The following is a 55,317-nucleotide window of genomic DNA, read 5'->3' as shown; positions in this document are numbered from 1 at the left end:
CTGGCGGGCACGGCCGAAGCGCCGGGCGAAACCTTCCTGTATCAGGGCCGCGCCTATAAGAGCTATCGCGGCATGGGCAGCGTCGGCGCAATGGCGCGCGGCAGCGCCGACCGCTATTTCCAGGCCGACATCAAGGACCAGATGAAGCTGGTGCCCGAGGGTATCGAAGGCCAGGTGCCGTTCAAGGGCCCGGCCAAGGATGTCATTCACCAGCTGGTCGGCGGCGTGAAGGCCGCGATGGGCTATACCGGCAGCCGCACCATCAAGGATCTGCAGGAGCGTGCCCGCTTCGTCCAGATCACCAATGCCGGCCTGTCGGAAAGCCATGTTCACGATGTGACGATCACGCGTGAGGCCCCCAACTATCCGACGCGCTAAGGAGCAGGCGGCATGACGCCTGCGGCCCGAGTGCAGGCCGCGATCGACCTGCTGGACGCGATCATTGCTGCCGCCCGCGATGGCGGGCCGGCGGCGGACACGCTGATCGCGCGCTATTTCAAGGAACGGCGCTATGCCGGGTCGCGCGATCGCCGCGCGGTGCGCGACCATGTCTATGACGCGATCCGCCGCGTCGCCGATCGGCCCGAAACCGGCCGCGCGGCGATGATCGGCCTGGTCGATGCGCAGCCGGAGCTGGCCGCGCTGTTCGACGGATCGGCCCATGCGCCGCTGCCGATCGAGCCGGGCGAAGCAGGCGCGGCGGCTGGCGCGGTGCCGGGCTGGTTGCAGCCCTTGCTGGCCGCGCCGGTGGAGCAGGATGCGTTGCTGGGCCGCGCGCCGGTGGACCTGCGCGTCAATCGACTGAAGGCGACGCCCGCGCAAGTGGCGCCCGAATTGCCGGACGCGACGCCGATCGCCGGCATCCCGGACGCGCTGCGCCTGCCCGAAGGCTATCCGGTCGAGCAGAGCGAGGCGTGGAAGCGCGGCGCGGTCGAGGTGCAGGATGCCGGCAGCCAGCTGATTTCGGCCGCTTGCGGGGCGCAGGCCGGCCAGACGGTGATCGACCTGTGCGCGGGTGCGGGTGGCAAGACGCTGGCGCTGGCTGCGGCGATGAGCGGCAAGGGCCGGCTGATCGCCGCCGACACGATCCGCAACCGGATCGATCGGCTGGCGCCGCGTGCCGAACGGGCTGGCGTGACCTGTATCGAGAGGCTGCTGCTGGACCAGGGGCATGAGGCACGCGCGCTGGCGCCGCTGGCGGGGCAGGCGGACATCGTGCTGGTCGACGCGCCCTGCTCGGGCACGGGCACCTGGCGCCGCAATCCCGAGGCGCGCTGGCGCCTGACCCAGGCGCGGCTCGACCGGCTGGTGTCGGAACAGGCCCGGATCCTGGATTTCGCCGCGCCCTTGCTGGCGCCCGGCGGTTTGCTGGTCTATGCTACCTGTGCATTGACCGACAGAGAGGGGCGGGATCAGGTGGATGCGTTTCTGGCGCGTCAGGCCGGCTGGAGTGCCGAGCCGATCGAAGCGGATATGGGCCGCGCCCATGGCCATGGGCTGCTGCTGACGCCCGGCCATGACGGCACCGATGGCTTCTACTTCGCCAGGCTGCGGAGGGCCGCCTGAAACAGGCCATGGACAAGCGCGCGCAAAATAGCGACACTTGCCCTTCGGTCTGCGGGCCTGAGTCAATGCCTGAAACATGGCTGGAGATTTTGATGCGTTTCACCCCGGCCTCGATTGCCCTTGCCGTCCTTCTGACCACCGTTTCCAGCGTGGGCCTGACCCAGCGCCCTGATACCCAGATCGAACCGCGGTCGATCGAATGGCAGAAGGCGGGCGAGGCGGCGCGCAAGGCGGGCAATCTGACCGGTGCCACCGACGCGCTGGAAAGCGCGCTGGCGGTCGATCCGCGCAATCGCGCGGCCTATATCGAACTGGCCGAAGTGGCCCGCGCGCAGGGACTGCAGGGCAAGGCCATCCGCCTCTACAAGGAAGCGTTGCTGCTCGACCCGACCGACGTGACCGCGATCGCCGGCCAGGGCGAGGCGATGGTCGAGAAGGGCGCGATCGCCAAGGCCAAGGAAAATCTGGCCCAGGCGCAGAACCTGTGCAAGGGCAGCTGCCCCGAAGTCGCGCAGCTCAATGCCGCGATCCAGAAAGGACCGCCGGCAGTGGCGATGACCAGCAAGGAAGCGGTGCCGGGCGCCAAGGCCAACAGCACCGATAATCCGTAATCTATCCGGCTTTCGGCGGTTCGATCGATTTTTCGTAGAAGCGCGTGTCGACCGCCATCCTGGGGAAGGCGGGCGGCAGGTCGTCGGCTTCGACCAGCGCGAAGCCATTCTTCTCGTAGAAGCGGTGCGCCGCCAGGAAACGGGCAGTGGTGCCGAGATAGATTTGGGCGAGGCCGCGGTCGGCCGCCGCGTTGAGCAGATGGTCGAGCAGCGCCTGGGCGACGCCGGCGGCGCGGCCGCGATGGCTGGACGCCACGAACATCTTACGCAGCGCGCCCTGACCCTGGCCGATATCCTTGAGCGCGATCGTGCCGATGATCAGGCCGTCCTCCTCCGCGACCCAGAAGCCGCCGGCGCCGGGCAGGTAGAAGCCGGCTATGTCGGTGAGGTCCGGCTGGTCCGCTGCGGTGATGGCGATGCCATATTCGTCGCGCTGAATGCCAAGGATCAGGTCGAGAATGCCCGGCTGGTCGGCGGGGGCGAAGGGGCGGATCAGGGGCAAGGGGCTGGGCTTCCTGGCAGCGGTTCGGAATGATCGACGCGGACGGAAACGAACGACCGCGCCGAAAGCCGCCGGTCAGTTGCTGGCGTTGGAGGCCGGTGCGGGCGTGGCCGTGGCGCTGGCGCCCTCCGGCGTCTGGGCCTTGGGCGCGAAGATACGCAGGCTGTCGAGCAGGGCTTGCGCGATCGGCTGATATTGTTCGCTCAGCATCTCGGGATAGACGAAGGTGGCGGTGACGATCGCGCCGTCAGGCTGTTTCAGCAGGCGCAGCGCGACATTATTGCCTTCGCCGTCATTGGCGGTGCCGCGATATTCATTCTCGCCGATGAAATCGCCATCCACGCCCTCAGCGCCGTCGGACAGTGCCTCGACGATCTGCTGCAGCGTCTGGTCATTGTCATTCTTCTGCCAGAAGACGCGGACGTCGGCGCCCGCGCCGGGATCCTGATAGACGACGCCATCGGCATTGCTGGCTTCGCCATCCTTCATCCAGCCTTCGGGCATGGTGACGGAATAGCCATGGTCGATATTCACATAGTTGCGGCTGTCGCCGGCATCATCCTTCTGCGCGTTGGCCAGCGCATTGGCAGCGGCCGCATTGGCGGCGGCGGCCAGTTCCTCCTGGCTCGGCATGTCCGCGACCGGTTCGGCACGGCCACAGGCGACCAGCAGCAGGAGGGGGGAGCAGGCGGCGAGGAGGGGCGCTTTCATGCCCCGTTCAAAAGCATAGGCGCGGGGATAATTCAACGCCGTAGCGGAACCCCCGCGACAATATGCCCCAGCCGCAGGGCGCCCGGTCCCGCGATCAGGCCGCGTTGTCGATGCCCAGTTCCGCGAGCTTGCGATAGAGGGTCGAACGGCCGATCCCCAGCCGGCGGGCGACTTCGGTCATGCGACCGCGATAATGGCCGATGGCCAGGCGGATGACGTCGGCCTCGATCTCCGCGAGCTGGCGGACATGGCCGTCGCCTTCGAACAGGGTGATGCCGGCGGCTTCGCGCGGCGGCGTGGCGGCAACGCGTTGGCGCGGACCGCTGGCGCGGCGGGACAGGATATGGGCGGCGACCTGCGGGAAGTCATGCGGGGTCAGCGCATCGCCCTCGCACAGCACGGCGGCGCGGAACAGGGCGTTCTGGAGCTGGCGGACATTGCCCGGCCAGTCATGCTGCATCAGCAGCGCCAGCGCATCGTCGGTGAGGCCCAGGCCCCGCAGGCCCGGCTGCGTCGCGATGCGGGCGAGGAGGTGGCGGCAGAGGGCGGGAATGTCGCCCATACGCTCCCGCAATGGGGGCACGGTCAACTGGACGACGTTGAGGCGATAATAGAGATCCTCGCGGAACCGGCCCGCCTCGATCTCGTCGCTGAGCTTCTTGTTGGTGGCGGCGATGACGCGGACATCGACATGGACGGGGCGGCGCGCGCCGATCGGCTGCACCTCGCCATCCTGGAGCACGCGCAGCAGCTTGACCTGCGCGTCGAGCGGCATTTCGCTGACTTCGTCGAGGAAGATGGTGCCCATGTCGGCCGACAGGAATTTGCCGACATGGCGGTCAAAGGCACCGGTGAAGGCGCCGCGTTCATGACCGAACAGTTCTGATTCGACGAGGTTGGCGGGGATCGCGCCGCAATTGACTGTCACCATCGCCTGCTTGTGGCGCGGCGAGGCGGCGTGGATGGCGCGGGCGACGACATCCTTGCCGACGCCGCTTTCGCCCTCGATCAGCACCGGCACGCGGGCGCGTGCGGCCTTGGCCGCGATGGCAAGGGCGGTGCGGAACTGGGGCGCCGCGCCGACGACATCCTCGAACGCCAGCGGGGCGCTGATCTTCTCGGTGAGCGGCCGCAGTTCGCCGCGCACATTGCCCTCCAGCGTCGCGTTGAGCGCGGCGAGCAGCCGTTCGGGCGCGATCGGCTTGGAGAGATAGTCGGTGGCGCCGGCGCGCATCGCCTGCACCGCGACGGCGACGCTGTTATGCGCCGTCAGCACCAGGATCGGCAGGGCGGGGCGCTGCGCATGGATGGCGCCGATCAGGTCGGCCGGATCGAAATCCGGGCTCCATTGATCGATCAGGACCGCGTCGAGCTGCATGCCGTCCTGCGTGCCCAGCGTCGCCAGGGCGGTTTCGGCATCGCTGGCGAAGATGGTCCGCCATCCCGCGCGCGCGGCCAGCGCGGACACCAGCCGGCGCTGCGCGGGCTCGTCGTCGATCAACATCAGCAAGGGAACGCCTTCGCGAACCATCTGGACCCCTCTTGTGCAAACAGGAGGTCATCCTAGGCGCCGGGGGTAAAAGCGCCCTTAACCTGTAAAGATTTTCTTGTGCCCCTACGGCTTGAGGGGGGTGGGGGGACAGGATAAGAGGTTGCACAACGATGTAATAACTAGGGGAACGGATATGGCTTCTGACGGGAACATCCAGAGCGCAACCCAGACCTATGAAGGGTTTGTCGGCTTCGTGAAGTGGGGCACCATTGCCTGCCTCATCGTCGCCGCGATTGTCGTGCTGCTGATCTCCAGCTGAGCCATGTCGACGCTATAGGAGGGGGATGCTGATATAATGAAAATTGCGATATTGAAGGAACAGGCTGCGGGCGAACGGCGCGTGGCCGGCACGCCCGAGACCGTGAAGAAGTTCATCGCGCTGGGCGCAAGCGTGGCTGTCGAGGCCGGCGCTGGCGCGACGGCGTCGATTGCTGACGACGCTTATGCTGCGGCCGGTGCCAGCGTTGGCGATCGTGCCGCGACGCTGGCGGGCGCCGATATCCTGCTGGGCGTGCAAGGCCCCGATCCGGCCAGCCTTGGCGGCGCTGCGGCGGGAGCCTGGATCGTCGCGGGCCTCAACCCGTTTGGCGATCGGGCGCGGGTCGATGCCTATGCCGCCGGTGGCTATGAGGCGCTGGCGATGGAGTTCATGCCGCGCATCACCCGCGCGCAATCGATGGATATCTTGTCATCCCAGTCGAACCTGTCGGGATACAAGGCCGTGCTGGACGCGGCGGCCGAATATGACCGCGCCTTCCCGATGATGATGACGGCAGCAGGCACCGTGTCGGCGGCCAAATGCTTCGTCATGGGCGTAGGCGTGGCCGGCCTTCAGGCGATCGCCACCGCGCGGCGCCTGGGCGCGCAGGTGAGCGCCACCGATGTGCGTGCCGCGACCAAGGAGCAGATCGAATCGCTCGGCGCCAAGGCGATCTTCGTGGAGAAGGTGGCCGGCATCGAGGGTGAGGGCACCGGTGGCTATGCCACGGAAATGTCCGACGAATATAAGGCGGCCCAGGCCGAGCTGGTATCGTCGCACATCGCCAAGCAGGACATCGTCATCACCACCGCGCTGATCCCCGGCCGGCCTGCGCCGCGCCTGATCAGTGACGCGCAGATCGCGTCGATGAAGCCGGGCAGCGTGATCGTTGATCTCGCGGTCGAGCAGGGTGGCAATGTCGAGGGCGCGGTCGCCGGCGAAGTGGTCGTGCGCCACGGCGTCAAGATCGTGGGCCATCGCAACGTGCCCAGCCGCCTGGCCGCCGACACCTCGGCCCTGTTCTCGCGCAATCTCTATAATTTCCTGTCCGCCTTCTGGGACAAGGACAAGAATGCGCCGGTGCTGGACGAGGAAATCGGCAACGCCATCCGCCTGACCCAGGGGGGCAAGGTCGTCAACGAACGGCTGCTGGCAAGCTGATGGGGCCCAGCCGCAGGCTGGTGGAGGGGTATCGCCCTGTCATGAACGGGACACCCCTCCGTCTGGCTTCGCCAGCCACCTCCCCTTCCAGGGGAGGATGATGTGCTGCAAGGGCAGGCGAACAGGGCACGGCAGTTGCGCAAGGCGATGTCGAAGCCGGAAGTCCTGCTCTGGCAGATATTGAGGCAAAGGCCGCAAGGTCTGAAATTTCGCCGTCAGCACCCGTCCGGTCCTTATGTGGCAGATTTTTACTGCCATGAGGCGCGGCTGGTGATCGAGGTCGACGGCGAAGCGCATGCAAGAGGGGATGCGCCGATGAGGGATGAGCAACGCGACTGCTGGTTTGCGGAACGGGGACTGTCCGTTCTGCGTCTGCCGGCCGCCGCAATCATGAATGATAGGGACAATGCCGTAGCCGCGATCCTGGCCAGGGCAGTCGAAACAAGTGGGGAGGACTAGAATGGACTTCATTGCCATCCTGTCGATTTTCGTGCTGGCGTGCTTCGTCGGCTATTATGTGGTCTGGTCGGTGACGCCCGCGCTGCACACGCCGCTGATGGCGGTTACCAATGCCATTTCGTCGGTCATCATCGTCGGTGCGCTGGTCGCGTCGGCGGAGGCCGGTAGCCTGGCGGCCAAGCTGCTGGGGCTGGTCGCGGTGGTCTTTGCGTCGGTCAACATCTTCGGTGGCTTTGCCGTGACCGAGCGCATGCTGGCCATGTACAAGAAGAAGGAGCGCAAGTGATGCACGAGGTTGCGCCCGTCTCGCCCTTCGTTGCGCTGGCCTATCTGGTTTCCGGCGTCCTCTTCATCCTGGCGCTGCGCGGCCTGTCGAGCCCGTCGACCAGCCGTCGCGGCAACCGCATGGGCATGGTCGGCATGGCGATCGCCGTGGTCACGACCCTTTATACCCATGATGTGCTGAGCCTGCCCGAGATCCTGGGCGCCATCGCCATCGGTGGCGGCATCGGCTTCATCATCGCCCGTCGCATCGAGATGACGGCGATGCCGCAGCTGGTCGCGGCCTTCCACTCGCTGGTCGGCCTGGCCGCCGTGCTGGTCGGCGCGGCCGCCTATCTCAATCCCGGCGCGTTCGGCATTCTCGATCCGCTGACGAACGAGATCCACAATGCCAGCCGCATCGAGATGGGGCTGGGCGTCGCGATCGGCGCGATCACCTTCTCGGGTTCGGTCATTGCCTTCCTGAAACTGAACGGCAACATGTCGGGCAAGCCGATCATGCTGCCGGGCCGCCATGTCATCAATCTGGCGACGCTGGCGGCGATCCTGGGCCTGATCGCCTATTTCGTGACCGACCAGTCGCCCTGGATCTTCTGGACCGTGACGGCGCTGAGCTTCGTCATCGGCTTCCTGCTGATCATCCCGATCGGCGGCGCGGACATGCCGGTCGTGGTGTCGATGCTGAACAGCTATTCGGGCTGGGCCGCTGCAGCCATGGGCTTCACCCTGGGCAATACGGCGATGATCATCACCGGCGCGCTGGTGGGCAGTTCCGGCGCGATCCTGTCCTACATCATGTGCAAGGCGATGAACCGCAGCTTCATCAGCGTGATCGCCGGCGGCTTCGGCGCGGAAGCCGGTCCGTCGGGCGGCGGCGCGGCGGCGGTCGACCGTCCCTACAAGCGCGGCAGCGCCGAGGATGCGGCCTTCCTGATGAGCCAGGCGGACAATGTCATCATCGTGCCGGGTTACGGCATGGCGGTCAGCCAGGCGCAGCATGCGCTGCGCGAAATGGCCGACCTGCTCAAGAAGGAAGGCGTGAACGTCAAATATGCGATCCATCCGGTCGCAGGGCGCATGCCCGGCCACATGAACGTGCTGCTGGCCGAAGCGAACGTTCCCTATGACGAGGTGTTCGAGCTGGAGGACATCAACAGCGAGTTCGGCCAGGCCGACGTTGCCTTCGTCATCGGCGCCAATGACGTGACCAATCCGGCGGCCAAGACCGACAAGACGTCGCCCATCTATGGCATGCCGATCCTGGACGTCGCCAACGCCAAGTCGGTGCTGTTCGTGAAGCGCTCCATGGGCGGGGCCGGCTATGCCGGCGTCGACAATGAGGTCTTCTACATGGACAACACCATGATGCTGCTGGCCGACGCCAAGAAGATGGTCGAGGAGATCGTCAAGGCGCTGGCCCACTAAAGTGACCCGATCCACCCGCGTCGGATCGCCCCGTCGACGGGGCGGGTGGATCGTCCTGACTTGTCGAAGCCCGCATCTTTCGTAAAAGAAGGGCTGGGGCACCGACATGCCCGGCCCGCACGGGGCCGGACAGGCGCCCCCATATTGGGAGCGACATGCGTAAACTCGGTCTGATTGGTGGTCTCAGCTGGACGTCCACCGCCCGCTATTATGAGATCATCAACCAGGCGATCCACCGGGCCAAGGGTGGCCAGCACAGTGCGCGGCTGCTGATCGAAAGCCTCGATTTCGCGCAGGTTTCCGGCTGCATTACGCAGGAAGACTGGGATTGCGCATCGGGCCATCTGATCGGCGCGGCCCAGCGGCTGGAACAGGGCGGGGCCGAAGCGCTGCTGATCTGCGCCAATAGCATGCACCGCATCTATGACCGGATCCAGGCGAGCATCGCCATTCCCATCATCCACATCGCCGATGTCGTCGGCACGCGGATGAAGGCCGACCGGATCGATCGCGCCGCGCTGATCGGCACGCGCAACGTGATGACCGAGAAATATTATCGCCAGCGGCTGGTGTCGCATGGCGTGTCGCTGCTGCCGGCCGATGTGGCGCTGGCCGAGCGGATCGACCGGATCGTCTATGACGAACTGACCGTCGGCAAGATCAACCGCGATTCCGAGCGTTTCATGAAGTCGGAACTAACCGACATCGCCAAGGAGGATGTGCAGGCCGTCGTGCTGGCCTGCACCGAACTGGAGATGATCGTCGACGTGAAGGCCAATGTGCTGCCGATCTACGACTGCACCGAAATCCACGCCATGGCGGGCGTGGAGTTCATCCTGAGCGAATAAGGATGGCGGTGGCCGGGCGCGGTGTCAGACCGCGCTCAGCCCCGCATCGGCCAGGCCCCGCCAAAGATGGAGCGCCTGAACGCTTTCCTTGACGTCGTGGACCCTCACCATCTGCGCGCCCAGTTGTGCCGCGCGGAAGGCGAGGGCGACCGAACCGCCGAGCCGGTCTGGCGCCGGTGCCTCGTTCGACAGGGCGCCGATCAGGCGCTTGCGGCTGCCGGCGAAGAGCAGCGGCACGCCCAGCCCCTGGAAGGTCGCAAGGCCGTTCACCAGCGCCAGATTGTCCGCCAGGCTCTTGCCGAAGCCCAGCCCCGGATCGACCATGATCTTCTCGCGCGCGATGCCAGCGTCGAGGCAGGCGGCGATGCGGGCGTCGAGATAGTCGAACACGTCGGTGACGACATCGGCATAGCCGTTGGGATTGTCGTGCGGATCGTCACCGGTCGAAGGCGCGTGCATCAGGATCACCGGACAGCCGGCACGGGCCGCGACCTCCAGGCTGCGGGGATCATGCTCCAGCGCGCTGACATCGTTGATGACATGGGCGCCGGCGGCCAGCGCCGCCTCCATCACCGCCGCCTTGCGCGTGTCGACCGACATGGCGACGCCGGCTGCGGCGAGCTTCTCGATCACCGGCACGATGCGAGCGATCTCATCGCCCTCCCATAGCTTGGGCGCCTTGGGCCGGGTGGATTCGCCGCCGACATCGATCAGCGCGGCGCCGGCCGCCGCCATGGCAAAGCCGGCATCGGCCGCCGCCTGCGGGTCGGTCATATGCTTGCCGCCGTCGGAGAAGCTGTCGGGCGTGATGTTGAGGATCGCCATCGCCTGCGGCGCGTCGAAGCGGATGACGCGATCGCCAAGGCTGAGTGGCGCGCGCTGGGCGGAGATGTTCGCGGCCAGTTGGCGGGCGCGCTCGGCCAGCGGGTCGGGCAGAGTGGCGGTGACCGTCTCGAACGCGGCGACCGGGATGGTTTCGCGGGCGATGCGGCGGCCGGCATGGCGCGCCGTCAGTTCATAGGCCTGGAACCAGATCAGGCCATTGCCCATCCGCGCCGCCGATCCGTCCGCCAGGCCGATCGGGCTCGGCACGAACCAGGTCGGCTTGAGGTATAGCCGGGCGTCAGCGGGGATGGAGGAGAGGGTCATAAAGCTCCGTTCGCCCCGGACGGGTCGGGGCCATGTCTTGGAAGAACTATGGCTGCCTCAACCCGAACGGGGGACGGAAATCAAGGCTCGTTGGCGAGCAGATAGGTCTGGCGCAGCGTGTCGATTGGGTGCAGCTTGCCCGCCTTCTCGATATGCCAGAAGGTCCAGCCGTTGCAGCTCGGCGCGCCCTGAAGCGTGGCACCCAGCTTGTGGATCGAACCGGTGTCGCTGCCCACGGCGAGCGAGCCGTCGGCGCGCACGGTGGCGCTCCAGCGGCGCTTGCTGTCCATCACCACCGAGCCGGGCTGGAGATAGCCGGTCTCGACCAGCGTGCCGAAGGCGACCTTGGGCTGCTGGCGTGCGGTCTGCATGATGGCGAGCGCGGATTCATCGAGCGGCAGCGCCTCGGCAATGCGTTCCTCGGCCACCTCGATATAGTCGGGCTCGCGCTCGATGCCGATCCACTGGCGACCCAGGCGCTTGGCGACGGCGCCAGTGGTGCCGGTGCCGAAGAAGGGATCGAGCACGATGTCGCCCGGCTTGGTGCAGGACAGCATCACCCGATAGAGCAGCGATTCCGGCTTCTGCGTCGGATGCGCCTTGGTGCCGTTGCGCTTCAGCCGCTCCTGGCCGCCGCAGATCGGCAGCACCCAGTCGGAGCGCATCTGCAGCTCGTCATTGAGCGTCTTCATCGCCTTGTAGTTGAACGTGTACTTGGCGTCCTCGCCCTGGCTGGCCCAGATCAGCGTCTCATGCGCGTTGGTGAAGCGGGTGCCCTTGAAATTGGGCATCGGGTTCGCCTTGCGCCAGATGATGTCGTTGAGGATCCAGAATCCCTCATCCTGCAAGGCAGCGCCGACGCGGAAGATGTTGTGATAGCTGCCGATCACCCAGATCGTGCCATTGGGCTTGAGGATGCGGCGCGCCTGCGCCAGCCACGCCTTGGTGAAGCGGTCATAGCTGCTAAGCGTGTCGAACTTGTCCCAGTCATTGTCGACCGCATCGACGCGGCCGCCCTCGGGGCGGAACAGGTCGCCGCCGAGCTGGAGATTATAAGGCGGATCGGCAAAGATCATGTCGATGCAGCCGTCGGGCAGCTTGGCCATTTCCGCGATACAGTCACCGCGCAGCAGGCGGTTTGCCTCGATCGCCGGTGCCGGCGCGAGCGCAACCGCCTTCTTCCGCCGCGGTGCGACGCGTTCCATGACACCCATGTGTGCAACCCCCATATGTTTCGTCCGTCAGCACTGAGTCCTCAGGAGTCTGCCGTCAAGGTCAGGGATTTAGCGCTCATCCCTGTCAGGATTGCGAGGATGGTGGAGAACGAAGCGGGTAGCCACAACATATTGAGTCATGCGAGTCGCGCGAGACTCATCATCGGGTGGTGTGACTCAAAAGACTCAGCGAGGAGGCGGTTCGCACTTTTTTTCGTTAATGGCGCGACCGAGTCCAAAATCATCCTTCGCTTGACCAAATCATAACCAGATGATTATGAAATTTGCATGACGGAAGTGAAATTCAGAGGCGACCTTGGAGCGAACAGCGATTCACTCTTCAAGGCGCTGTCCGACGGCACACGACGTGCCCTGCTGGAATATCTGGTGCGCGAAGGGGAGCAGAATGTCGTCGCGCTGACCGCCGTGGCCGGCGTGTCGCAACCGATGGTGTCGCGCCATATGGGCAAGCTCAAGCGTGCCGGTCTGGTGACGGCCCGGCGGACGGGGCGCGAAACCTGGTTCGCGGCGCGGACCAAGGGGCTGGGGCCGGTGGTGCAGTGGATGGCGATCTATGGCGCGCTCTGGTCGCAGCGCTTCACGCCGATGGAGCATGCCGGGGACTGAACGGGACCGTATCGACAGGAAAAGGGGCGCCATTTGGCGCCCCTTTCGTTTTCCAGGCTGTGCGCGGGATCAGCGCAGCGGCGTCCAGGTCTGGGTCTTGCAGAAGAAGGCGATGCAGCCCTGAACCTTGAGCGTGCCGTCGCCATTGCGGCTGACCTTGGACGTATAGCTCTTGCCGCTTTCCGGGTCGTAGATCGTGCCCTTCCAGATGTCGCCCGCATCGCTGAAGCCCGACAGCAGGGCAAGGCCGACCAGCGGCTTGGAGCGCAGCGCCGGATCGGGATTCTTGATGTCGGTCTGCGGGCGGCCTGGCGTCGGCTTCACGATCTTCTCGATCTTGCCGCAGATGCTCTTTCCGCACGGCGCGATCTGGACGATCGCCTTGCCATCAACGGTCGACCAGCGGCCGGTGATGGGCTGGGCCGCATAAGCGGGCAGGGCGGTGGTGAAAGCGGCCAGAGCGGCGATGGCGACGCGAGCGCCGGTCTTGATGGTCATGATGCGATCCTCTCCTTTTGGGTTGAGGGTGAGAATAAGGGAGGAAAATGCGGCGCGCCAGCGCTTCGCTTGCAGTTTACGGAAACGGAAAGAGGGGACGCTACGGCAGCGCCCCCTCCTAGCCCGAATTTTTTTAGAAAGCCGTGCTGATCGAGCAGGCGGCCGGCCCCAGGATGACGACGAACAGGGTCGGCAGGATGAAGAGAATCAGCGGCACGGTCATGATCGCGGGGAGGCGGGCGGCCTTTTCTTCCGCGCGCATCATGCGTTCATGGCGGAACTCGGCCGACAGGACGCGCAGCGCGGAAGCGAGCGGCGTGCCATATTTCTCGGTCTGGATCATGGTCGTGACCACGCCCTTGACCGCGTCCAGTTTCACGCGGGTCGCCAGATTCTCAAAGGCCATGCGGCGTTCGGTGAGGAAGCTGAGCTCGATCGCCGTCAACTGGAACTCGTCACCCAGTTCGGGATAGGCGCGGCCCAGTTCGCGGGCGACGCGGCTGAAGGCGGCGTCGACGGTCAGGCCGGCCTCGGCGCAGATGACCAGAAGGTCGAGCGCGTCGGGCAGGCCCTTGCGGATCGCGGCAGAACGCTTGGCGATCTTGTTGTCGATGAAGAGGTCGGGGGCCTTGTAGGCGAGCAGCAGTGCGCCGGCGAAGGCCATGAACCGCTTGGCACCGCCCCATTCGGGATAGATGCCCACGGCATAGAGCAGGATCGCGGCGGTGCCGCCGATCAGGATCGGCATGATCATGCGGCCGAAGATGACGGCGACCGCCCAGTCCTTGGAGCGGATGCCGGCCTGGGCCAGGCGGATCTGGGCGTCCTTGAGCTGGTCGTCCTGCAGCACCTTGAGGCTGGTCAGGAAGGACCGCATCTGGTCGGTCGTCTGGTTCTTGTTGACCAGCTTGGCGCGGCGCTTGGCGGTCGAGGCGGTGATGCCGGCCTTGAGCTGCTCACGACGTTCGTTGAGCGCCTTGACGCGCTTGGCCATCGGATCGCGCACGGTCATCACGGCGTAGAGCGCGTAGAGGGTGGCGAGCGTGGCCAGCGCGGCGAGCAGCGTGCCGAAATCGGTCGCGGTCATGCCGAACAGCGTGCCGGTGGGGGTAGGGGCGTCCATATCTCTATCCGTTCCCCGTCAAATCTCGAAGTTGATCATCTGGGCCATGATGAAGGCGCCGATGGCCATCCAGCACATGCCGCCGATGCCGACGACCTGCATCGTCGAGAGCCCGAAAATGCCCGCCGGATCGGGGGTGAAGAAGGGGCTCATATAGCCAAAGTTGATGTAGCAGATCATGCCGAACACGAGGAAAGGCAGGACGCCGATGATATAGGCCGACGCCTTGGATTCCGACGACATGGCGCGGATCTTGAGCTTCATCTGGGCGCGTTGGCGCAGCACGGTGGCAAGGTTCTGCAGCGTTTCGGCGAGGTTGCCGCCGGTTTCGCGCTGGATCGCCAGGGTGATGACGAAGAACTGGAATTCCGGCGTGCCCAGGCGATCGGCGGTTTCCTGCAGCGCCTGGTCCATGCTCTTGCCGATCTTGATCCGTTCGGTGATCAGCTTGAATTCCTCGCCGACCGGGCCGGGGATTTCGCTCGACACGATGCCCAGCGTCTCGCCGACCGGCAGGCCCGATCGCAGGCCGCGGGTCAGCAGCTCGAGCGCGTCGGGAAATTTCGTCGTGAACTGGTTGATGCGCTTCTTGATCAGGCGGCCGACCCACAGATGCGGCAGGCCGAGCCCCGCCGCCAGCCCCACCATCAGGGCCAGCAGGAAGGGAAATCCGCGCATCAGCAGGAAAAGCGTCGCGACCAGGAAGACCACCGCGCAGGACGTCATATATTGGCTGAGCGTCCATTTCTTGCCGGTCATGCGGATGCGCTTGGCCAGATTCTCCGGATTGGGGATCAGCGAGACCAGCATCTTGGCTTCGTTGCCGGTCGCCCGAGTGGAGATGGCCTTGCGCATGCGCGCTTCCATCATCGCCTCGGTGGAGTCGCTGTGGCGGCCACGGATCAGCGCGACCCGGCGTTTCTGCGCCTTGTCGGGCGAGGGGCCGGCAAAGGCAACCACGACCAAGCCAAGCATGGTCGCGATCAACACCAAGATCAGAAGGAAATTGCCGTCCATTGTTCGCCCGTTCCCCGTGCGTGAATATGGCTGTGCGGGGCCGCCCTGAAGCGGCCCGCGCGTCAGCCTTCCAGTGCCGTCGCCTTGTCCTTGCGGCGCGACGGGATCATGCTCTTGAAATCGCCGATCTTGCCGAGCAGGGAATCGCCCTTCTTCGCTGCGGACTTGCCGCCCGCATTATCGGCTTCATCGCCGGCCAGACCCAGAACTTCGTCCATCATGGCGGTGCAGGCGGCGCCGACCTTGCTGCCCTTGGCGGTTTCGGCCAGCGTCTTGCCGAGCTTGGCGGCCTGGGCCGCGATGCGCAGGTCGAACGGCACGATCACATCGACCTTGCGTTCGATCGACTGTTCGAAATCCTTGCGGCTGATTTCCGGTGCGCCGGGATGGACGCGATTGGCGACCACCAGGATGCGGGCCTGCGGTGCATTCGACTTGAGCCAGGACAGGATGCGGATCGTGTCGCGCGCCGCCGCCAGGCTGAGTTCGGTCACCACCACCGCGACATTGACGTCGGTCATCAGGTGCGTGTGCTGGATCAGCATGTTGCGCGGCAGATCGATGATGCTGCATTCGAACGCCTGACGGAACTCTTCCAGCAACTGGTAGAAGGCGCCACCATCGGTCATCATCGGCTGGTTGATCGGCGCTTCGGCCGACAGGATGGCCAGCATGTCGCTGGCGCGAACCATGGCGCGCTCGATGAACAGCCCGTCGATGCGGCTGGGATTCTCGATCGCGTCGGTCAGGCCACGGCCCGGTTCCAGATCCATCGCCAGCGCATTGGTGCCGAAATGGATGTCGAGATCGAGCAGTGCGGTTGGGCGCTTCTTCTTTTCGCTCAGCATCCAGGCGAGCGAGGTCGCCATGCTGGAGGCGCCGACGCCGCCACGGGTGCCGACGACGGCGACCGTCATGTGCGGGCGTTCAGGCCCCACGTCGCGCGGGGCGAGGAAGACGGCCTGCGCCTGCGCCAGCGCATCGCGCAGCTGGTCAGCACCAAAAGGCTTGAGCAGATAATCCTGGATGCCGCTGGCGACCAGATCACGATAGAGGCGCACGTCGTTGACCTGGCCTGCGGCGATCACGACAGTGCCGGGTTCGCACACTTCCGCGAGGCTGTTGATGTCGTTCAGCGGATCGCCGCTTTCCGACATGTCGACGAACAGGATCTGCGGGCTGGCGGTGATCGACAGGCTCTGCACTGCGTTGCGCATGCCGCCCTTGTTCACCTTTTCCGGTGCCCAGCCCATTTCGGATGCGACTGCGCGCAGCAGATCGAAGCTGTGATCGTCGCAAACGAAGGCGTGGAAGGGGTCACGCTGGCCCACGGAACCATGTTTCCAGGGTGCGTTCATCTTACTGGCCTCCGTTCGAGAGTTGCTTGAGATCGCCAGCGCCGGTCGGTGCCTTGTCGCGATAGGTGGAAATGGCGCGGTTCGAAGTCGCGGTGCGCAATTCGCTATCGCTGCTCTGGCCACGGACCAGATCTTCGGGGTCGGCGACCATCGCCGCCAGATTGCTGTTCATGGCGCAACCGAAATTGGAGGAGACGCCCAAGCTCATCGGCGTTTCAGCCTTGTTCGACCAGTCGGGGCAGCCGGGGACTGACGCGGTGGTGCGGCGCACGACCAGTCGGATGCTGCCTTCCGGGGCGGAGCCGGCGGCTGCCGAACTGTCCTGGCCCAGCAACATGCCATGGCGCGCGACGACATTGGCGATATCTTCGCCAATGTCCGGGCTGTAATAGCCTGCGTCGGTAACGATTGCGACCCGATCACCATAGCCAAGCTTGATCGTGGCGAACCAGTCATCCAGGCGCGCGGCTTCGGCAGGCGAAAGGCGACCGCCGCCAGCCTGCACGTCGAAGGTGTAGCTGCTATAGCTGACGACCGGCTGGTGGACCGAGTCCACGCCGCGATTGGGGCTGTCGGTCGAGCAGGCCGCGAGCGGCAGCGCCAGCAGGGCGAGGGTGCCGAGGCGGACGAGGGTCTTGCGGGACGTGGAAGTCATATCTTTTGTCCTTCCGTCAGAAGCTGAAGCCGGGGGTCGCGCCGCCCGACTTGCCGGACGACCGGCTGTCTTCGCGAGCGGCGAGCGCGGGTGCGGCGATCGAAGCCTGCGGACCGGGTGCGGGGGCGACGGGCGAGCCCGGCGCACGGGTCGGCATATTGGGCTGGGCGCCGCTGACGCCGTCATGCATCTGTTCCAGGAACAGGCCCTGGCCGACATTGGCGTTGCGGAACCCATCGGTGGGCAGACGAATGTCGGACGCGTTGACCGGCTTCACCAGATAGGGGGTGACGACGATCACCAGTTCGGTCTCGTTGCGTTGGAAGCTGCGCGACTTGAACAGGCTGCCCAGGATCGGGACATTGCCCAGGCCCGGCACCTTGTTGACCGTGTTGCCGGTTTCATTGTTGAGCAGGCCGGCGATCATGAAGGCCTGGCCGGAACCCAGTTCCACCGTGGTTTCGGCAGTGCGGCTCTTGAGTGCAGGCACCGAACTGCTGACGCTGAAGTCCAGGCTCGACACGGTCGGGCGGACGCGCAGCGAGATGCGGCCATCGGCCAGCACGGTCGGCGTGAAGGCCAGTTGCACGCCATATTGCTTGAACTGGATGCTGTTGCCCGACGACGGACCATTGTTGACCGTGTAGGGATATTCGCCACCGGCCAGGAAGCTGGCGGTTTCGCCCGACAAGGACGTCAGATTTGGCTGTGCCAGCATGGTGGCCAGGCCGCTGGATTCGGCAAGGTCGAGCGCACCGGCGACATCCATGCCGAACAGCCGGGCAACGCCGCCCAAGCTGTAGCTCCCGTCAGACGGGTAAGTGAAATTCCAGACGTCCTCATTGCGGTCATAAGTGGCGAAGGCGCGCGAACCGCCTCCCATCATCCCGCGTGTGCTTTCGGTGGCTGAATCCGTGGTGGCGAAGTTGGTGCCGATCTTGTGGCCGACATCCTTGCTGACTTCGGCGATCTTGACCTGCAGCATGACCTGAAGCGGGGTCGCCATCAGCAGGCGGCTGACGACGGTCGTTTCCTTGCCGACGAAAGCCTGGGTCAGACGTTCGGCTTCGGCCGCGTCCTCGGGCGCCTTGATCGTGCCGGTCAGCAGCACCATGCCGTTCATCTTGTTGACGGCGATATTGGCACCCGGCATCGCCAGGCGCAGCATGTCGTCGATGGTGGTCAGGTTGTTGCCGACGCGAACGGTACCGGAAAACAGCACCTTGCCATTGCCGGCCGTGACGAAGACGGTGGTTTCGCCCGGCTTCTTGGCGATCAGATAGAGCTGGTTGTTCGAGCGGACATGGACATCGACGACATCGGGATTGGCGATGACGACATCGGACATCTTGGCCGGCAGGTTGACGACCTTGCTGCCGCCGACCGACATCAGGATCGCATTGTCCTGATCCGCTGCGGGGGCGGCGTTGAGGGCCGTGGCGGGCGCCGCGACGGCGGCGATAGCCAGGCCGAGCGCGATCGCCGGGGCGGCGAGCGGACGAGCCGCCTTGTGCCGCGCAAGCATCTGATAAGCGTTCATCTTACTTCCCCCCGACCGGAACTTCGGTCACACTGGTGCCGCGGGCGATGCGGACGGTCGGCCCCTTGAACTCGGCCGTGCCGACCGGTGCGCCACCCGGAGCCGCCATGGCGGGCATGGCCGCTGCATCAGGCTTGGCCGGGACGCTGCTGCGCTGGTAGCGCGACACGTCGGCGCCGGTCGAATAGGTGGAGCCGCGATCGACCGGACGGGCCGCGATCTTGGCAATGATCGACTTTTCCGAACCCGGATTGCTGCCATCGGGCAGGTCGACGTCGGAACCGGCAATGGCGGCGTCAAGGTCCGACGCGGTGTCGGCGATCGAGCGCAGCGACAGCGACAGCGAGCCGATGGTCTGCGACACGGCGATCTTTTCCGCGATCTTGGGCGTCACTTCGAGCGTGACGTTGGAATAGGTCTGGACGACGGGCTTGCCATCGGGGCCGAGCGCGTCGGTGCGCTGGTCGGTGGCGAGCACGCGCAGGTTGCGCAGGATCGTTTCCGACACCTTGAGCGGGGCGCCATCGCCGCCACCGGCGACCGTCTGGGTCAATACCAGGTCGATGCGATCGCCCGGGAAAACGAAGCCGGCAACCGCGTTCTGCGAGGAGACCGGGACCGTCACGGCCCGCATGCCCGGACCGAGAGCTGCGGCCAGGAAGCCACGGTCGCCCGGACGGATGACGGCGCCCTGGGTCAGCGGCTGGCCGGCGGTGATCGGATTGCGCACCACGCTGCCTGCAAGCTTGAGCGGATCGGCCTGGCCCTTGAGATAATAAGCGGCCTCGATCAGATCCTTGGGCCAGGGCTGGAAGCGGAAGCTTTCCGCGTCCAAAATGGTCCCCACCGGCAGGGCCTTGGTCGCCACCAGAACATGCGGCTGGTCCGCCTCGTTCGGCATTGCGGCCGCGTTCACCTGCGGCGTAGATGAAGAACTCAGCATGCTGCGCGCAAGCAAGGCTGTAGTGACCGCTATGATTAGCGCCCCCACCAGCAGCACGATCTTCTTAGCATCCATGACGAAACTCGCCTTTCTCAAATGGGCGGCCTGCCCCCAGGGGCCCAATCATCACGCAAATTGGTTAAGATATCGTTCGCCAAGTAACCAAAGGGCGGCGATCGATATGGCTACGCCGTAGGGTATTTCGGGTTGGCCCTGCTTCCGGCGGAGGCGGTGGTGGATCACCGTGACGATCGTCACGGCCCCGCCCAGAATCGCCATCAGCGTCAACAGGGTCAGCACCGCCTGCCACGGAAACCACAGCGCCAGCGCGCCGAGCAGCTTCACATCGCCCCCGCCCATCATGCCGAACGCGAACAGCGCGGCGAACAGGACGAAGACCAGCAGGCCGACCAGCAACTGCACCGCCATGCCCGGCCAGAGCGGCAAGCCGCAGGCGATCCACCATAGTGGCGCCAGGGCGGCGACGCCCAGGTTCAGCCGGTTGGAGATGATGCGCGCGCGCAGGTCCGTGATCGCGGCTGCGATCAGCAGGATGCCCAGTGCGGCGATCAGCGCCAGTCTGAAATATTCCCCCAACATGAGGGTCAGGCACTAGACCATATGGCTTACCAAACCGTAACCATGGCCCATGGATTCGCCGATCTTCCCGTCGCCCGCCCTTGACCGTCGTGCCTGGCCGATGGGTGGCCAGCTGGATTATTGGCAGGCCCCCGACGGCTGGCCGATCCGCCGCTATCGGCTGGGCGCTGGTACCCGTGGCCGGATGCTGATCCTCAACGGTCGTGGCGACATGATCGAGAAATATCTGGAGGTGATCCACCACTGGGCGCAGCGGGGCTGGGCTGTGACCAGCTTCGACTGGCGCGGGCAGGGCGGGTCGGGCCGGCTGACCGATGATCCGCTGTGCGGCCATATCGACGACTTCGCCCGGTGGATTGACGATTTGCGCGCGCTTTCAAATGATTGGCGCGCGGAGGGCAGTGGCCCGACGGTCATGTTGGGCCACAGCATGGGCGGGCATATGCTGCTGCGGGCGCTGGCCGAAGGCCTGCCTGCACCCGGTGCGGCCGTGGCCGTGGCGCCGATGCTGGGCCTGCATACGGCCCCGCTACCGCGCTGGCTGGCGGTGGCGATCGCCAATGTCATGTGCGGGATCGGCCAAGGGGAAAAGCAGGCCTGGACACAGAAGGAAGAGAGCGAGCGGCAGCGCCAGATGCGGCAGAAGCGGCTGACCCATGACCCCGATCGCTATGCCGATGAAATCTGGTGGCGGGACCATAGTCGGGACATCGCGCTGGGGCCGCCGAGCTGGAACTGGGTGCGGCTGGCGCTCGAGTCGACTCGCGCTTTGGAGGCCGGAAACGGGCCGGAGCGAATCGCGACGCCGACTCTTGTCCTGGCGGCCAGTCGCGACCGGCTGGTGGCGACGCCGGCCATCCGGCGGATCGCGGCGCGCTTGCCCGATGCCCGCCTGCATGTCTATGGGCGCGAGGCCGCGCATGAAATCCTGCGCGAGCTCGACCCGGTGCGGCTCGATGCGCTGGGGCGGATCGACCGTTTCCTGGATGAGGTTGCCCGTTGAACAGACCCGATATCGTGATTGTCGGTGGCGGGATTGCAGGCGCCAGCCTGGGCGCGACGCTGGCGGAAACGGCGCGGGTGCTGATCCTGGAGATGGAGGATAGCGCCGGCTATCATGCGACGGGGCGATCGGTCGCCTTCTGGGAAGAAACCTATGGCGGGCCGGTGGTCCAGCCGCTGACCACGGCTTCGGGCAGGCTGCTGGAGTCGCCCGATCCCGATTTCTTCGATGGCTCCTTCCTCTCCCCGCGCCGCACGCTGCATATCGGCCGGGCCGGGGATGAAGGCTTGCGCGACGCGCTGCTGGCCGATTTTGCCGGGGCGGTCGAATTGCAGCCGGTGGCGCCGGCGAGCCTGGTGCCGGGGTTGCGGTCCGACTGGGTGCTGGGCGTGCTGGAACCGAGTTGCCGCGACATCGATGTCGCGGCGCTGCATCAGGCCTATCTGCGCCGGTTCCGCAAGCTGGGCGGCGAAATGCGGCTGGGGGCAAGGCTGGAGCGCGCCGAACGACAGGGCGATGGCTGGCGGATCGAGACCGGTGACGGGCCGATCGAATGCGGCCTGCTGGTCAATGCCGCCGGGGCTTGGGCGGATGATGTCGCTGTGGCCTGCGGTGTCGCGCCGGTCGGCATCACGCCCTACCGCCGGACGGTGGTGCAGTTGCGGCTGGAGGATATGCCAGCCGACGAGATGCCGCTGGTGATGGACATGCAGGGCGGCTTCTATTTCAAGCCCGAGGGGCAGGGGCGGATCTGGCTGACGCCGCATGACGAGGTTGCCTCGCCCCCCTGCGACGCCGCGCCCGAGGAACTGGCGATCGCCCAGGCCATCGACCGGTTCCAGGCGGCGGTCGACTGGCGGATCGCGGCGGTCGAACGCAAATGGGCCGGCCTGCGCAGCTTCGCGCCGGACCGGGTGCCGGTCTATGGCTTCGAGCCGGCGGTCGAGGGCTTCTTCTGGTTCGCCGGGCAGGGCGGTTTCGGCATCCAGACCGCCCCGGCGGCGGCGCTGCTGGGCGCCAGCCTGTTGACTGGCAAGGCGATGCCGCAGGCGATTGCCAGCCTCGATATCGCTGCTTATGCTCCCGAACGGTTTCGATAGCGCAACCAGCAGGAGAGCATGATGGCGCACAAGTTCGTGATCGAGAAGAACAAGGCCGGCGAGTTCGTGGCCAAGTTCAAATATAATGCCGAGATCATCTTCTGGACCGAGGGCTACAGCTCCAAGGCCAGCGCGAAGAATGCGATCGAGTCGATCCTGAAGAACGGCCCCGGCGCGCCGATCGAAGAAGCCGAATAAGCTGCGCGGCGCGGGGAGGGTGACCTCCCCGTCCGTATCCTATTTGCGGAAGCTTTCCGCCGCGGCGCAGGCGAGGGCATCGGCCCGCTCATTTTCCGGGTGGCCGGCATGGCCTTTGACCCATTGCCATGTCAGTTTGTGCCGGGCGGCGGCCTTCACCAGTTCCTGCCAGATCTCGACATTCTTGACCGGCTTGTTGTCGGCGGTCTTCCAGCCGCGCTTCTGCCAGCCGAAGATCCATTTGGTGATGCCGTCCATGACATATTTGCTGTCGGTGTAGAGCGTCACCTCGCACGGCTTCTTGAGCGTGTTGAGCGCCTCGACCGCGGCCATCATCTCCATTCGGTTGTTGGTGGTCATCGCCTCGCCGCCGAAGATTTCCTTCTCCTGGTCGCCAAAGCGCAGCACCGCGCCCCAGCCGCCCGGACCAGGATTGCCCTTGCACGCGCCGTCGGTGAAGATCTGGACTTGCGGCAGGTCGCTCATGCGCCGAGCAGCTCCGCCGGGTCGGCCTTGGCGTAGAAATCCATGCGGCGCAGATAGGCGAGCGGATCCTTGCGGGTCACCAGTGCATCGGCGGGCGTGTTGATCCAGTCATAGGCGCGGGTCAGCAGGAAGCGCAGCGCTGCGCCGCGGCACAGGATCGGGAAGGCGGCCCGTTCCGCATCGGTCAGGCCATGGGCCTCGCCATAGCCCGCGCCGATCGCGACCGCGCGGTCGCCATACCAGGTGGCGCCGTCATTGCTGAAGCACCAGGCGCTGTGGGTGACGGCCAGATCATAGGCGCGAATGTCGGTGCAGCTGAAATAGAAGTCGATGAGGCCGGTGACTTCATCGCCCAGCATCAGGACATTGTCCGGGAACAGGTCGGCATGGATCACCGAACGCGGCAGGTCGGCCGGCCAATGGGCGTCGAGAAAGGCCAGTTCCTCCGCCACGCGGGCGCCAAGGCCCGGCGCGATCTGGTCGAAGTCATCGCCGCACTTGGCCGCCAGCGCGTGCCAGCCATCCTTGTCCAGCGCATTGCGCCGCTCGCCGGCAAAACCCTGCGCCGCCCTGTGCAGTTCGCCCAGCGCCACGCCGCAGGCGCGCGCCTGGGCCGGGGTCGGTTCGGTCACGGAAATGCCGGTCAGAAACTCGATCAGGCAGGCCGGGCGCCCGCCCAGCTGTTGCAGCCGCTTGCCATCGGTGTCGGCGATGAAGCGCGGCACCAGACAGCCGCGCGCGCCCAGATGGTCGAGCAGGTCCATGAAGAAGGGCAGGTCCGCCTCATCCACCCGCTTTTCATAGAGGGTCAGGATATAGCGGTGGCCGCTTCCGTCATGTGCGGTGGTTTCGAGCAGATAATTGCTGTTTTCCACCCCTTCGGCGATGCCCTTGGCGGACACTAGCCGGCCGGCATCATAGCGGCTGAGGAAGGCATCAATCTCTTCGGCGGGAACGTGCGTATAAACGGCCATGGGGGTTATGCGACCTCCAGTCCGCGCGGCAGCTTGAAGGAGATATTCTCCTGCGCTGTTTCCACCTGTTCCTCGGTCACGGCGAAGCGCTCCGCAATCCGGTCGACGACTTCGCGCACCAATATTTCGGGCGCGGAGGCGCCGGCGGTGAGGCCGAGCGTCGTCACGCCCTCCAGCCAGGCAAAGTCGATCTCCTCGGCGCGCTGGATCAGGCGGGCGGGGGTGCCCTCACGCTCGGCGACCTCGACCAGGCGCAGCGAGTTGGAGCTGTTGGGCGCGCCGATCACATAGACGGCGTCGCAGCGGGCAGCGATCGCCTTGACCGCCGTCTGGCGGTTCGATGTCGCGTAGCAGATATCCTCGCCCTTGGGCGCGATGATCGCGGGGAAGCGGCGCTCCAGCGTGGCGACGATCGCGGCGGTGTCGTCCACTGACAGGGTCGTCTGGGTCAGGAAGGCGAGATTGTCGGCGTCAACAGGCGCCAGCGCTTCGGCATCCTCGACCGTCTCGATCAGCGTCATCGTCCCCTCGGGCACCTGGCCGAAGGTGCCGATCACTTCCGGATGGCCCTTGTGGCCGATGAACAGGATGTGGCGACCGGCGGTCACCATGCGTTCGGCCTGGCGATGCACCTTGCTGACCAGCGGGCAGGTGGCGTCGAGATAGTCGAGGCCGCGCTCCTCCGCCTTGGCCGGCACCGCCTTGGGCACGCCATGGGCGGAAAAGACCACCGGCACGCCGTCGGGCACCTGGTCCAGTTCCTCGACGAAGATCGCGCCCTTGGCCTTCAGGCTGTCGACCACGAACTTGTTGTGGACGATTTCATGGCGGACATAGACCGGCGCGCCATATTTCTCGATCGCGCGCTCGACGATGATGATGGCGCGGTCGACACCGGCACAGAAGCCGCGCGGGGCAGCGATCAACAGGGTCATCGGCGGGCGAGGGGCGGGGCTCTGCGTCATGGGCGCGGCTTAGGGCAATGTCGCGCCCGAAGGAAGGGCCAACGCAAATCACCGCGCTTTGTGTTGCGTGGGCGGCGGGGGATGGATAAGGAAGCCGGACGCCTCTGTCCAAGGGGCATGCTGAGGAATTGCTGCCTGTGACATTGTCCCGAATTGCGTTGACCGGAATGCTCGCCCTTGCCCTTGCCGGCTGTTCTCGTCGGGGGGAAATCGACCCGACGGGCGGTATCGTCACGGTGCGTTCGGCTTGCCCGGTGGCTGCAATCCCGGCCTATACCGGTGACGTGACCCTGTTCAATCCGGCCCAGAGCCGCGATGCTTCCGCGATCGACGTGGTGGCGAACATCACCGATCTGCGCTCGACCTGTTCCGATGGCGCCCAGCTTTATACCCAGGCGACCTTCGTGGTGAATGCGCGTCGCAACGACGCCAGCGCCGCGCGCCAGGTGACCTTGCCCTATTTCTCGGCGATCGTGCGCGGCGGCAGCGCCGTCGTCGCCAAGCGGATCGGCCAGGTGACGTTGAACTTCGCGCCGGGCGAATATCGCGCGACCGCGACCGCGACGGCCGGTTCCTATGTCGACAAGGCATCGGCCACGCTGCCGCCGGAAATTCAGCAGAAGATCACGCAGAAGCGCAAGGCAGGCGACGCGGATGCCGCGATCGACCCCTTCGCCCAGCCGGACGTCAAGGCGGCGCTGCAGCGAACCAGCTTCGAGCTGCTCGTGGGTTTCAATCTGACCCAGGATCAGCTCAAATATAACGCGACCCGTTAAGCCCGTTGATTTGTTTCCGTTCGGGCTGAGCGAAGTCGAAGCCCGCCACTGAGCGAAGCGAAGTGCTTCACTCCGTTCAGCCTGGCCCTTCGACTTCGCTCAGGGCGAACGGAGTTGAAGGAAATGCCCGTGTCCCTTTACACCCGTTTCACCGCCCATCTCGATGCCGTGCTCGACGCGCTGGAGGCTGAAGGCACGCTGCCCGCCGGCCTCAACCGCAAGCCGGTGACGGTGGAGCCGCCGCGCGATCCCAGCCATGGCGACCTGGCCACCAACGCCGCGATGGTGCTGGCCAAGCCCGCCGGCACCAATCCGCGCGCGCTGGCCGATGCGATCGTGACCAAGCTGCAGGCGCTGGACGAGGTCGAGGTAGCCAGCATCGCCGGCCCCGGCTTCATCAACCTGACCCTGACCGACCCGACCTGGCGCGCCGAACTGGCGGCGATCCATGCCGAAGCCGCCGATTATGGCCGGTCCGATTTCGGCGCGGGCACGACCGTGAACGTCGAATATGTCTCGGCCAACCCCACCGGTCCCATGCATATGGGCCATTGCCGCGGCGCGGTGGTCGGTGACGCGCTCGCCACCCTGCTGGAATATGCCGGGCACAAGGTGATCCGCGAATATTATATCAATGATGCCGGCGGCCAGGTCGATGTGCTCGCCCGCTCGGCGCATGTCCGCTACCGCGAAGCGCTGGGCGAGGATGTCGGCGCGATCCCCGAGGGGCTTTATCCGGGCGATTATCTGGTGCCGGTGGGTCAGGCGCTGGCCGCCGAATATGGCGACAAGTTCGTTGGCGCGCCGGAAGGCGACTGGCTGGTCCTGTTCCGCACCTTTGCCGTGGCAAAGATGATGGACATGATCCGCAGCGATCTCGCGCTGCTGGGCATCCATCATGACATTTTCTCATCGGAGGCCGAACTGCAGGCGGCAGGCAAGCCGGCCGAGGCCGAGGCCTGGCTGCGCGCCCATGACCTGGTCTATGACGGCGTGCTGGAAGCGCCCAAGGGCGAATTGCCCGACGATTGGGAGCCGGTGGAGCTGCCGCTGTTCCGTTCGACCAAGTTCGGCGACGACCAGGATCGGCCGATCAAGAAGTCGAATGGCAGCTGGACCTATTTCGGCGCCGACATGGCCTATCATTTCCAGAAGGCGCAATCGGCCGATCAACTGATCGACATCTGGGGCGCGGACCATGCCGGCACGGTGAAGCGCATCCAGGCCGCCGTCGCCGCCCTGACCGAGGGCAAGGCGCGGTTCGACGTGAAGCTCATCCAGATGGTCCGCCTGCTGCGCGATGGCGAACCGGTGAAGATGTCCAAGCGCGCCGGCAATTTCGTGACGCTGGCCGATGTCGTGCGCGAAGTGGGCAAGGATGTCGTCCGCTTCACCATGCTGACGCGTAAGGCCGATGCCCAGATGGACTTCGATTTCGCCAAGGTGGTGGAAGCTTCGAAGGACAATCCGGTCTTCTATGTGCAATATGCCCATGCCCGCATTTCCTCGCTCGGCCGCCGTGCAGAGGAGGCCGGGATCGACCTTCCCGCGCCTGACCTGTCCCTGCTTGGGACGGCGGAGCTGAGCCTGGTGAAGCTGGCAGCGCAGTTCCCGCGCGTCGTCGAAGGATCGGCGCAGGCTCGCGAACCGCATCGTATTGCCTTCTATCTCAATGACTTGGCTTCGGCATTCCATGGCTGGTGGAATATGGGCAATGATGATCCGCGCGCGCGCGTGGTGCTGGCGGACGATCCGGCGCTCACCTCGGCCCGGCTTTTCTTGAGCCGCGGAATCGGGCAGATCATCCGCAACGGCCTTGCCCTGATGGGCGTGGTCGCGCTGACCGAAATGCAGTGAGCCGAGCGGAGTTTCGATAATGGGTGACTATGCACGTGGGCGACTTGACCTCGATGACGAGGACCGGCTGCCCTGGCTGGAGCCTGCGCTCGACGAGGCGGATGAGGAGCGGATTTCGCCGCTGCGCCTGCTGGGCCTCATCATCCTGGGGCTGGTGCTGATCGGCGCTGTGGTCGCGGGCATGTGGTGGCTGCAGAACCGCAACGACGGCGGCGCGGGCGAGGGGCAGCTGATCGCCGCGCCGCAGGGCGACTACAAGATCGCGGCCAAGGAAGCGGACGCCAAGAAGTTCCAGGGCGAGGGCGATGCCAGCTTCGCCGCGAGCGAGGGCGTGGCCCGCGATGGCCAGATCGATCCGAGCCGCGTGCCCGAGGCGCCGATCACCCCGACCGGCGCTGCCCCCGCAGGCACCAAGCCCGCTGTTCCGGCCAAGCCGGCGCAGAGCGTCACCGCCAAGGTCGAGGACGAGACCAGGGCCGCGCCCAAGGCAGCCGCGCCCAAGGCGGCTGGCAGCGGCGTCATCCAGCTGGGCGCCTATGGCAGTGCGTCGGGCGCCAAGGATGCCTGGGGCCGCCTGTCGAAGCGCTTTGCCTATCTGGCGCCGCTCGCCATGTCGGTCGAGCCGGCCGAAGTGGGCGGCAGCACCGTCTATCGTCTGCGCGCCAGCGCCGGCGGGCAGGCGGGCACCGTTTGCGGCAAGCTGAAGGTCGCGGGCGAAAGCTGCATCATCGTCAATTGACCCAAACAGGGCGCGGGCGTCGACAGCCCGCGCCTTAGTCATTAGCATCGGCGTCATGAAACCCGTCATCTTCGGCCTATCCGGCGAAACCCTGACCGCCGACGAGCGCGCCTTCTTTGCCGAGGCGCAGCCGGCCGGCTATATCTTGTTCAAGCGCAACATCGCCGATCGCGCGCAGGTGCGGGCGCTGACCGACGAACTGCGCGCGCTGCACGGGCGCGACGACCTGCTGATCATGATCGATCAGGAGGGCGGCCGGGTCGCGCGGATGCAGGCGCCGGTCTGGCCCAGCTTTCCCGCCGGCGCGGTGTTCGATCATCTCTATGACATTGCGCCGTCCAGCGCGATCGCGGCGGCGCGGGCCAATGCGCGGGCTCTGGCGCTGATGCTGGCGGAGGTTGGCATCACGGTCGATGCGCTGCCGCTGCTGGACGTGCGGCAGGCGGGCGCAAGCGACATCATGGGCGACCGGACGCTGGGCGCCGAACCGATGCGCGTCGCGGCGCTTGGTCGCGCCGTGATCGAGGGGCTGGCCGACGGCAATGTGGTGGGCATCGTCAAGCATATGCCCGGCCATGGCCGCGCGCTGGTCGACAGCCATCTGGAACTGCCGGTCGTCCATGCCGGGACGGAGGAACTGGACACCGACCTGGCGCCGTTCCGCGCGCTCAAGGACGCACCGATGGGCATGACGGCCCATGTCGTCTACACCGCCTGGGATGCCGATCGGCCGGCCAGCCTGTCGCCGATCGTGATCGAGGAGATTATTCGCCAGCGCATCGGCTTTGACGGGCTGCTGATGTCCGACGATCTCGACATGAAGGCGCTCAAGGGCTCGATTCCGGAACTGGCCGCCGGCGTGGTCGCGGCCGGGTGCGACCTGGCGCTCAATTGCTGGGGGCGGATGGACGATATGGTCGGCATCGCCAATCTGCTGCCGGAGATCACGCCGGCGGCGCAGGCGCGGCTCGATCGGGCGATGGGCTCGGCCCATGTCGCCGACCTGCCGCCGTTCGAGGAGTTGCTGGCGACCCGCGACACGTTGCTGGCGCTGGTTCCGGCCTGATCGCGGACGCGGGGGCGATGGACGATCTCTTCACCGCCCCGGCCGCGACGCCCGCCGAGGTCCTGACCGTCAGCTTCGAAAGCTGGGAGGGGCCGCTCGACCTGTTGCTGGCGCTGGCGCGGACGCAGAAGGTCGACCTGCGCGAAATCTCCATCCTGGCGCTGGTCGAGCAATATCTGGCCTATGTAGATGGCGCGCGGCAGCTGAAGCTGGAACTGGCGGCCGACTATCTGGTGATGGCGGCGTGGCTCGCCTATCTCAAATCGGCGATGCTGCTGCCCAAGGAAGCGCAGCCCGAGCCCAGTCCCGAGGAAATGGCGCTGCGGCTGCAATTGCGGCTGCAACGGCTGCACGCCATGCGCGAGGCCGGCGCGCGACTGATGGCCGGCGATCGAATCGGGCGCGACGTGTTCGTCCGCCCCCGGCCCGAGGGGCTGCACATGGTGCGGCGGGCGAAGTGGAGCGCCAGCCTTTATGATCTGATCCAGGCCTATGGCCAGATCCGCGCGCGTAACCAGCCGGTGGTGCATATGGTTGCGGTGCGGCCGGTGATGACCCTCGACGAGGCGATCCAGCGGGTGAGTGCGCTGGTCGGATCGGCGCTCGACTGGACGACCCTGGAATCCTTCCTGCCCGACGATCGCGACGGACCGATGGCGAAATCGGCGCTGGCCAGCAGCTTCGTGGCGATGCTGGAACTGGCCAAGCAGGGGCGGGTGGACATAAGGCAGGACGGAATATTCGAGCCGATCTATCTGCGGGCGGCGCTGTCGGGCGATCAATGGGAGCAGTTGCGGTGATCCGGGAGATGGATGATTTCGCGCGCGCGGTGGAGGCGGCCTTGTTCGCGTCGGAGGAGCCGCTGACGCCTGCCGAACTGCGCGCCCATGTCGGCGATGGCGGTGATCTGCCCGCGACGCTGGCCGGGCTGGCGCAGGATTATGCCGGGCGCGGCGTCAATCTGGTCGAGCGGGGCGGGCGCTGGCATTTCCAGACGGCGGCCGACCTGGCGCATATCCTGCGGCGGGAACGGGACGAGACGCGCAAGCTGTCCCGCGCCGCGATGGAGACGCTGGCGATCATCGCCTATCATGAGCCGGTGAGCCGCGCGGAGATCGAGGCGATTCGCGGGGTTCAGGTGGCCAAGGGCACGCTGGATGTGCTGATGGAGGCTGGCTGGGTGCGTCCGGTGGGGCGGCGCGAAGTGCCGGGTCGCCCGCTCATCTATGCGACCAGCGTAGAGTTTCTGTCACATTTTGGCCTTAGCAGCCGCCGGGACTTGCCGGGTCTGGACGATTTGCGGGCTGCGGGGTTGCTGGATCCGGTGGATTTGGCGCTGGAGGGTCTGGGCGGTCAATCCGTTCTGGAAAAGGATGAGGAAGAGGCCTAGAAAGGCCTCCTTTCAGGAGTATGTGAAAATGGGTTCTTTCTCGCTGATGCACTGGGTGATCGTGCTCCTGGTCGTCATGCTGCTGTTCGGTGGCGGCCGGATTTCCGGCCTGATGGGTGACGTGGCCAAGGGCATCAAGAGCTTCAAGAAGGGCATGGCCGACGACGAGGACGACGCGACGCCGGCAAAGCCCGCGACCCGGATCGAGGGTCATCGCGTGCCCGAACAGGATGCGCCGAGCGCAACCGAAGAAAAGACCAAGGCCTGATCTCTAACGCAGGCTGGTAGTCGCGCATGTTTGGCATCGATTCGACCGAATTTCTGGTGATCGTGATCATTGCGGTGATCGTGATCGGCCCGAAGGATCTTCCGCGCGCGCTCTACAAGGTGGGGCAGATCGTGGGGAAGGCCCAGGGCATGGCCCGGCATTTCCGCACCGGCATCGATGCCATGGTGCGGGAAGTTGAGCTGGAAGAGCTGGAAAAGAAATGGGCCGAGCAGAATAAGCGCATCATGGCCGAGCATCCGCCCGAGACCCAGGTTCCAGAAACCCAGGTCATCGAGCATGGTTCGGCCAGCGATGCGCCCGCTGCTTCGGCTGTAGACGACAAGCCGCCTTATGTGGCGGAAGCGCCGGCGGCCCCCGTTGCCGATGCGCCGCCCTATGTGGCGGAGGCCGCGCCGCCACCGGTGGCGGACAAGCCACCCTATGTTGCCGAGGAGCCGGTGGCGCCCAAGCAGGGGGATGCGGCGGCATGATCGGCGAGATTGACGACAGCAAGGCGCCTTTGCTGGACCATCTGATCGAGCTGCGCAGCCGCCTGCTCAAATGCGTCTATGCGCTGTTCATCACCGGGGGGATCTGTTTCTATTTCTCCGAACAGCTCTTTGCCATCCTGGTCCATCCGCTCAAGGAAGCCTTTGGCGACGCCGGCGGCAAGCTGGTCTACACCAAACTCTACGAAGCCTTTTTCGTGCAGATCAAGATCGCGGCCTTCGGTGCGTTCTGCCTGTCCTTTCCGATCATCGCCAACCAGCTCTGGGCGTTCGTCGCGCCGGGCCTGTATGCGAAGGAAAAGAAGGCGCTGCTGCCGTTCCTGATCGCCACGCCCTTCCTGTTCGCGCTGGGCGCGAGCCTGGCCTATTTCGTGGTGATGCCGACCGCCTTCCATTTCTTCCTGGGCTATCAGGGGGATGCAAGCGGGCTGCAGATCGAGGCATTGCCGAGCGCGGACAGCTATCTGGGCCTGGTGATGCAGTTTATCCTGGCTTTCGGCATCTGTTTCCTGCTGCCGGTGCTGCTGATGCTGCTCAACCGGGCCGGCTTTGTGTCGCGTGACCAGCTCAAGGGTATGCGCCGCTACATGATCGTCGGCGCCTTCATCCTGGCCGCGGTGTTGACCCCGCCGGATGTGGTGTCGCAGCTGATGCTCGCCATCCCGCTGCTGCTGCTCTACGAAATCACGCTGGTCGCGATCTGGTTCACCGATCGCAGCCAGGCGAAACGGGCCGCCGCAGAAGCGGCGGCAGAGGAAGTTTCCGCATAAGAAAAGGCCCGCGAAACGCGGGCCTTTTTATCTGATCAGTTGGCCGACTTCTCGACGGCCTTGCCGGCGCTCTGCACGTCCCTGCCAGCGCCTTCCACCGTGTTGCAGGCGGATACCAGCAGCGAGCCGGTGAGCAGCAGGGCGGTGACGATTGTCTTGGTCATCGGTTTCTCCTTCCGAAATTCGGCCGACCGCATGGCGAGCCATATCGGTGACCGCTGGAGAACACGCCTGGACGGGAAGGGTTCCGCCGGCTGGCGCTGGTTCGACGATGGGGGAGGGTGGCCCGAAAAAGTCTGAGCCCGGAACGCGTCGGGGGGGGGATGATGCGTTCCGGGCTCATATTTTTTGGATAGCAAGAGCGGGGGGCAAAAGATTTGCTATCCGAAATTCAGAACGAGCGGCAAAGCGGGTGGTTCCCGATTTCCGCTCCCGATCGCGAATTTTAATTGCCCTTGTTTTCAGGCATTTCGCTGGTTGATTGGATATTAACCTAAAATAATCTCGCCGGGCGAGCGCAAAAAGATGGTGCGGTTCAACCGAGCGGCCGGCCGCTGTTGCGATATTCGGGACGGATCGTCGATTCCGGCAGATTGTCGATCGGCGCGGCAAGGGGCGCCGCGGGCGCGGGCTGCGTCGCCGGCGTGGAGGGCGCGACCGTCGGCAGGGGCACATAGGCGGTTGCCGGTCCCGCGCTCATCAGTTCGACGGGCGTCACCGGCTGGACTGGCCAGATCCGGCGGGCAGGGCCGGATATCAGTTCGCGCCCCGGATAGGCGTCGCTAAAGGCGGCGGGCGTACCGTTGAAGCCCATGCCGCGATAGAAGATATGGGCGCCGATCACGGCAACCGGCTGCAGCGTGGCGGACCAGGCCGGGCGGACGGCCAGCGTATGATAATGGGTGGCAAGGCCCACCGGGGCATAGGCTTTGCCCGACAATGCCTGCTGGGCGATGCCGCGCGCGCGGACCCAGGCGACGGCGTTGGGCAGGCGGGCCATGGCGCCATCGCAGCTGAAGGTGAACTGGCAGTGGAAGTCGGTGCGTTCCGACCCCTGATAGACCACGCCGCAGACGCTGTTGGGCCAGAGCGGGCTGCGCACGCGGTTCAATACCACCTGTGCCACGGCGCGCTGGCCCTCCTCTGGCTCGTTCCCGGCTTCATAATAGATGGCCGATGTCAGGCAGTTGAGCGCGCGATAGCTGTCGGTCGCCGTGAGCCCGCGGAAGGTGGCGGCCGGCGCTGCCTTGACCTCGGCCAGGCCCATGACATGCGGGCTCTGGATGGTGAGTGCGCCGGGCGCCGGATCGAAGGCGCCCTCGGCATAGAAGAAGGCGGAGCCGGGGAAATTGGCGCCCGCCTGCTCGGCCGGGTCGGGGCCATGATGATCCTCGGCCAGCATGTCGAGCGGCGCGGCGGTGATGAGATGCGGCACGACCAGCACCGCAAGCGCCAGTGCGCCCAGGCCGCCATGCCAGATCCATCGTTCCTGTTGTCGCGAAAGCCGCATCATCCAGCCGGTATCGAGCGGGCCTGATTGCCGCGCGGCCTTGGCCATAGCCGATTTTCCTTTCCAATTCCTCCACGGAATAGGGGCGGTCCTGGATCGGGGACGGGCGACCGGCGCGCAAAGCCGGGGCAAACCGGCTCTTTTCGTGGTGCAGCATTCCCTTGCTTGGCAAGCACGTATCGGCTCCGCTATGCGGGGTGCATGCTGCTCCAGAAAGATAGCCTCGCCCTGATCGGTAATACCCCGATGGTGCGTCTCGCCGGTCCGTCCGAAGCCACCGGATGCGATATCTACGCCAAGTGCGAATTCGCCAATCCCGGCGCGTCGGTGAAGGATCGCGCCGCCCTTTTCATCGTCAATGATGCCGAGGAGAAGGGGCTGCTGAAGCCCGGCGGCACGATCGTCGAGGGGACGGCCGGCAATACCGGCATCGGCCTGGCGCTGGTCGCCAATGCCAAGGGGTACAAGTCGATCATCGTCATGCCCGAGACGCAGAGCCGGGAAAAGATGGACACGCTGCGCGCGCTGGGCGCGGAACTGGTGACGGTGCCGGCGGCGCCCTATTCCAACCCCGGCCATTTCGTCCACACCTCGCGCCGCCTGGCCGAGGAGACGGAAGGGGCGATCTGGGCCAACCAGTTCGACAATATCGCCAATCGCAAGGCGCATATCGTCGGCACGGCCGAGGAAATCTGGACCCAGATGGAAGGCCGGATCGACGGCTTCATCTGTGCGGCGGGCACCGGCGGCACGATCGCCGGCGTGGGCCTGGGCCTCAAGGCGCATGACGAGAATATCGTCATCGGCCTCGCCGATCCCCATGGCGCGGCGCTCTATAATTACTACGCCCATGGCGAGTTGAAGGCGGAGGGCAATTCGGTCGCCGAAGGCATCGGCCAGGGGCGCATCACCGCCAATCTGGAAGGCGCGCCGATCGACACCCAGTTCCGCATTTCCGACGAGGAAGGGCTGGAGTGGGTCCGCCGCCTGCTGGCCGAGGAGGGACTGTGCCTGGGCCTGTCCTCGGGCATCAATGTCGCCGGTGCCGTTGCGCTCGCGAAACAGCTTGGGCCGGGCAAGAAAATCGTGACAATCCTGTGCGATACCGGCTTCCGCTATCTGTCGACCCTCTACAACCGGCAGTGGCTCGAATCGAAGGGCTTGACGATATTCCCCTGGCTCGCGCACAATTGACGGGCCGACACGGGTCGCGGCGGCATAAAATAGAGCATGTTCATGGCTGATCATTCCCGCCGACAGGAGGGGTTGCAGCGCGTTCAGATAGGGCTGACCGGCCTGGCAGGCGTTGTCCTGCTGGTCGGGCTGGCGAACATCGTCATCGACAAGGCGCGGGTGGACGATATTGCGTCCGCGCCGCCGGCCGTGCCGACGATCGACGTCAATGCCGCTGTCGCCGCCACCACGCCCAAGGAGCCGCTCGCCGAACTGGGTGTGCAGCCCGCGCCGGAAATGGCGCCGATCGTCCCCGATCTGCAGCCCGATCCCAAGATCCGCAAGCCGATGGACCAGGAACCCACGCCGCAGACGCCCTGACGGGCGATGATGTCGCTCGTTCGCTTTCTTTCGCGATTGCTCACCCTGTTGCTGCCGGCGACGCTGATGCTGTTCGCCGGTCTGGCGGCTGCCTGGCGCACCGGGCAGGCGGATCCATGGTGCTGGGGCTGGCCGGCGCTGCTGTTGCTCGTGCCGACGGGGTGGTGGCTGGCGCGGCAGGACTTTCTGCATGCGTTGTGGGTGGGGCTGGGTGGCGCCGGGATGGCGCTGCTCTTCTGCGCCCTGGCCGCTGCACGCATGCCCGATCCCTGGGCCATGATCGGCTTGGTGCTGCTGGTGCTGGCGGCGGCCGGCGGTGGCGCTTTGCTGTGGCAGCGGCGCTGGCTGCCGGCATGTGTCGCATTGGCCGCAGCGCTGCTGCTGCTCGGCTTCGGTCCGGCCCGTCCCATTTCCTCCCAGCCTGATCGTCCGGTGCTTGCCGTCATCACCGCGCTGCCGCTCTTCTGGGAAGAGGGTTGGGCTGGGACAAGGCGGGACGCGCCGATCGTGACGCTGCTGCGCAGCCGGTTCGACGTGCGGCCGATCGATGATGTGCGGGCACTGGCCGCATCCGGCGCGCCGGTCCTGCTGCTGGCGCAGCCCCGACCGATGACGCCGCAGGCGCTGGTCGCGCTTGACCGCTGGGTCCGGGATGGCGGCCGGCTGCTGCTGTTCACCGATCCGCGTCTGCGCTGGCCGTCCGATTTGCCGCTGGGTGACCGGCGCCGGGCGCCGATGGTCGGCACGCTTGGCCCCTTGCTGGCGCATTGGGGTGTGCGGGGCGGGGCGGTGCGCGATCGGGAAATACGCCATTTCCTGCCCGATGGCCGGCTTTTGACGATGGCCGGGATGCAGCCCTTGTCATTGGAGGGGCAGGAGGGCGCTGTTCCGTTGCGGTTGCGGATCGGCCGCGGGGAGGTGCTTCTGCTGGGCGACGCGGACCTGATCGACGACCGGCTGTGGCTGGCCGATCCGGCGCGGCCGCTCGATCCGCGCGCCTGGAGCGCCGATACGCCGGCGCTGGTGGCGCAATGGCTGGGGGCGGAGATGCCGGATGGTCGCCGCTGGATGCGCGATGTCGCGGATGTCCGGCTGGGGCTGCGATCGGCGCTTCTGGCTGGGACAGGCTGGGCGATAGTGGGTCTGATGCTGCTGCGCCATCGTTGCGGGCGGAATGGCATGAGAACAAAAAGTGAAAATAAGCTGGTGAAAGGAGTAAAAAACGGTTAATCCCGTTTCTGACCGGCTTTTCCCAACTTCACCCAACATTTCCCTTTGCAGGCCGCCTCATGCTTGGTAGATATTCCAACATTGGGGTTAGTCAGGCTTTGCGAGAGTCTTGCGCCGGGATTCGAAAATGCGGTTCCGGCGACGGGAAGCCTGCGCCCTGCTTAAAAGGGGCGAATTTCCAGCGTGTCGGACGTCATTCTCTATTCGGGCAACGCGTTCAGCGTCGCGGACGGCAAGGGCCGTTTCGTGTTGCCCCTGGAGATGCGCCGCCAGGTGAAGCTGGCGAGCGGCGGCGAAAACCGTCTGTGCCTGTCGGTCCATATGGACAATGGCTGCGCCACCGGCTTCGGCCTGTCCCACAAGCTGTTCCTGTTCGAGGAAGTGAATGAGCTGGAGCGCGAGGCGCGCGCCGCCAATCGCCCGTTCAATGGTGATCTGGAGCGCGAGAATCGCCTGGGCACGATCGAGGACGTGAATTTCGACGAGGGTGGCCGCTTCTTCCTGCACCCCGATATCAAGGAAGAGGCCGGTATCACCGACGTCGTGTTCTTCTATGGCGTTGGCCGTTATTTCCAGATCTGGAAGCCCGAGGCGCTGGTCGAAAGCCCGGATCGCCCGGCGCTGATCCGCAACAAGGTGCGCCGCTGGCTGGAACAGCGCGCAGCGGAGGGCTGCAAGTGAGCGCCACGCCGCATATCCCCGTCCTCCTGACCGAAGTGCTCGATGCGCTCGCCATTACCCCGGGCGAGCGACATGTCGACGGCACCTTCGGCGCGGGCGGCTATTCCAGCGCCATGGCGGCGGCTGGCGCGCAGGTCTTTGCCTTTGATCGCGACCCCGATGCGATCCGGGAAGGGCAGGCGCTGGCCGATGAAAAGGGTATCACGCTGATCCCCGGCGAATTTTCGCGGATGGAGGAGCTGTTGGCTGAGCGCGGTGTCAGCAGCGTGTCGGGCATCACGCTGGATATCGGCGTGTCGTCGATGCAGCTCGACCGGCCCGAACGCGGCTTTTCCTTCCAGGCGGATGGTCCGCTGGACATGACGATGAGTCAGGGCGGCATGAGCGCGGCCGATTTCCTCAACACCGCCGCGGAAGAGGATATTGCCGACGTCATCTATCGCTATGGTGAGGAGCCGCGTTCGCGCCGGGTTGCCCGCGCGATCGTCGATGCGCGGCCGCTGGAGCGGACCGGGCAGCTTGCTGCCGTGGTGCGCCGGGCGCTGGGCTACAAGCCGCACGACAAGAAGGACCCCTCGACCCGCACCTTCCAGGCGATCCGCATCCATGTGAATCGCGAACTGGAGGAGCTGGAGCGCGCGCTCGAAGCGGCGGAAGCGCTGCTGGAGCCGGGCGGCCGCCTTGCGATCGTGACCTTCCACAGTCTGGAGGACCGCATCGTCAAGCAGTTCCTGCGCAAGCGCAGCGGCAGCGAGGCGGGCGGATCGCGCCACCTGCCCGAGAAGAAGGCCGAGGCTGCGCCTGCATTCGAAAAGCCCGCCAAGGCCGTAAAGTCTGGCGAAACGGAACTGGCGCGCAATCCGCGTGCCCGTTCCGCCACCCTGCGCAGCGCCGTGCGGACCGGCGCCCCTGTTGCCAATGCCCATCGGAGTGCCCGGCCATGATCGCGGTCAAGAGATTGCAGAGCCTGATCTGGGTGTTGCTGGTCGCGCTTGGTGCGCTTGGCGCCTATCTCGTCTCCTTGAAGGTCGCGACCGAGCGCAATGACGTGATGCGGGTGCGGATGCAGATCGCTCAGGCGCGCGGCGATATCCGCTATCTGGAAACCGAGTTCAGCGCGCGCGCCAGCATGCGCCAGCTGGAGCGGTGGAACCAGGACGACTTCATGTATGCGACGCCGACCGCCGGCCAGTATCTGGCAGGCGAACAGGCTCTGGCGCATCTGGATGGCGTCCAGCCCAATGGCCCGGACTATGTCGCGCCGCCGGTGATGGTGGCGATGGTCGAGACGCCGGCCGATCTGCCGTCCGCGCCGCAGGCCGCGCCGGCCAGCCCCGCCGCCAGCCAGATCCGCAGCGATATCGCCGTGATCCGCGAGGCGCATGCCGCCGACAATGTCGAGAAGCTGGCCAAGCCCGCCGCGCCGGTGAAACTGGCTGAACAGCGTGCCAAGGCCGACGCAGATGTGTCGCGGCCCAATCCGGTCGCGCGCCGGGCCGAGCGCATGGCGATGCTGGATGCCAAGCTGCTGGACGACAGCACCATGGGTGACCTCAGTGCGCGTGCGGCGCGCGAGCGAAAGGGAGGTCGCTAATGGCCACGATCATCGTCCAGCCGGGCGGCGCCCGTGCCGGGCGGCAACGGGTCAACCTGACGGCGATCGCGCATAATCGCCTGATGTTGCTGTTGATCCTGTTCATGATGATCACGGCCGTGCTGATCCTGCGTCTGACCTGGGTCGGCATTTTCGCGAGCGGCAATGGCAATGGTGATGGATTGTCGGGCTTCACCCCGGCGCGCGCGGACATTGTCGACCGCAATGGGGTGCCGCTGGCGCGGACCATGGACGCCTATTCGATCGCGGTGCGCCCGTCCAAGCTGATCGGCGATCCCGACGAACTGGCGCGCAAGCTGCACGAAATCTTCCCGGACGAGTCCGAAGCGGTGTTCGCCAAGAAGCTGAGGGGGCGCGGCTGGGCCTATCTGCGCCGGCGCGCGCTGCCCGAGGAAGTGGCGGCGGTGAACGCGCTGGGTGAGATCGGCATCGAATTTCCGCGCGAGAAAGAGCGTCTCTATCCCCAGCGCACGCTGGCCGCGCATATTCTCGGCTTTGCGCCCAATGCCGAGGGCAAGGGCGGCATGGGCGTGGAGGCCGCGTTCAATGATCGGATGATCGATCCGGCGCAGCGTAGCCGGCCCTTCGCCATGTCGATCGACAGCCGGGTGCAGGGCGCGCTGGAAAGCGAGCTGTATGCCCAGCTGGTCCAGACACGGGCCAAGGGTGCCGGTGGCATCATCCTGGACGTCAATACCGGCGAAGTGATCGCCATGGCATCGATCCCGGTGTTCGATCCCAACAAGCTGCAAAATTATGCCGGCAAGCGCTGCTCCGAATCGCCACTCTGCAACCATATGGTGCAGGCCCGCTACGAACTGGGTTCGGCCTTCAAGCCGTTGTCGATCGCGGCGGCCATGGACGCCGGCGTCGTGACCTCGATGAGCAAGCGTTATGACGCGACCGCGCCGCTGGCCGTTGGCGGCTTCCGCATCAAGGACGACCACTCGCTCGGCCGCTGGATCAACGTGCCGGAAATCCTGGTCCACAGCTCCAATATCGGCACCGCCCGGATCGCCGACGAAATGGGCGCCGCGCCGCTGCAGAAGCTGTTCCGCAGCCTGGATTTCGACCAGCGTGCGCCGATCGAGTTCAATGAGCGTGCCGGTGGCCTGTGGCCGACCAATTGGGGCCGGATCACCAGCATGACCACCTCCTATGGCCATGGCATCGCGGTGACGCCGCTGCATCTGGCGGCGGCCTATGCGGCGCTGGTCAATGGCGGCATCTGGCGCCCGGCGACGATCCGCAAGCTCAAGGCCGATGAAGTGCCCGAGGGGCGCCGGGTCTTTTCCGCCGCGACCAGCGCGCGCATGCGCCAGCTGTTGCGGATGATCGTGTCGGCGGGTACAGGGCGTAGCGCCGACGCCAAGGGATTCCGGGTGGGCGGCAAGACGGGTTCCGCTGAAAAGCCCCAGGAAGGGCGCTACAACAAGACTTCGCTGGTGACGACTTTCGCTTCCGCCTTCCCGATGGACAATCCCCGCTATGTGGTTCTCGTCACGATGGACGAGGCGACGGGCCAATATGGCCTGCGCACCGCTGCATGGACGGCGGCGCCGGTGGTGAAGCGGGTGGTGGAGCGCACCGGGCCGATGCTTGGCGTAATGCCGGACGAGCGGCGGGACGTGGATATTTCGGATTTGATGCCGCTGTTGCACGGCGACAAGGAGACAGAGTGATGCGCCTCGGGTCGCTAATCGAGGAGCTGGGCGTCGAGGTCGGTGGCAACACCGGCCTCGACACGTCCGTGACGGGTTTTGCCATCGACAATCGCAAGGTTGCGCCGGGCACCATCTTCGGTGCCTTTCAGGGCCTGCGCGTCAATGGCGAGGATTTTATTGCCGATGCGGTGAAGGCGGGCGCGGTCGCGATCGTCGCCCGGCCGGAGGCGAAGGTCGAGGGCGCGGTGCATATCGCCGACGCCAATCCCCGCCGCCTGTTCGCGCAACTGGCCGCGCGCTATTTCGCGCCTTTCCCTGATGTGACCGTCGCCGTCACCGGCACCAATGGCAAGACCAGCACGGTCGAGCTGGCGCGCCAGTTGTGGCGCATGCTGGGTCACAAGTCGGCCTCGATCGGGACGCTGGGCGTCACCACCTCGGTCGATCAGGTGTCGACCGGGCTCACCACCCCGGACATCGTCACCTTCCTCGCCAACATGTCGGGCCTCAAGCGCGAGGGCATCACCCATGCCGCGTTCGAGGCGTCGAGCCATGGCCTCGACCAGTATCGCACCGAGGGGCTGCCGGTTGCGGCCGGCGCCTTCACCAACCTGTCGCGCGATCATCTCGATTATCATGGCGACATGGACAGCTATTTCGATGCCAAGATGCGCCTGTTCGACGAAGTCGTGGGCGATGGCGGCGCGGCCGTCATCTGGGCCGACGATGAATGGTCGGACAAGGCGATCCAGCGGGCTACGAAGCGGGGGCTTCGTGTGCTGAGCGTCGGGGTGCAGGGGCAGGCATTGCGTCTTGCCAACCGCACCCCGACCCAGTTGGGCCAGACGCTGGAAATCGAAGCCGATGGCAAGCTCTACAAGGTCAATCTGCCGCTGATCGGCGCCTATCAGGCGGCCAATGCGCTGACGGCGGCTGGTCTGGTCATCGCGACCGGCGGCGATACCGCCAAGGTGCTGGAATTGCTGGGTCGGGTCCAGCCGGTGCGCGGCCGTCTGGAACGCGCGGTCATCAGCAAGGCGGGCGCGCCCGTCTATGTCGACTATGCCCATACGCCCGATGGCCTGCGCGCCGCGATCGAGGCACTGCGTCCCCATACCCGGGGCAAGCTGATCGCGCTGTTCGGCGCGGGCGGTGATCGCGATGCCGGCAAGCGCCCGCTGATGGGCAAGGTTGCCGCCGATCTGGCCGACCATGTCATCGTGACCGACGACAATCCCCGTTCGGAAGAACCCTCCGCGATCCGCGCCGCCGTGATGGCGGGCGCGCCGGGGGCGGAGGAAATTGGCGGCCGCCGCGCGGCGATCGCCGCCGCCATCGGCCAGGCGGGGGGCGATGACATCGTCCTGCTCGCCGGCAAGGGGCATGAGCAGGGCCAGATCATCGGCGACCGGGTGCTACCCTTTGACGATGTCACCGTGGCACGGGAGTGCGCGGGGTGAGCGATCTCTGGACCTCGGCCGAGATCGCAGACGCTACGGGCGGCGCCGTGTCGGCGCCGTTCGCCGTTTCTGGCGTAGCCTTCGACAGTCGCGAGGTGGGCGCGGGTGACCTGTTCGTCGCGATGAAGGGCGAAACGACCGACGGCCACAAATTCGTCGACAAGGCCTTCGCCCAGGGCGCGGCCGGCGCGATTGTCAGCGAGCCGGTCGACTATCCCCATGTGCTGGTGGCCGACAGTGCCGCCGCGCTGGAAGCGCTGGGCCGCGCGTCGCGCAAGCGCAGCAGCGCGAAGATCATCGGCGTGACCGGGTCGGTCGGCAAGACCGGCACCAAGGAAGCGCTGTTCCATGCCCTTGAACGGGCCTGTCCGGGCGGCGTCCATCGGTCGGTCAAAAGCTATAACAACCATGTCGGCGTGCCGCTGAGCCTGGCGCGGATGCCGCGCGATGCGGCCTATGGCGTGTTCGAAATGGGCATGAACCATGCCGGCGAACTGGCTGCGCTGACGCGGCAGGTGCGCCCGAACGTGGCGATCGTCACCGCCATCGCGCCGGCCCATATCGAATTTTTCGGGACCGAGGAAAAGATCGCCGAAGCCAAGGCCGAGATTTTCGAGGGGCTGGAGCCGGGCGGCACCGCTGTCATCCCCTATGATAGCCCGCATGTCGCGACCCTCTATGGCAAGGCGGAGCGCCATGCCGATCATATCCTGACCTTTGGCTTCAGCCCGGAGGCGGATATTTTCGTGCGCGATACCGTGCCGGCGCCGGGTGGTGGCACGCTGGTGACCGCCGCGCTGCCGGGGGTGGAGCTTTGCTTCACCGTCGGCGCGCCGGGCGACCATTGGGTGTCCAATTCGCTTGCCGTGCTGGCGGCGGTCGAGGCGCTGGGCGGCGATCTGGCCGCTGCGGGCCTTGCGCTCGCGGAAATGCCGGGCCTGCCCGGACGCGGTGCGCGCCGCATTCTGCCGGTGGCGGGGGGCGAGGCGCTGCTGATCGACGAAAGCTATAACGCCAACCCCCTCAGCATGGCCGCGACGCTCAAGCAATTGGGGCGCGAGCAGGCCGACCGCCGCATCGCCGTGCTGGGCGGCATGCGCGAACTGGGCAGCCGCAGCACCGAACTGCACGCCGCACTCTCGCAACCGTTGAGCGAGAATGGCGTCGACTATGCGATATTGGTGGGCGAGGAGATGGCGCCGCTGGCCGACGCCCTTGGCGGCCTTGTCGCCTTCGACCATGTGCCGGACGCCGCGTCGGCCACCGATCTGATCAACAAGGAAATGCGTGCGGGTGACGCGATCCTGGTCAAGGGCTCCAATGGCATCGGGCTGTCCCGCCTGGTCGCCGCCCTTGGCGATGCCGCCCGCGACGGAGATAAAGACTGATGCTCTACTGGCTTGCCCAGACCCTGGATTTTGCGGGCGCCTTCAACCTCATCCGCTACCTGTCCTTCCGGGCGGGCGCGGCGATCGCGACCGCGCTGATCATCGGCCTCGTCATCGGCCCCAAGTTCATCGGCTGGCTGCGCGTGCGCCAGGGCAAGGGGCAGCCGATCCGCAGCGACGGGCCGCAGACCCATCTGGCCAAGCGCGGCACGCCGACCATGGGCGGCCTGATGATCCTGACCTCCATGGTCGTATCGGTGCTGCTGTGGATGGACCTGTCCTCCACCTATGTCTGGGCCTGTCTGTTCGTGACCCTGGGTTTCGGCGCGATCGGCTTCCTCGACGATTATGACAAGGTGACCAAGGCCAGCCACAAGGGGCTGTCGGCCAAGATGCGCCTGGCCTTCGAGTTCCTGATCGCCGGTTTCGCCGCCTGGATGATCGTCAACCAACATGGCAACACCGCGCTCTATGTGCCCTTCTACAATGGGCCTGCGATCGAGCTTGGGCCTTTCTATTTCCTGTTTGCCGCCTTCGTCATCGTCGCCTTCGGCAATGCGGTGAACCTGACCGACGGGCTCGATGGCCTGGCGACCATGCCGGTCATCATCGCCTGCATGGCGTTCATGGCGATCGTCTATCTGGTTGGCCGCGCGGACTTCGCCACCTATCTGGGCATCCCGCATGTGCCGGGCGCGGGCAACCTTACCATCTTGTGCGGGGCGATCATCGGCGCGGGGCTGGCGTTCCTCTGGTTCAACGCACCGCCTGCCGCGGTCTTCATGGGCGATACCGGCAGTCTGGCGCTGGGTGGCACGATTGGCGTGATCGCGGTCACCGCCCATCATGAAATCGTTCTGGGCGTCGTCGGCGGCCTGTTCGTGGTCGAGGCACTGTCGGTCATCATCCAGGTCTTCTTCTACAAGCGGACCGGCAAGCGCGTGTTCAAGATGGCGCCGATCCACCATCATTTCGAACAGCTTGGCTGGGCCGAACCGACCGTGGTGATCCGCTTCTGGATCATCTCCTTCGTGCTGGCACTCGCCGGCCTCGCCACGCTGAAGCTGAGGTAAGCGGATGATCGTTTCGCAGGCCTTCAAGGGGAAGACCTACGCCGTATTGGGGCTGGCCCGTTCGGGGCTGGCCACGGTCGAGACGCTCGTCGCCAGCGGCGCGCGCGTCGTCGCCTGGGACAGTCGCGAGGAAGCGCGGGCGGCCGTCGCCGACAAGGCTGAATTGGGCGACCCGATGGAGATCGACCTGGCCGGTTTCGACGGCATCGTCGTGTCGCCGGGCGTGCCGCTCAACAAGCATCCGATCGCGATGCGGGCGAAGATCGCCGGCGTGCCGATCATCGGCGACATTGAACTGTTCGCGCTCGCCCGGCCGACGCTGCCGCCGCACAAGGTCGTCGGCATCACCGGCACCAACGGCAAGTCAACCACCACCGCGCTGATCCATCACATCATCGAACAGGCCGGCTTCCCGGCGCGGATGGGCGGCAATATCGGCCTGCCGATCCTGGGGCAGGAGCCGCTGGAGCCGAACCTGCATGGCGTGGGCATCTATGTGCTGGAACTGTCCAGCTACCAGATCGACCTGACCCACAGCCTCGACTGCGATGTCGCTGTGCTGCTCAACATCACGCCCGACCATCTTGATCGCTACAATGGTTTTGCCGGCTATGTCGCGTCGAAGGCGCGGCTGTTCGCCATGCAATCGGCCGACCATGTCGCGGTCATCGCGACCGAGGATGAGCCGAGCCGTGGCATCGCCGCATCGGCCCCGGCGCAACTGCGCGAAGTGAAGGCCGCCGATATCGATCCGGAGGCTCAGCTTGGCTGGCCGTCGCTGCGGGGGCCGCACAATGCCCAGAATGCCGCGGTCGCGATCGCCGTCGGCCGGGCATTGGACATTGATGACGCGACCATCATGGCCGCGCTCGCCAGCTATGCCAGCCTGCCGCACCGGATGCAGGCGGTGGGAACGCATAATGGCGTGCTCTACGTCAATGACAGCAAGGCGACCAATGCCGCCTCGACCGCGCCGGCGCTGGGCGCCTGGCCGGCCAAGGATGGCAAGCCGCGCATCCACTGGATTTTGGGCGGCGTCGCCAAGTCCGACAATCTGGACGAATGCGCGCCTTATTATGGCAATATCGCCCATGCCTACACCATCGGTGAGGCGGGCCACATGTTTGCCGACCTGTTGCGGCCGCACATGGCGGTCGATGACAGCGAGATGCTGAGCGCCGCCGTCCGTCGCGCCGCGCGTATTGCCCAGCCGGGCGATGTCGTGCTGCTGTCGCCGGCCTGCGCCAGTTTCGACCAGTTCCGGGATTTCGAGGCGCGCGGCGATGCCTTTGCCGCGGCCGTGAACGCACTGGAATAGAACGCACTGGAATAGGCAGGGCGATCGGGGGCAACGGGATGGATAGCGAGGGACGTAAGGGCATGTTCAGGGCGGGCGAACTGGTGAAGGGCTTCAAGACCCGCACCGTGCCGCGCGAGCGTACCGCGCTGGCCATCTGGTTCTGGGAAATCGACCGGGTGCTGCTGTCGCTGATCGTCGCGCTGATGGCGATCGGGCTGGTCGCCGTGGCCGCCGCATCGCCGGTGGCCGCGATCGACCGCTCGACCGCGCAGGTGGCGGTCAATCCGCTGATCTATTTCTACCGCCAGCTGATGTGGGTGTTCATCGGCCTGCCGATCATGCTGGTCATCTCCATGCTGCCCCGGCCACAGGCGCGGCGGCTGGCAATCTTCCTGGCCGTCTTCTTCTTCCTGATGCTGCTGTTCGTGCCGCTGCTGGGTTCCACCGTGAACGGGGCCAAGCGCTGGATCGACCTGCCGGGCTTCCGCTTCCAGCCCTCGGAATTTCTGAAGCCCGTCTATGTCGTGACGCTGGCCTGGCTGCTGTCGCTGCGCGCCAAGGACCAGAGCCTGCCGGTGATGCCGCTCACCGGCGCGATGACGCTGCTGATCGCCGCGATCCTGATGAAGCAGCCGGACTTTGGCCAGACGGTCATCTTCCTTGCCTGCTGGGGCGTGCTGCTGATGCTCTCGGGCCTCGAAATGCGCTGGATCGCCATGCTGGGCGGGCTGGCGCTGGCGGGGCTTGTCGCGGTCTACATGTTCTATGAAAATGGCCGCCAGCGCATCAACGACTTCCTGGGCATCGGCGTCCAGATGGATACTGGCCCGGACCAGACGGACCTGGCCTTCCGCACCATCACCCATGGCGGCTTCACCGGCGTCGGGCCGGGCGGGGGGCAGAACAAGTTCCGCCTGCCCGAAGCCCATACCGACTATATCTTCTCGGTGATCGGCGAGGAGTTCGGCCTGCTCGCCTGCATCGCCATCGCCTGCGTCTATCTGGCGATCGTCGTGCGCGTGTTGCTGCGCCTGCTGGACGAGGAGGATAATTTCACCATCCTCGCCGCCGCCGGCCTCACCACGCAGTTCGGGCTGCAGGCGATTATCAATATGGGCGTCAATGCGCAGATTTTTCCGTCAAAGGGCATGACGCTGCCCTTTATCAGCTACGGTGGCTCCTCTATGCTCGCGCTTTGTATCGGCGTCGGCCTGCTGCTCGCATTCACGCGGCGCAACCCCTTCATGGGTCGGCACACGGTCGTCAAATGGAGTGGTCGATGAGCATTTCCCGTCACTTTGTCCTCGCCGCCGGCGGGACGGGTGGTCACATGATTCCCGCGCATGCGGTGGCAGAGGAACTGATGGCGCGCGGCCATCATGTCGCCCTTGTCACCGATGAACGCGGCGCCAAGATCCCCGGCATCTTCGATAAGGCGCAGGTCCATGTCATGCCGGCGGGCCGCATGACCAAGAATCCGGCGAGCTGGCCCGGCGCCCTGAAGGCGATCCTGGCCGGCCGGGCGATGGCTCGCCGTCTCAACGACACGTTCAAGCCGACTGCCGTGGTCGGCTTTGGCGGCTATCCCGCCATGCCCGCTTTGCTGGGCGCGCTGGCCGACGGCATCCCGACCGCGATCCATGAACAGAATGCGGTGCTGGGCCGGGTCAACCGTCTGCTCGCCGGTCGGGTCGACGCGATCGCCACCGCCTATCCGGTGGTCGAGCGCCTCAAGGACAAATATGCCGGCAAGGTGCATCTGGTCGGCAATCCGGTGCGCGAGGAAGTGAAGGCGCTGCGCGACGAGGAATTTCCCGCGCTGACCGACGAGAGCGTGTTCCGCGTGCTGGTGATCGGCGGCAGCCAGGGGGCGAGCATCCTGTCGAGCGTCGTGCCCGAAGGGCTGTCGATGCTGCCGATCGCGCTGCGCCGCCGCCTTCAGGTGACGCAGCAGTGCCGCGCGGAGGATATCGAGCGCGTCCGCGCCACCTATGCCGAGATGGAAATCCCGGCCGATCTCGCCACCTATTTCAACGACGTGCCCGAAAAGCTGGGCTGGTCGCACCTGATGATCGCGCGGGCAGGGGCATCGACCCTGGCCGAGCTGACCTGCGCCGGCCGCCCCGCCATCCTGGTGCCGCTGCCCAGCGCGATGGACGATCATCAGACCGCCAATGCGCGCGAGATGACCGAGGCCGGTGGCGCCCGCACCATCCCCCAGTCGCGCTTCACTGCGGTGGAACTGGCCAAGCAGATGCAGAAGATGGCGCTGGAACCGGGCGCCCTGCAAAATGCCGCCAAGCGCGCCCGCGCCTGTGGCCGCCCGGATGCGGCGCGCGACATGGCCGACCTGCTCGAAAGCATCGGCCCCGCGCCGATCATGAATGACCCGCTTCGCGTCGGCCCCACGCCGACCACGCTCAATTTGCAGGGCGTCCCTGCATGATCCGCACATATCTCTCCCCGTTCGGGCTGAGCCTGTCGAAGCCCTCTGCTGAGCGGAGCGAAGCCGCTTCGCCTGCGGCTCTGCTGGGCCCTTCGACTTCGCTCAGGGCGAACGGATATTGGAACAAGGAATATCAGGCATGAAGGGTGTCGGCACCGACATCGGCACGATCCATTTCATCGGCATTGGCGGCATCGGCATGTCCGGTATCGCCGAAGTCATGCATAATCTGGGTTACAAGGTTCAAGGATCCGACGTCGCCGAAGGCTATGTCGTGGAAGGGCTGCGCGCCAAGGGCATCAAGGTGATGATCGGCCACAAGGCCGAAAATCTGGGCGATGCCGCCGTGGTCGTCACCTCGACCGCGATCAAGCGCGGCAATCCGGAAGTCGAGCTGGCGCTGGAAAATCGCGTGCCGGTGATCCGCCGCGCGGAAATGCTGGCCGAACTGATGCGTTTGAAGTCCACGGTCGCCATCGCCGGCACCCATGGCAAGACCACGACCACCTCGATGGTCGCGGCACTGCTGGACGCGGGCGGGGTCGATCCGACCGTCATCAACGGCGGCATCATCAACAGCTATGGCTCCAACGCGCGCCTGGGCAACAGCGACTGGATGGTCGTGGAAGCCGATGAGAGCGATGGCAGCTTCCTGCGCCTCGACGGCACGATCGCGGTCGTGACCAATATCGATCCCGAACATCTCGACCATTATGGCAGCTTCGACGCGGTGAAGGACGCCTTTGTCGAGTTTGTCGAAAATGTGCCCTTCTATGGTGCGGCGATGCTCTGCCTCGACCATCCCGAGGTGCAGGCTATCCTGCCGCGCGTGCAGGACCGTCGCATCGTCACCTATGGCTTCTCTGCCCAGGCCGATATTCGCGGCGAGAATGTCCAGCCGGTGCCCGGCGGCAATCGCTTCGACGTCCAGATCCGCGAGCGCGACGGCGCGACCCGCCGGATCGAGGGCATCGAACTGCCTATGCCCGGCCGCCACAATGTGCTGAACGCGATGGCCGCGATCGGCGTGGCGCTGCAGATGGGCATTGATGACGCGACCATCCAGACCGGCTTTGCCAAGTTCGGCGGCGTGAAGCGCCGCTTCACCAAGGTCGGCGAAATCCCGGCCGGGGCAGGCGTGGCCACCGTCATCGACGATTATGGCCACCATCCGGTCGAGATCAAGGCGGTGCTCGCCGCCGCCCGCGAAGGCGCGAAGGGCCGGGTGATCGCCGTGGTCCAGCCGCATCGCTTCACCCGCCTGCGCGACCTGATGGATGATTTCCAGCAGGCCTTCAACGACGCCGACATCGTCTATGCCGCCCCGGTCTATACCGCTGGCGAGCAGCCGATCGAGGATGTCGACAGCGCGGCGCTGGTCGCCGGGCTCAAGCGCCGTGGCCATCGCAACGCCGCCACCGTCGCCAATGCGGACGATCTTGCCCGCGTCATCGCCGCCGATGTCCAGGCCGACGACATGATCATCTGCCTGGGGGCCGGCGACATCACCAAATGGGCGGCGGGCCTGTCCGCTGCGGTCACCGCCAAGGTCAAGGAAACCGCCTGATGTTCGAGCTCTTCAATGTCGGCCTCGAAATGCAGAAGCGCATGATCGACATGCAGATGCAGGGCGTGGAAGTCGCGCGCGACATGGTCGAGGCGGCGCAGAAGCAGGTGCAGACTGGCATGGCGGCGCATCAGGCCGGCGAGGCGGGCATGAAGGCGATGAAGAGCTGGATGAATCTCTGGGGCGTGCGCGGTTGACGGTGATGGCTTCTCTCCCGGCCGTTCGCGGCACGCTCAAGGCCGATGCGCCGCTGGCACCGCTCGTCTGGTTCAAGGCGGGCGGGGCGGCGCAATGGCTGTTCGAGCCCAAGGACGCCGACGACCTGTCCGATTTCCTTGCCATGCTCGATCCGGCCATGCCGGTGATGGCGCTCGGCCTCGGCTCCAACCTCATTGTCCGCGATGGCGGCGTGCCGGGCGTGGTCGTGCGCCTGGGCAAGCCCTTCGCCAAGGTGGAGGCGCTGGACGCCACCACCCTGGTCTGCGGCGGCGGTGCGTCGGGCATCCTCGTCTCCTCGACGGCGCGGGATGCCGGCATTGCCGGTCTTGAATTTCTCCGTTCCATCCCCGGCACGGTCGGCGGCTTCGTGCGGATGAACGGCGGTGCCTATGGCCGCGAGACTGCGGACATATTGGTCGAATGCGAGGTGGTGCTGCGTTCGGGGGAGCAGGTGACCCTGCTCAACCGCGATCTTCATTACAGCTATCGCCATTCCAACATGGTCGACGGCGCGGTTGTCGTGTCGGCCACCTTCCGCGGCGAACCCGGCGAACCGGCCGCGATCCAGGCGGAAATGGACCGCATCGCCACCGCGCGCGAGGAAAGCCAGCCGCTGCGCAGCAAGACCGGCGGATCGACCTTCAAGAATCCGGACGGGCACAAGGCCTGGGCGCTGGTCGATGAAGCGGGCTGTCGCGGCCTCGCGCTGGGCGGCGCGCAGGTAAGTGAGAAGCACACCAACTTCCTGCTCAACACCGGCGATGCTACCAGCGCCGACATCGAAGCGCTGGGCGAGGAAGTCCGCCGCCGCGTGAAGGAAAAGAGCGGCGTCGAGCTGGAATGGGAAATCCAGCGTGTCGGCATGTTTGCCGACGGCGCAAACAGAGATGCCGTGGGGTTGGCGAAGTGATTTGTGCTCCCAATCCGTCATCCCAGCGAAGGCTGGGATCCCTCTTTTCTTCCTTCGCTGCGTTCAAAGGCAGTGAGATGCCAGCCTTCGCTGGCATGACGATGTATCTGGAGTGTTACGCATGAGCCGTGGTCCCTGGCATGTCGCCGTACTGATGGGCGGCTGGTCGGCGGAGCGGCCGGTGTCGCTGTCGAGCGGCGAGGGCGTTGCCAAGGCGCTGGAATCGCGTGGGCATCGGGTCACGCGGATCGACATGGATCGCGACGTTGCCGCGCGCCTGACCGAAACCGGGGCGGACGTGGTGTTCAACGCGCTGCATGGCGTGCCGGGCGAGGATGGCACGGTGCAGGGCATGATGGACCTGATGGGCCTCACCTACACCCATAGCGGCCTTGCCACATCGGTCATCGCGATCGACAAGCAGCTGACCAAGCAGGCGCTGGTGCCGCACGGTATCCCCATGCCCGGCGGCCATATCGTGACGAGCGAGAGCCTGTACGCCGGCGATCCGCTGCCGCGCCCCTATGTTCTGAAGCCCGTCAATGAGGGCAGCTCGGTCGGCGTCGCGATCGTCACGGCCGAGGGCAATTATGGCAATCCCATCGCCCGTGACAGCGTCGGCCCCTGGCAGGAATTTCCCGAGCTTCTGGCCGAACCCTATATTCGCGGGCGCGAGCTGACCACCGCCGTGCTGGGCGATGAGGCGCTGCTCGTTACCGAGCTGCGCCCCAAGAGCGGCTTCTATGATTTCGACGCCAAATATACCGACGGCATGACCGAACATGTCTGCCCGGCGGAGATACCGGACGAGATCACGCAGGCATGCAAGGCGATCGCGCTCCAGGCGCACCAGTTGCTTGGCTGCAAGGGCGCGTCGCGCTCCGACTTCCGCTGGGACGACAGCCAGGGCGTCGAGGGGCTTTACCTGCTGGAGGTCAATACCCAGCCGGGCATGACCCCCTTGAGCCTGGTGCCGGAACAGGCGAAAAAGCTGAGTATCGAATATGCCGAGCTGGTCGAGCGGATCTGCGAGGAAGCATTGACGAGGGGGCCGAACATGGGGGCTGGCAATGGCTGAGGCACGGATCCGGCGCGGCGGCACGGCGCGGCTGAGCACGGCGCGGGGCAAGGTGCGCGCCAAGGCCGGATCGGGCCGTGGCCGCCAGCTCAAGCGCCAGTCCTCCTTCGATCGGTTGCTCGAACTGCTGCCGATCAGCGAGGATACGCTGCAGAAGCTGGCGACCTGGGCGATCTTCGCGATCTTCGGTGGTATATTGATCGCCATCGCCATCTATGCGGGGCTGCCCGACATGGCGCGCCAGCAGGCGGCAAGCCTGGCCGCGCGCGCCGGTTTCGAGGTGGAGAAGGTCGAGGTGCGCGGCGTCGAGCGCATGGACGAGATGCCGGTCTATAATATCGCGCTCGGCCAGGTCGATCGCTCGATGCTCTCGCTCGACCTGCCCAAGGTGCGGCAGGAAATGCTGAAGCTCGGCTGGGTCAAGGATGCGCGCATTTCCCGCCGCCTGCCCGACACGCTGGTCGTCGATATCGTCGAGCGTGATCCGGTCGCGGTGTGGCAGCATGACGGGCAACTGCATCTGATCGACGTGGCGGGCGTGGTGCTGCAATCGGTGTCGGCCGGGGCGATGCCGGACCTGCCGCTGGTGGTCGGCCCCAACGCCAATCTCCAGACCGCTGGCCTCAACAAGCTGATGGAAAGCGCGCCTGCCTTGAAGCCGATGCTGGCTGGTGCGACCTGGGTCGGAAACCGTCGCTGGGATCTGCGCTTTCAGTCTGGGGAGACGCTGTCGCTGCCTGAGGGGGAACAGACATCGGCGGCCGCGCTGGTGAATTTCGCGCGCATGGATGGCGTCAACCGGTTGCTCGGCCGGGGCATCGTCAAGTTCGACATGCGCGATCCCGATCGTTTCGTGCTGCGTCTGCCGCAGGGCCAGACCAGCGATAAGCCGGCAGCGGCGGACGCCAAGGCGGAAAAGACCGCAAGTGCGCCTGCCGCGGGCGAGGAAGGCTAAGTCATGGCACAGCCCAAGGTCGAAAAGCTCATCACCGCGATCGATATCGGATCGTGGAAGGTGTCCGCGCTGATCGCGGGGCGTACCGATACGGGTGAGCTGGCGATCCTGGGCACCGGCCAGCGCGAAAGCCGGGGCGTGCGCCGCGGCTTCATCGCCGACATGGAACGCACCGAACTGGCCGTGCGCGAGACGGTGGAACAGGCCGAGCGTGTCGCCGGCACCAATATCGAGGATGTCTGGGTCAGCTTCTCGGGTGGCAGCCTGGTCAGCGACGTCGTCACGGTCGAGCGCGACATGGGCGGCTATCGCGTCGAGCAGCCGGACATCGACGATCTGTTGACCACCGGCCAGCAGGGTATCGACCCCGATGGCCGCATCATCCTGCATGCGCAGCCGACCTGCTTTACCATCAATGGCAAGGTGCCGGTGAAGAAGCCGCTTGGCATGCATGCCGATCTGCTGGGCGTCGATATCCATGTGGTGCTGGCGGATGGCGCGCCGCTCGCCAATCTCGACCTGTGCGTGCGTGGCGCCTATCTGAACGTCAATTCGATCGTCGCTTCGCCGATCGCCACGGGCCTCGCCTGCCTGTCGGAAGAGGAACGCGACCTGGGCGTGGCGCTGGTCGAGATGGGGGCAGGGGTCACCAATGTATCGCTCTATGCCGGCGGCATGCTGGTGGGGCTGCATTCGATCCCGATGGGTGCGTCCGACATTACCGATGATATCGCTTCGGCCTTCGGCATTCGCCGCAGCCAGGCGGAGCGGATCAAATGCTTCTATGGTTCAGCGATGCAGAACCGCCGCGACTTCCGCGAGATGATCGAGATCGCGACGCCCCATGGCGATGTCGCCATTCCGGGGCAGAGCGCCGGCCCCAATGCAGAGGGCGGCAAGATCACCCGCGCGGCGCTGGTCGGCGTCATTTGCGAACGACTGAACCAGATCATGGCGGAAGTGAATGCGGCGCTGGCCGGCATGGGCTTCAACAGCACCGGGCGTCAGGTCGTGCTGACCGGCGGTGGCGCGGAGATGAAGGGCATTGCCGACTATGCGCAAGGCGCACTGGGGCGTGCGGTGCGGGTCGGTCGCCCGCGCGGCTTGTCAGCCATGCCCGAAGCGCATAGTGGCCCGGCCTTCGCTACTTTGGCCGGATTGGCGCTTTACGGCGCTTCAAACCCGGTTGATCTTAGGGCGATGGCGCCTGCGCCGCAAACCGTGCATCGTCTGGGCGCCCCGCAATGGTGGCAGCGCATGATGCGGGCGATGCGGACGAATTACTGAGCGAATTTGAACGAAAACGAAAATAGCAGGTGAAATACTCTATTTTCTGGTGTTAACAATTGATGACGGTTGTCACTTCCTGACGAGGAAGCTGAGGGAGCAAAGTATATGAGCATCGAGATCAGCCCGCCGCATGTGGATGAATTGAAGCCACGCATTGCGGTGATAGGCGTTGGCGGTGCAGGCGGTAACGCCATCGCGAACATGATCGCGGCCAGCGTCGAGGGCGTCGACTTCATCGTCGCCAACACCGACGCGCAGGCGCTGAACGCCTCGCCGGCCGAACGGCGCATCCAGCTTGGCCCGCAGATCACCGAGGGTCTGGGCGCCGGTTCGCGCCCCGAAATCGGTCGCGCGGCTGCGGAAGAAACCATCATCACCGTCGAACAGGCGCTGGAAGGCGCCCATATGTGCTTCATCACTGCCGGCATGGGCGGCGGCACCGGCACCGGTGCGGCCCCGGTCATCGCCAAGGCGGCGCGTGAAAAGGGCATCCTGACCGTCGGCGTCGTGACCAAGCCCTTCACCTTCGAGGGCAATCGCCGCATGAAGTCGGCGGAAAGCGGCATCGACGAGCTGCAGAAGCATGTCGACACGCTGATCGTCATCCCGAACCAGAATCTGTTCCTGATCGCCAACCCGAACACGACCTTCAAGGAAGCGTTCCAGATGGCGGACGAGGTGCTGCAGCAGGGCGTGCGCTCGATCACCGACCTGATGATCATGCCGGGCCTCATCAACCTCGACTTCGCCGACGTGCGTTCGGTGATGGGCGAGATGGGGAAGGCGATGATGGGCACCGGCGAAGCGGAAGGCGACGGCCGTGCGCTCCAGGCGGCGGAAAAGGCGATCGCCAACCCGCTGCTCGACGGCGTGTCGATGCGCGGCGCCAAGGGCGTGATCGTGTCGATCGTCGGTGGCGACGACATGCGCCTGATGGAAGTCGACGAAGCGGCCAACCATATCCGCGAACTGGTCGACCCCGATGCGAACATCATCTGGGGCAGCGCCTTCAACGACAATCTGAACGGCAAGATCCGCGTGTCGGTCGTCGCGACCGGCATCGACAATGAAGTCGGCAGCCAGGCCGCACCGCTGACCCAGCCGTTCAGCTTCGCCAGCCGCCCGGCCGTCGCCGTGCCGCAGGCGCCGCGCCCGGCACCGGTGGCCGCACCCGCC

60 protein-coding genes (1 of these 60 only partly in view) are annotated in these 55,317 nt (G+C 65.8%); 42 read left to right on the top strand and 18 right to left on the bottom strand.

Annotated features, from left to right (window positions below; translation table 11 throughout):
* The 3 genes from guaB to A0U87_RS12540 all read left to right on the top strand — a co-directional run.
* Positions 1-378: the 3' portion of an IMP dehydrogenase gene (gene guaB, locus A0U87_RS12550; protein WP_010336239.1), read on the top strand. Its footprint begins 1,080 nt before the window's first position; 378 of the gene's 1,458 nt are visible here — the last part of the coding sequence; its start codon lies off the left edge, out of view; its stop codon occupies positions 376-378.
* Between the two features lie 12 nt (positions 379-390).
* Positions 391-1,566, top strand: a complete 1,176-nt coding sequence (locus A0U87_RS12545) for an RsmB/NOP family class I SAM-dependent RNA methyltransferase (RefSeq protein WP_122927884.1) — start codon at positions 391-393, stop codon at positions 1,564-1,566.
* 92 nt (positions 1,567-1,658) lie between these two features.
* Complete coding sequence (locus A0U87_RS12540; protein WP_037517267.1) at positions 1,659-2,177, top strand: tetratricopeptide repeat protein; 519 nt, start codon at positions 1,659-1,661, stop codon at positions 2,175-2,177.
* Position 2,178: 1 nt separating this feature from the next.
* On the opposite strand, the gene A0U87_RS12535 is transcribed toward A0U87_RS12540, so the two are convergent.
* The 3 genes from A0U87_RS12535 to A0U87_RS12525 all read right to left on the bottom strand — a co-directional run bounded on the left by A0U87_RS12535 (position 2,179) and on the right by A0U87_RS12525 (position 4,921).
* Complete coding sequence (locus A0U87_RS12535; RefSeq protein WP_048938774.1) at positions 2,179-2,679, bottom strand: GNAT family N-acetyltransferase; 501 nt, start codon at positions 2,677-2,679, stop codon at positions 2,179-2,181.
* Positions 2,680-2,754: 75 nt separating this feature from the next.
* Positions 2,755-3,390 (bottom strand): hypothetical protein, encoded by a 636-nt coding sequence (locus A0U87_RS12530; RefSeq protein ID WP_048938804.1) that lies wholly within the window; start codon positions 3,388-3,390, stop codon positions 2,755-2,757.
* Between the two features lie 94 nt (positions 3,391-3,484).
* Complete coding sequence (locus A0U87_RS12525) at positions 3,485-4,921, bottom strand: sigma-54 dependent transcriptional regulator (protein WP_048938775.1); 1,437 nt, start codon at positions 4,919-4,921, stop codon at positions 3,485-3,487.
* Positions 4,922-5,075: 154 nt separating this feature from the next.
* Between A0U87_RS12525 and A0U87_RS12520 the strand changes: the two genes are divergently transcribed.
* The 6 genes from A0U87_RS12520 (at position 5,076) to A0U87_RS12495 (ending at position 9,376) form a co-directional block, all read left to right on the top strand.
* Entirely contained in the window at positions 5,076-5,201 is a 126-nt protein-coding gene (locus tag A0U87_RS12520; RefSeq protein ID WP_010336245.1) for an aa3-type cytochrome c oxidase subunit IV, read from the top strand.
* 36 nt (positions 5,202-5,237) lie between these two features.
* Positions 5,238-6,362, top strand: coding sequence for an NAD(P) transhydrogenase subunit alpha (locus A0U87_RS12515; protein WP_048938776.1), 1,125 nt, complete (start codon positions 5,238-5,240; stop codon positions 6,360-6,362).
* A gap of 102 nt (positions 6,363-6,464) precedes the next feature.
* Complete coding sequence (locus A0U87_RS12510) at positions 6,465-6,821, top strand: endonuclease domain-containing protein (RefSeq protein ID WP_037510285.1); 357 nt, start codon at positions 6,465-6,467, stop codon at positions 6,819-6,821.
* A gap of 1 nt (position 6,822) precedes the next feature.
* Positions 6,823-7,107, top strand: a complete 285-nt coding sequence (locus A0U87_RS12505; protein WP_004208003.1) for an NAD(P) transhydrogenase subunit alpha — start codon at positions 6,823-6,825, stop codon at positions 7,105-7,107.
* Positions 7,107-8,528 (top strand): NAD(P)(+) transhydrogenase (Re/Si-specific) subunit beta, encoded by a 1,422-nt coding sequence (locus tag A0U87_RS12500; protein ID WP_137405601.1) that lies wholly within the window; start codon positions 7,107-7,109, stop codon positions 8,526-8,528. The genes A0U87_RS12505 and A0U87_RS12500 overlap by 1 nt, the downstream gene beginning before the upstream one ends.
* Before the next feature lie 155 nt (positions 8,529-8,683).
* A complete protein-coding gene (locus A0U87_RS12495; protein ID WP_048938777.1) occupies positions 8,684-9,376 on the top strand; it encodes an amino acid racemase in 693 nt (230 codons plus the stop codon).
* Positions 9,377-9,400: 24 nt separating this feature from the next.
* Here A0U87_RS12495 and folP read toward each other — a convergent pair whose 3' ends face one another.
* Together folP and A0U87_RS12485 are read right to left on the bottom strand one after the other, a co-directional pair.
* Positions 9,401-10,525: a dihydropteroate synthase gene (gene folP / locus A0U87_RS12490; protein ID WP_048938778.1), complete on the bottom strand. Its 1,125-nt coding sequence runs from the start codon at positions 10,523-10,525 to the stop codon at positions 9,401-9,403.
* Between the two features lie 80 nt (positions 10,526-10,605).
* Positions 10,606-11,739 carry a site-specific DNA-methyltransferase gene (locus A0U87_RS12485; RefSeq protein WP_010336249.1) on the bottom strand — a complete coding sequence of 378 codons (1,134 nt, stop codon included), beginning with the start codon at positions 11,737-11,739 and terminating at the stop codon, positions 10,606-10,608.
* A 288-nt stretch (positions 11,740-12,027) separates the two neighbouring features.
* Here A0U87_RS12485 and A0U87_RS12480 point away from each other — a divergent pair, with 288 nt between their 5' ends.
* Positions 12,028-12,366, top strand: a complete 339-nt coding sequence (locus A0U87_RS12480; RefSeq protein WP_004207998.1) for a metalloregulator ArsR/SmtB family transcription factor — start codon at positions 12,028-12,030, stop codon at positions 12,364-12,366.
* Between the two features lie 69 nt (positions 12,367-12,435).
* Here the strand turns inward: A0U87_RS12480 and A0U87_RS12475 are convergent, their stop codons facing one another.
* From A0U87_RS12475 to A0U87_RS12440, 8 genes are all read right to left on the bottom strand, one after another.
* Positions 12,436-12,864, bottom strand: coding sequence for a DUF2147 domain-containing protein (locus A0U87_RS12475; protein ID WP_037510295.1), 429 nt, complete (start codon positions 12,862-12,864; stop codon positions 12,436-12,438).
* A 133-nt stretch (positions 12,865-12,997) separates the two neighbouring features.
* Complete coding sequence (locus A0U87_RS12470; RefSeq protein WP_004207996.1) at positions 12,998-13,987, bottom strand: type II secretion system F family protein; 990 nt, start codon at positions 13,985-13,987, stop codon at positions 12,998-13,000.
* An 18-nt stretch (positions 13,988-14,005) separates the two neighbouring features.
* Complete coding sequence (locus A0U87_RS12465) at positions 14,006-15,004, bottom strand: type II secretion system F family protein (protein ID WP_048938780.1); 999 nt, start codon at positions 15,002-15,004, stop codon at positions 14,006-14,008.
* Between the two features lie 62 nt (positions 15,005-15,066).
* The gene (locus A0U87_RS12460; RefSeq protein WP_048938781.1) at positions 15,067-16,362 is read right to left on the bottom strand and encodes a P-loop NTPase; all 1,296 of its coding nucleotides are present in this window, start codon (positions 16,360-16,362) and stop codon (positions 15,067-15,069) included.
* 1 nt (position 16,363) lies between these two features.
* Positions 16,364-17,017 (bottom strand): CpaD family pilus assembly protein, encoded by a 654-nt coding sequence (locus tag A0U87_RS12455; RefSeq protein ID WP_048938782.1) that lies wholly within the window; start codon positions 17,015-17,017, stop codon positions 16,364-16,366.
* A 16-nt stretch (positions 17,018-17,033) separates the two neighbouring features.
* The gene (locus A0U87_RS12450; protein WP_048938783.1) at positions 17,034-18,557 is read right to left on the bottom strand and encodes a type II and III secretion system protein family protein; all 1,524 of its coding nucleotides are present in this window, start codon (positions 18,555-18,557) and stop codon (positions 17,034-17,036) included.
* Position 18,558: 1 nt separating this feature from the next.
* On the bottom strand, positions 18,559-19,575 hold the full coding sequence (cpaB, locus tag A0U87_RS12445) for a Flp pilus assembly protein CpaB (protein WP_048938784.1): 1,017 nt from the start codon (positions 19,573-19,575) through the stop codon (positions 18,559-18,561).
* Positions 19,576-19,626: 51 nt separating this feature from the next.
* A complete protein-coding gene (locus tag A0U87_RS12440; RefSeq protein ID WP_010336255.1) occupies positions 19,627-20,100 on the bottom strand; it encodes a prepilin peptidase in 474 nt (157 codons plus the stop codon).
* Between the two features lie 49 nt (positions 20,101-20,149).
* Between A0U87_RS12440 and A0U87_RS12435 the strand changes: the two genes are divergently transcribed.
* Genes A0U87_RS12435 through A0U87_RS12425 form a run of 3 tightly spaced genes read left to right on the top strand, consistent with a single transcriptional unit; the run spans position 20,150 to position 22,401 of the window.
* Positions 20,150-21,103 (top strand): alpha/beta hydrolase, encoded by a 954-nt coding sequence (locus A0U87_RS12435; RefSeq protein ID WP_048938785.1) that lies wholly within the window; start codon positions 20,150-20,152, stop codon positions 21,101-21,103.
* A complete protein-coding gene (locus A0U87_RS12430) occupies positions 21,100-22,203 on the top strand; it encodes an FAD-binding oxidoreductase (RefSeq protein ID WP_048938786.1) in 1,104 nt (367 codons plus the stop codon). Before A0U87_RS12435 ends, A0U87_RS12430 begins: the two co-directional genes overlap by 4 nt.
* 21 nt (positions 22,204-22,224) lie before the next feature.
* Positions 22,225-22,401, top strand: a complete 177-nt coding sequence (locus tag A0U87_RS12425) for a DUF1508 domain-containing protein (RefSeq protein WP_004207987.1) — start codon at positions 22,225-22,227, stop codon at positions 22,399-22,401.
* Positions 22,402-22,440: 39 nt separating this feature from the next.
* Here the strand turns inward: A0U87_RS12425 and rnhA are convergent, their stop codons facing one another.
* From rnhA to ispH, 3 genes are read right to left on the bottom strand one after another with little or no spacing between them, the layout of a single operon-like run.
* Positions 22,441-22,887 carry a ribonuclease HI gene (gene rnhA, locus A0U87_RS12420; RefSeq protein ID WP_048938787.1) on the bottom strand — a complete coding sequence of 149 codons (447 nt, stop codon included), beginning with the start codon at positions 22,885-22,887 and terminating at the stop codon, positions 22,441-22,443.
* Positions 22,884-23,861 carry a homoserine kinase gene (thrB, locus tag A0U87_RS12415; RefSeq protein WP_048938788.1) on the bottom strand — a complete coding sequence of 326 codons (978 nt, stop codon included), beginning with the start codon at positions 23,859-23,861 and terminating at the stop codon, positions 22,884-22,886. Before thrB ends, rnhA begins: the two co-directional genes overlap by 4 nt.
* A 5-nt stretch (positions 23,862-23,866) precedes the next feature.
* Complete coding sequence (gene ispH / locus A0U87_RS12410) at positions 23,867-24,826, bottom strand: 4-hydroxy-3-methylbut-2-enyl diphosphate reductase (protein WP_048938789.1); 960 nt, start codon at positions 24,824-24,826, stop codon at positions 23,867-23,869.
* A 167-nt stretch (positions 24,827-24,993) separates the two neighbouring features.
* Here ispH and A0U87_RS12405 point away from each other — a divergent pair, with 167 nt between their 5' ends.
* From A0U87_RS12405 to tatC, 9 genes are all read left to right on the top strand, one after another.
* The gene (locus tag A0U87_RS12405) at positions 24,994-25,602 is read left to right on the top strand and encodes a hypothetical protein (protein ID WP_010336260.1); all 609 of its coding nucleotides are present in this window, start codon (positions 24,994-24,996) and stop codon (positions 25,600-25,602) included.
* Between the two features lie 129 nt (positions 25,603-25,731).
* Positions 25,732-27,459, top strand: a complete 1,728-nt coding sequence (argS, locus tag A0U87_RS12400) for an arginine--tRNA ligase (protein WP_048938805.1) — start codon at positions 25,732-25,734, stop codon at positions 27,457-27,459.
* Between the two features lie 19 nt (positions 27,460-27,478).
* Positions 27,479-28,198, top strand: a complete 720-nt coding sequence (locus A0U87_RS12395) for an SPOR domain-containing protein (RefSeq protein ID WP_048938790.1) — start codon at positions 27,479-27,481, stop codon at positions 28,196-28,198.
* Positions 28,199-28,253: 55 nt separating this feature from the next.
* Entirely contained in the window at positions 28,254-29,264 is a 1,011-nt protein-coding gene (gene nagZ, locus A0U87_RS12390; protein WP_048938791.1) for a beta-N-acetylhexosaminidase, read from the top strand.
* A gap of 17 nt (positions 29,265-29,281) precedes the next feature.
* Entirely contained in the window at positions 29,282-30,064 is a 783-nt protein-coding gene (locus A0U87_RS12385) for a ScpA family protein (RefSeq protein ID WP_004207978.1), read from the top strand.
* Entirely contained in the window at positions 30,061-30,654 is a 594-nt protein-coding gene (gene scpB / locus A0U87_RS12380; RefSeq protein ID WP_004207977.1) for an SMC-Scp complex subunit ScpB, read from the top strand. Before A0U87_RS12385 ends, scpB begins: the two co-directional genes overlap by 4 nt.
* A 28-nt stretch (positions 30,655-30,682) precedes the next feature.
* Entirely contained in the window at positions 30,683-30,922 is a 240-nt protein-coding gene (locus A0U87_RS12375) for a twin-arginine translocase TatA/TatE family subunit (protein WP_004207976.1), read from the top strand.
* Positions 30,923-30,948: 26 nt separating this feature from the next.
* Positions 30,949-31,413 (top strand): translocase, encoded by a 465-nt coding sequence (locus A0U87_RS12370; protein WP_048938792.1) that lies wholly within the window; start codon positions 30,949-30,951, stop codon positions 31,411-31,413.
* On the top strand, positions 31,410-32,201 hold the full coding sequence (gene tatC / locus A0U87_RS12365; RefSeq protein WP_017501221.1) for a twin-arginine translocase subunit TatC: 792 nt from the start codon (positions 31,410-31,412) through the stop codon (positions 32,199-32,201). The genes A0U87_RS12370 and tatC overlap by 4 nt, the downstream gene beginning before the upstream one ends.
* 35 nt (positions 32,202-32,236) lie before the next feature.
* Here the strand turns inward: tatC and A0U87_RS12360 are convergent, their stop codons facing one another.
* Together A0U87_RS12360 and A0U87_RS12355 are read right to left on the bottom strand one after the other, a co-directional pair.
* A complete protein-coding gene (locus tag A0U87_RS12360; protein WP_004207973.1) occupies positions 32,237-32,365 on the bottom strand; it encodes an entericidin A/B family lipoprotein in 129 nt (42 codons plus the stop codon).
* A 371-nt stretch (positions 32,366-32,736) separates the two neighbouring features.
* Positions 32,737-33,714: a cell wall hydrolase gene (locus A0U87_RS12355; protein ID WP_122928745.1), complete on the bottom strand. Its 978-nt coding sequence runs from the start codon at positions 33,712-33,714 to the stop codon at positions 32,737-32,739.
* A gap of 198 nt (positions 33,715-33,912) precedes the next feature.
* Here A0U87_RS12355 and A0U87_RS12350 point away from each other — a divergent pair, with 198 nt between their 5' ends.
* The 20 genes from A0U87_RS12350 to ftsZ form a co-directional block, all read left to right on the top strand.
* Positions 33,913-34,905, top strand: coding sequence for a cysteine synthase A (locus A0U87_RS12350; RefSeq protein ID WP_037510479.1), 993 nt, complete (start codon positions 33,913-33,915; stop codon positions 34,903-34,905).
* Between the two features lie 42 nt (positions 34,906-34,947).
* On the top strand, positions 34,948-35,265 hold the full coding sequence (locus tag A0U87_RS12345; protein WP_004207970.1) for a hypothetical protein: 318 nt from the start codon (positions 34,948-34,950) through the stop codon (positions 35,263-35,265).
* Between the two features lie 6 nt (positions 35,266-35,271).
* Positions 35,272-36,495, top strand: coding sequence for a Gldg family protein (locus A0U87_RS12340; RefSeq protein ID WP_048938794.1), 1,224 nt, complete (start codon positions 35,272-35,274; stop codon positions 36,493-36,495).
* Between the two features lie 183 nt (positions 36,496-36,678).
* Positions 36,679-37,176 (top strand): MraZ protein, encoded by a 498-nt coding sequence (locus A0U87_RS12335; protein WP_048938795.1) that lies wholly within the window; start codon positions 36,679-36,681, stop codon positions 37,174-37,176.
* Complete coding sequence (rsmH, locus tag A0U87_RS12330) at positions 37,173-38,120, top strand: 16S rRNA (cytosine(1402)-N(4))-methyltransferase RsmH (RefSeq protein ID WP_048938796.1); 948 nt, start codon at positions 37,173-37,175, stop codon at positions 38,118-38,120. The genes A0U87_RS12335 and rsmH overlap by 4 nt, the downstream gene beginning before the upstream one ends.
* Positions 38,117-38,770, top strand: a complete 654-nt coding sequence (locus A0U87_RS12325) for a hypothetical protein (RefSeq protein ID WP_004207966.1) — start codon at positions 38,117-38,119, stop codon at positions 38,768-38,770. Before rsmH ends, A0U87_RS12325 begins: the two co-directional genes overlap by 4 nt.
* Entirely contained in the window at positions 38,770-40,473 is a 1,704-nt protein-coding gene (locus A0U87_RS12320; protein WP_004207965.1) for a penicillin-binding protein 2, read from the top strand. The genes A0U87_RS12325 and A0U87_RS12320 overlap by 1 nt, the downstream gene beginning before the upstream one ends.
* On the top strand, positions 40,473-41,915 hold the full coding sequence (locus A0U87_RS12315) for a UDP-N-acetylmuramoyl-L-alanyl-D-glutamate--2,6-diaminopimelate ligase (RefSeq protein WP_010336273.1): 1,443 nt from the start codon (positions 40,473-40,475) through the stop codon (positions 41,913-41,915). Before A0U87_RS12320 ends, A0U87_RS12315 begins: the two co-directional genes overlap by 1 nt.
* Positions 41,912-43,303, top strand: a complete 1,392-nt coding sequence (gene murF / locus A0U87_RS12310) for a UDP-N-acetylmuramoyl-tripeptide--D-alanyl-D-alanine ligase (protein ID WP_048938798.1) — start codon at positions 41,912-41,914, stop codon at positions 43,301-43,303. Before A0U87_RS12315 ends, murF begins: the two co-directional genes overlap by 4 nt.
* Entirely contained in the window at positions 43,303-44,376 is a 1,074-nt protein-coding gene (gene mraY / locus A0U87_RS12305; protein ID WP_037510490.1) for a phospho-N-acetylmuramoyl-pentapeptide-transferase, read from the top strand. The genes murF and mraY overlap by 1 nt, the downstream gene beginning before the upstream one ends.
* A gap of 4 nt (positions 44,377-44,380) precedes the next feature.
* A complete protein-coding gene (murD, locus tag A0U87_RS12300) occupies positions 44,381-45,694 on the top strand; it encodes a UDP-N-acetylmuramoyl-L-alanine--D-glutamate ligase (protein WP_048938799.1) in 1,314 nt (437 codons plus the stop codon).
* Positions 45,695-45,756: 62 nt separating this feature from the next.
* A complete protein-coding gene (locus A0U87_RS12295; RefSeq protein ID WP_010336276.1) occupies positions 45,757-46,959 on the top strand; it encodes a putative peptidoglycan glycosyltransferase FtsW in 1,203 nt (400 codons plus the stop codon).
* On the top strand, positions 46,956-48,122 hold the full coding sequence (gene murG / locus A0U87_RS12290; protein ID WP_004207959.1) for an undecaprenyldiphospho-muramoylpentapeptide beta-N-acetylglucosaminyltransferase: 1,167 nt from the start codon (positions 46,956-46,958) through the stop codon (positions 48,120-48,122). The genes A0U87_RS12295 and murG overlap by 4 nt, the downstream gene beginning before the upstream one ends.
* A gap of 139 nt (positions 48,123-48,261) precedes the next feature.
* Positions 48,262-49,689, top strand: a complete 1,428-nt coding sequence (murC, locus tag A0U87_RS12285; RefSeq protein ID WP_048938800.1) for a UDP-N-acetylmuramate--L-alanine ligase — start codon at positions 48,262-48,264, stop codon at positions 49,687-49,689.
* Entirely contained in the window at positions 49,689-49,886 is a 198-nt protein-coding gene (locus A0U87_RS12280; RefSeq protein WP_004207957.1) for a hypothetical protein, read from the top strand. The genes murC and A0U87_RS12280 overlap by 1 nt, the downstream gene beginning before the upstream one ends.
* Before the next feature lie 5 nt (positions 49,887-49,891).
* Entirely contained in the window at positions 49,892-50,818 is a 927-nt protein-coding gene (gene murB, locus A0U87_RS12275; protein WP_170978394.1) for a UDP-N-acetylmuramate dehydrogenase, read from the top strand.
* Between the two features lie 121 nt (positions 50,819-50,939).
* Positions 50,940-51,896: a D-alanine--D-alanine ligase gene (locus A0U87_RS12270; RefSeq protein ID WP_048938802.1), complete on the top strand. Its 957-nt coding sequence runs from the start codon at positions 50,940-50,942 to the stop codon at positions 51,894-51,896.
* Complete coding sequence (locus A0U87_RS12265) at positions 51,889-52,851, top strand: cell division protein FtsQ/DivIB (protein ID WP_037510504.1); 963 nt, start codon at positions 51,889-51,891, stop codon at positions 52,849-52,851. The genes A0U87_RS12270 and A0U87_RS12265 overlap by 8 nt, the downstream gene beginning before the upstream one ends.
* 3 nt (positions 52,852-52,854) lie before the next feature.
* A complete protein-coding gene (gene ftsA / locus A0U87_RS12260; protein ID WP_004207952.1) occupies positions 52,855-54,138 on the top strand; it encodes a cell division protein FtsA in 1,284 nt (427 codons plus the stop codon).
* Between the two features lie 108 nt (positions 54,139-54,246).
* Positions 54,247-55,317 (top strand): cell division protein FtsZ (gene ftsZ / locus A0U87_RS12255; RefSeq protein ID WP_137405600.1); only part of this gene is annotated, 1,071 nt, incomplete at its 3' end.

The organism is Sphingobium sp. MP9-4 (assembly GCF_005281675.1).
Classification (GTDB): domain Bacteria; phylum Pseudomonadota; class Alphaproteobacteria; order Sphingomonadales; family Sphingomonadaceae; genus Sphingobium; species Sphingobium yanoikuyae.
Note: the sequence above shows the minus strand (reverse complement) of the source record. Positions and strands in the feature narration are given on the sequence as shown.

Excerpts from the sequence above, each read along its gene's own strand:
- A0U87_RS12545 (WP_122927884.1), top strand. The coding sequence starts at position 391 with ATGACGCCTGCGGCCCGAGTGCAGGCCGCGATCGACCTGCTGGACGCG.
- A0U87_RS12540 (WP_037517267.1), top strand. The coding sequence starts at position 1,659 with ATGCGTTTCACCCCGGCCTCGATTGCCCTTGCCGTCCTTCTGACCACC.
- A0U87_RS12530 (WP_048938804.1), bottom strand. The coding sequence starts at position 3,390 with ATGAAAGCGCCCCTCCTCGCCGCCTGCTCCCCCCTCCTGCTGCTGGTC.
- A0U87_RS12525 (WP_048938775.1), bottom strand. The coding sequence starts at position 4,921 with ATGGTTCGCGAAGGCGTTCCCTTGCTGATGTTGATCGACGACGAGCCC.
- A0U87_RS12520 (WP_010336245.1), top strand. The coding sequence starts at position 5,076 with ATGGCTTCTGACGGGAACATCCAGAGCGCAACCCAGACCTATGAAGGG.
- A0U87_RS12515 (WP_048938776.1), top strand. The coding sequence starts at position 5,238 with ATGAAAATTGCGATATTGAAGGAACAGGCTGCGGGCGAACGGCGCGTG.
- A0U87_RS12505 (WP_004208003.1), top strand. The coding sequence starts at position 6,823 with ATGGACTTCATTGCCATCCTGTCGATTTTCGTGCTGGCGTGCTTCGTC.
- A0U87_RS12500 (WP_137405601.1), top strand. The coding sequence starts at position 7,107 with ATGCACGAGGTTGCGCCCGTCTCGCCCTTCGTTGCGCTGGCCTATCTG.
- A0U87_RS12495 (WP_048938777.1), top strand. The coding sequence starts at position 8,684 with ATGCGTAAACTCGGTCTGATTGGTGGTCTCAGCTGGACGTCCACCGCC.
- folP (WP_048938778.1), bottom strand. The coding sequence starts at position 10,525 with ATGACCCTCTCCTCCATCCCCGCTGACGCCCGGCTATACCTCAAGCCG.
- A0U87_RS12485 (WP_010336249.1), bottom strand. The coding sequence starts at position 11,739 with ATGGGTGTCATGGAACGCGTCGCACCGCGGCGGAAGAAGGCGGTTGCG.
- A0U87_RS12480 (WP_004207998.1), top strand. The coding sequence starts at position 12,028 with ATGACGGAAGTGAAATTCAGAGGCGACCTTGGAGCGAACAGCGATTCA.
- A0U87_RS12475 (WP_037510295.1), bottom strand. The coding sequence starts at position 12,864 with ATGACCATCAAGACCGGCGCTCGCGTCGCCATCGCCGCTCTGGCCGCT.
- A0U87_RS12470 (WP_004207996.1), bottom strand. The coding sequence starts at position 13,987 with ATGGACGCCCCTACCCCCACCGGCACGCTGTTCGGCATGACCGCGACC.
- A0U87_RS12465 (WP_048938780.1), bottom strand. The coding sequence starts at position 15,004 with ATGGACGGCAATTTCCTTCTGATCTTGGTGTTGATCGCGACCATGCTT.
- A0U87_RS12460 (WP_048938781.1), bottom strand. The coding sequence starts at position 16,362 with ATGAACGCACCCTGGAAACATGGTTCCGTGGGCCAGCGTGACCCCTTC.
- A0U87_RS12455 (WP_048938782.1), bottom strand. The coding sequence starts at position 17,017 with ATGACTTCCACGTCCCGCAAGACCCTCGTCCGCCTCGGCACCCTCGCC.
- A0U87_RS12450 (WP_048938783.1), bottom strand. The coding sequence starts at position 18,557 with ATGAACGCTTATCAGATGCTTGCGCGGCACAAGGCGGCTCGTCCGCTC.
- cpaB (WP_048938784.1), bottom strand. The coding sequence starts at position 19,575 with ATGGATGCTAAGAAGATCGTGCTGCTGGTGGGGGCGCTAATCATAGCG.
- A0U87_RS12440 (WP_010336255.1), bottom strand. The coding sequence starts at position 20,100 with ATGTTGGGGGAATATTTCAGACTGGCGCTGATCGCCGCACTGGGCATC.
- A0U87_RS12435 (WP_048938785.1), top strand. The coding sequence starts at position 20,150 with ATGGATTCGCCGATCTTCCCGTCGCCCGCCCTTGACCGTCGTGCCTGG.
- A0U87_RS12425 (WP_004207987.1), top strand. The coding sequence starts at position 22,225 with ATGGCGCACAAGTTCGTGATCGAGAAGAACAAGGCCGGCGAGTTCGTG.
- rnhA (WP_048938787.1), bottom strand. The coding sequence starts at position 22,887 with ATGAGCGACCTGCCGCAAGTCCAGATCTTCACCGACGGCGCGTGCAAG.
- thrB (WP_048938788.1), bottom strand. The coding sequence starts at position 23,861 with ATGGCCGTTTATACGCACGTTCCCGCCGAAGAGATTGATGCCTTCCTC.
- ispH (WP_048938789.1), bottom strand. The coding sequence starts at position 24,826 with ATGACGCAGAGCCCCGCCCCTCGCCCGCCGATGACCCTGTTGATCGCT.
- A0U87_RS12405 (WP_010336260.1), top strand. The coding sequence starts at position 24,994 with ATGCTCGCCCTTGCCCTTGCCGGCTGTTCTCGTCGGGGGGAAATCGAC.
- A0U87_RS12395 (WP_048938790.1), top strand. The coding sequence starts at position 27,479 with ATGGGTGACTATGCACGTGGGCGACTTGACCTCGATGACGAGGACCGG.
- nagZ (WP_048938791.1), top strand. The coding sequence starts at position 28,254 with ATGAAACCCGTCATCTTCGGCCTATCCGGCGAAACCCTGACCGCCGAC.
- A0U87_RS12385 (WP_004207978.1), top strand. The coding sequence starts at position 29,282 with ATGGACGATCTCTTCACCGCCCCGGCCGCGACGCCCGCCGAGGTCCTG.
- A0U87_RS12375 (WP_004207976.1), top strand. The coding sequence starts at position 30,683 with ATGGGTTCTTTCTCGCTGATGCACTGGGTGATCGTGCTCCTGGTCGTC.
- A0U87_RS12370 (WP_048938792.1), top strand. The coding sequence starts at position 30,949 with ATGTTTGGCATCGATTCGACCGAATTTCTGGTGATCGTGATCATTGCG.
- tatC (WP_017501221.1), top strand. The coding sequence starts at position 31,410 with ATGATCGGCGAGATTGACGACAGCAAGGCGCCTTTGCTGGACCATCTG.
- A0U87_RS12360 (WP_004207973.1), bottom strand. The coding sequence starts at position 32,365 with ATGACCAAGACAATCGTCACCGCCCTGCTGCTCACCGGCTCGCTGCTG.
- A0U87_RS12355 (WP_122928745.1), bottom strand. The coding sequence starts at position 33,714 with ATGATGCGGCTTTCGCGACAACAGGAACGATGGATCTGGCATGGCGGC.
- A0U87_RS12350 (WP_037510479.1), top strand. The coding sequence starts at position 33,913 with ATGCTGCTCCAGAAAGATAGCCTCGCCCTGATCGGTAATACCCCGATG.
- A0U87_RS12345 (WP_004207970.1), top strand. The coding sequence starts at position 34,948 with ATGGCTGATCATTCCCGCCGACAGGAGGGGTTGCAGCGCGTTCAGATA.
- A0U87_RS12340 (WP_048938794.1), top strand. The coding sequence starts at position 35,272 with ATGATGTCGCTCGTTCGCTTTCTTTCGCGATTGCTCACCCTGTTGCTG.
- A0U87_RS12325 (WP_004207966.1), top strand. The coding sequence starts at position 38,117 with ATGATCGCGGTCAAGAGATTGCAGAGCCTGATCTGGGTGTTGCTGGTC.
- A0U87_RS12320 (WP_004207965.1), top strand. The coding sequence starts at position 38,770 with ATGGCCACGATCATCGTCCAGCCGGGCGGCGCCCGTGCCGGGCGGCAA.
- A0U87_RS12315 (WP_010336273.1), top strand. The coding sequence starts at position 40,473 with ATGCGCCTCGGGTCGCTAATCGAGGAGCTGGGCGTCGAGGTCGGTGGC.
- mraY (WP_037510490.1), top strand. The coding sequence starts at position 43,303 with ATGCTCTACTGGCTTGCCCAGACCCTGGATTTTGCGGGCGCCTTCAAC.
- murD (WP_048938799.1), top strand. The coding sequence starts at position 44,381 with ATGATCGTTTCGCAGGCCTTCAAGGGGAAGACCTACGCCGTATTGGGG.
- A0U87_RS12295 (WP_010336276.1), top strand. The coding sequence starts at position 45,757 with ATGTTCAGGGCGGGCGAACTGGTGAAGGGCTTCAAGACCCGCACCGTG.
- murG (WP_004207959.1), top strand. The coding sequence starts at position 46,956 with ATGAGCATTTCCCGTCACTTTGTCCTCGCCGCCGGCGGGACGGGTGGT.
- murC (WP_048938800.1), top strand. The coding sequence starts at position 48,262 with ATGAAGGGTGTCGGCACCGACATCGGCACGATCCATTTCATCGGCATT.
- A0U87_RS12280 (WP_004207957.1), top strand. The coding sequence starts at position 49,689 with ATGTTCGAGCTCTTCAATGTCGGCCTCGAAATGCAGAAGCGCATGATC.
- murB (WP_170978394.1), top strand. The coding sequence starts at position 49,892 with ATGGCTTCTCTCCCGGCCGTTCGCGGCACGCTCAAGGCCGATGCGCCG.
- A0U87_RS12270 (WP_048938802.1), top strand. The coding sequence starts at position 50,940 with ATGAGCCGTGGTCCCTGGCATGTCGCCGTACTGATGGGCGGCTGGTCG.
- A0U87_RS12265 (WP_037510504.1), top strand. The coding sequence starts at position 51,889 with ATGGCTGAGGCACGGATCCGGCGCGGCGGCACGGCGCGGCTGAGCACG.
- ftsA (WP_004207952.1), top strand. The coding sequence starts at position 52,855 with ATGGCACAGCCCAAGGTCGAAAAGCTCATCACCGCGATCGATATCGGA.